Annotated in this window: 47 protein-coding genes (2 of these 47 only partly in view); 19 read left to right on the top strand and 28 right to left on the bottom strand. The window is 70.6% G+C overall.

Annotation, left to right across the window (positions count from 1 at the left end):
* A protein-coding gene (locus ACFPZ3_RS03335; protein WP_379512431.1) for a hypothetical protein crosses the window boundary here: on the bottom strand, window positions 1-558 show its 5' portion. Its footprint begins 273 nt before the window's first position; only the first 558 of its 831 coding nucleotides appear in the window; it begins with the start codon at window positions 556-558; the stop codon falls past the left edge of the window.
* A 145-nt stretch (window positions 559-703) separates the two neighbouring features.
* Here ACFPZ3_RS03335 and ACFPZ3_RS03330 point away from each other — a divergent pair, with 145 nt between their 5' ends.
* From ACFPZ3_RS03330 to ACFPZ3_RS03315, 4 genes are all read left to right on the top strand, one after another.
* Entirely contained in the window at window positions 704-1,270 is a 567-nt protein-coding gene (locus tag ACFPZ3_RS03330) for a hypothetical protein (protein WP_379512430.1), read from the top strand.
* Window positions 1,254-1,820 (top strand): OmpA family protein, encoded by a 567-nt coding sequence (locus tag ACFPZ3_RS03325; RefSeq protein WP_379512429.1) that lies wholly within the window; start codon window positions 1,254-1,256, stop codon window positions 1,818-1,820. Before ACFPZ3_RS03330 ends, ACFPZ3_RS03325 begins: the two co-directional genes overlap by 17 nt.
* Window positions 1,821-1,833: 13 nt before the next feature.
* Window positions 1,834-2,856 carry a LacI family DNA-binding transcriptional regulator gene (locus ACFPZ3_RS03320; protein ID WP_379512428.1) on the top strand — a complete coding sequence of 341 codons (1,023 nt, stop codon included), beginning with the start codon at window positions 1,834-1,836 and terminating at the stop codon, window positions 2,854-2,856.
* A gap of 127 nt (window positions 2,857-2,983) precedes the next feature.
* Window positions 2,984-4,837, top strand: a complete 1,854-nt coding sequence (locus ACFPZ3_RS03315) for a ricin-type beta-trefoil lectin domain protein (protein ID WP_379512427.1) — start codon at window positions 2,984-2,986, stop codon at window positions 4,835-4,837.
* A 13-nt stretch (window positions 4,838-4,850) separates the two neighbouring features.
* Here the strand turns inward: ACFPZ3_RS03315 and sthA are convergent, their stop codons facing one another.
* Window positions 4,851-6,254 carry a Si-specific NAD(P)(+) transhydrogenase gene (gene sthA / locus ACFPZ3_RS03310; RefSeq protein ID WP_379512426.1) on the bottom strand — a complete coding sequence of 468 codons (1,404 nt, stop codon included), beginning with the start codon at window positions 6,252-6,254 and terminating at the stop codon, window positions 4,851-4,853.
* A 47-nt stretch (window positions 6,255-6,301) separates the two neighbouring features.
* Between sthA and ACFPZ3_RS03305 the strand changes: the two genes are divergently transcribed.
* Window positions 6,302-7,132, top strand: a complete 831-nt coding sequence (locus ACFPZ3_RS03305; protein WP_379512425.1) for a PhzF family phenazine biosynthesis protein — start codon at window positions 6,302-6,304, stop codon at window positions 7,130-7,132.
* Here ACFPZ3_RS03305 and ACFPZ3_RS03300 read toward each other — a convergent pair.
* The 6 genes from ACFPZ3_RS03300 to ACFPZ3_RS03275 all read right to left on the bottom strand — a co-directional run bounded on the left by ACFPZ3_RS03300 (window position 7,110) and on the right by ACFPZ3_RS03275 (window position 12,003).
* Entirely contained in the window at window positions 7,110-7,943 is an 834-nt protein-coding gene (locus ACFPZ3_RS03300; protein ID WP_379512424.1) for a 5-oxoprolinase subunit C family protein, read from the bottom strand. The genes ACFPZ3_RS03305 and ACFPZ3_RS03300 overlap by 23 nt on opposite strands.
* Window positions 7,940-8,554, bottom strand: coding sequence for a 5-oxoprolinase subunit B family protein (locus ACFPZ3_RS03295; protein ID WP_379512423.1), 615 nt, complete (start codon window positions 8,552-8,554; stop codon window positions 7,940-7,942). The genes ACFPZ3_RS03300 and ACFPZ3_RS03295 overlap by 4 nt, the downstream gene beginning before the upstream one ends.
* Complete coding sequence (locus ACFPZ3_RS03290) at window positions 8,551-9,306, bottom strand: LamB/YcsF family protein (protein WP_379512422.1); 756 nt, start codon at window positions 9,304-9,306, stop codon at window positions 8,551-8,553. Before ACFPZ3_RS03290 ends, ACFPZ3_RS03295 begins: the two co-directional genes overlap by 4 nt.
* A 21-nt stretch (window positions 9,307-9,327) precedes the next feature.
* On the bottom strand, window positions 9,328-10,098 hold the full coding sequence (locus tag ACFPZ3_RS03285; protein WP_379512421.1) for a thioesterase family protein: 771 nt from the start codon (window positions 10,096-10,098) through the stop codon (window positions 9,328-9,330).
* Window positions 10,099-10,105: 7 nt separating this feature from the next.
* Window positions 10,106-11,596 (bottom strand): hypothetical protein, encoded by a 1,491-nt coding sequence (locus ACFPZ3_RS03280; RefSeq protein WP_379512765.1) that lies wholly within the window; start codon window positions 11,594-11,596, stop codon window positions 10,106-10,108.
* A 182-nt stretch (window positions 11,597-11,778) separates the two neighbouring features.
* Window positions 11,779-12,003 (bottom strand): hypothetical protein, encoded by a 225-nt coding sequence (locus ACFPZ3_RS03275; protein WP_379512420.1) that lies wholly within the window; start codon window positions 12,001-12,003, stop codon window positions 11,779-11,781.
* Window positions 12,004-12,157: 154 nt separating this feature from the next.
* On the opposite strand from ACFPZ3_RS03275, the gene ACFPZ3_RS03270 reads away from it, so the two are divergent.
* The 3 genes from ACFPZ3_RS03270 to ACFPZ3_RS03260 all read left to right on the top strand — a co-directional run bounded on the left by ACFPZ3_RS03270 (window position 12,158) and on the right by ACFPZ3_RS03260 (window position 16,963).
* A complete protein-coding gene (locus tag ACFPZ3_RS03270; RefSeq protein WP_379512419.1) occupies window positions 12,158-12,727 on the top strand; it encodes an HhH-GPD-type base excision DNA repair protein in 570 nt (189 codons plus the stop codon).
* Between the two features lie 244 nt (window positions 12,728-12,971).
* Window positions 12,972-15,065, top strand: coding sequence for a SpoIIE family protein phosphatase (locus tag ACFPZ3_RS03265; RefSeq protein ID WP_379512418.1), 2,094 nt, complete (start codon window positions 12,972-12,974; stop codon window positions 15,063-15,065).
* 242 nt (window positions 15,066-15,307) lie between these two features.
* A complete protein-coding gene (locus ACFPZ3_RS03260; protein WP_379512417.1) occupies window positions 15,308-16,963 on the top strand; it encodes an RNA polymerase sigma factor in 1,656 nt (551 codons plus the stop codon).
* Window positions 16,964-17,419: 456 nt separating this feature from the next.
* On the opposite strand, the gene ACFPZ3_RS03255 is transcribed toward ACFPZ3_RS03260, so the two are convergent.
* A complete protein-coding gene (locus ACFPZ3_RS03255; protein ID WP_379512416.1) occupies window positions 17,420-18,166 on the bottom strand; it encodes a YaaA family protein in 747 nt (248 codons plus the stop codon).
* A 61-nt stretch (window positions 18,167-18,227) separates the two neighbouring features.
* On the opposite strand from ACFPZ3_RS03255, the gene ACFPZ3_RS03250 reads away from it, so the two are divergent.
* Window positions 18,228-18,938, top strand: a complete 711-nt coding sequence (locus tag ACFPZ3_RS03250) for a GNAT family N-acetyltransferase (protein WP_379512415.1) — start codon at window positions 18,228-18,230, stop codon at window positions 18,936-18,938.
* Window positions 18,939-19,729: 791 nt separating this feature from the next.
* Here ACFPZ3_RS03250 and ACFPZ3_RS03245 read toward each other — a convergent pair.
* Window positions 19,730-19,963 (bottom strand): DUF7455 domain-containing protein, encoded by a 234-nt coding sequence (locus ACFPZ3_RS03245; protein ID WP_379512414.1) that lies wholly within the window; start codon window positions 19,961-19,963, stop codon window positions 19,730-19,732.
* Between the two features lie 246 nt (window positions 19,964-20,209).
* On the opposite strand from ACFPZ3_RS03245, the gene ACFPZ3_RS03240 reads away from it, so the two are divergent.
* Window positions 20,210-22,276, top strand: coding sequence for a DNA gyrase/topoisomerase IV subunit B (locus ACFPZ3_RS03240; RefSeq protein WP_379512413.1), 2,067 nt, complete (start codon window positions 20,210-20,212; stop codon window positions 22,274-22,276).
* 843 nt (window positions 22,277-23,119) lie between these two features.
* Here the strand turns inward: ACFPZ3_RS03240 and ACFPZ3_RS03235 are convergent.
* Entirely contained in the window at window positions 23,120-23,614 is a 495-nt protein-coding gene (locus ACFPZ3_RS03235) for a beta-class carbonic anhydrase (RefSeq protein WP_379512412.1), read from the bottom strand.
* Between the two features lie 139 nt (window positions 23,615-23,753).
* Between ACFPZ3_RS03235 and ACFPZ3_RS03230 the strand changes: the two genes are divergently transcribed.
* Complete coding sequence (locus ACFPZ3_RS03230; RefSeq protein ID WP_379512411.1) at window positions 23,754-24,068, top strand: hypothetical protein; 315 nt, start codon at window positions 23,754-23,756, stop codon at window positions 24,066-24,068.
* 115 nt (window positions 24,069-24,183) lie between these two features.
* On the opposite strand, the gene ACFPZ3_RS03225 is transcribed toward ACFPZ3_RS03230, so the two are convergent.
* The 4 genes from ACFPZ3_RS03225 to ACFPZ3_RS03210 all read right to left on the bottom strand — a co-directional run bounded on the left by ACFPZ3_RS03225 (window position 24,184) and on the right by ACFPZ3_RS03210 (window position 27,658).
* Entirely contained in the window at window positions 24,184-24,993 is an 810-nt protein-coding gene (locus ACFPZ3_RS03225) for an SAM-dependent methyltransferase (RefSeq protein ID WP_379512410.1), read from the bottom strand.
* A gap of 95 nt (window positions 24,994-25,088) precedes the next feature.
* The gene (locus ACFPZ3_RS03220; protein WP_379512409.1) at window positions 25,089-26,027 is read right to left on the bottom strand and encodes an ABC transporter permease; all 939 of its coding nucleotides are present in this window, start codon (window positions 26,025-26,027) and stop codon (window positions 25,089-25,091) included.
* Window positions 26,024-27,031, bottom strand: coding sequence for a sugar ABC transporter substrate-binding protein (locus ACFPZ3_RS03215; RefSeq protein ID WP_379512408.1), 1,008 nt, complete (start codon window positions 27,029-27,031; stop codon window positions 26,024-26,026). The genes ACFPZ3_RS03220 and ACFPZ3_RS03215 overlap by 4 nt, the downstream gene beginning before the upstream one ends.
* A 63-nt stretch (window positions 27,032-27,094) precedes the next feature.
* Window positions 27,095-27,658, bottom strand: a complete 564-nt coding sequence (locus tag ACFPZ3_RS03210; RefSeq protein ID WP_379512407.1) for a thioredoxin family protein — start codon at window positions 27,656-27,658, stop codon at window positions 27,095-27,097.
* 35 nt (window positions 27,659-27,693) lie between these two features.
* On the opposite strand from ACFPZ3_RS03210, the gene ACFPZ3_RS03205 reads away from it, so the two are divergent.
* Entirely contained in the window at window positions 27,694-28,062 is a 369-nt protein-coding gene (locus ACFPZ3_RS03205; protein WP_379512406.1) for a VOC family protein, read from the top strand.
* Between the two features lie 193 nt (window positions 28,063-28,255).
* Here the strand turns inward: ACFPZ3_RS03205 and ACFPZ3_RS03200 are convergent, their stop codons facing one another.
* Complete coding sequence (locus ACFPZ3_RS03200; protein WP_379512405.1) at window positions 28,256-31,303, bottom strand: glycoside hydrolase family 3 N-terminal domain-containing protein; 3,048 nt, start codon at window positions 31,301-31,303, stop codon at window positions 28,256-28,258.
* A 274-nt stretch (window positions 31,304-31,577) separates the two neighbouring features.
* Window positions 31,578-34,094: a DNA gyrase/topoisomerase IV subunit A gene (locus tag ACFPZ3_RS03195; RefSeq protein ID WP_379512404.1), complete on the bottom strand. Its 2,517-nt coding sequence runs from the start codon at window positions 34,092-34,094 to the stop codon at window positions 31,578-31,580.
* A 452-nt stretch (window positions 34,095-34,546) separates the two neighbouring features.
* On the opposite strand from ACFPZ3_RS03195, the gene ACFPZ3_RS03190 reads away from it, so the two are divergent.
* Entirely contained in the window at window positions 34,547-35,371 is an 825-nt protein-coding gene (locus tag ACFPZ3_RS03190; protein WP_379512403.1) for a TauD/TfdA dioxygenase family protein, read from the top strand.
* A gap of 299 nt (window positions 35,372-35,670) precedes the next feature.
* Window positions 35,671-37,785: a RecQ family ATP-dependent DNA helicase gene (locus tag ACFPZ3_RS03185; protein WP_379512402.1), complete on the top strand. Its 2,115-nt coding sequence runs from the start codon at window positions 35,671-35,673 to the stop codon at window positions 37,783-37,785.
* Here the strand turns inward: ACFPZ3_RS03185 and ACFPZ3_RS03180 are convergent.
* Window positions 37,775-40,426, bottom strand: a complete 2,652-nt coding sequence (locus ACFPZ3_RS03180) for an ABC transporter substrate-binding protein (RefSeq protein ID WP_379512401.1) — start codon at window positions 40,424-40,426, stop codon at window positions 37,775-37,777. The two genes, ACFPZ3_RS03185 and ACFPZ3_RS03180, sit on opposite strands and share 11 nt — an antisense overlap.
* Before the next feature lie 57 nt (window positions 40,427-40,483).
* The gene (locus tag ACFPZ3_RS03175; RefSeq protein ID WP_379512400.1) at window positions 40,484-41,377 is read right to left on the bottom strand and encodes a carbohydrate kinase family protein; all 894 of its coding nucleotides are present in this window, start codon (window positions 41,375-41,377) and stop codon (window positions 40,484-40,486) included.
* A gap of 168 nt (window positions 41,378-41,545) precedes the next feature.
* On the opposite strand from ACFPZ3_RS03175, the gene ACFPZ3_RS03170 reads away from it, so the two are divergent.
* From ACFPZ3_RS03170 to ACFPZ3_RS03155, 4 genes are all read left to right on the top strand, one after another.
* Entirely contained in the window at window positions 41,546-44,182 is a 2,637-nt protein-coding gene (locus ACFPZ3_RS03170; RefSeq protein WP_379512399.1) for a bifunctional acetate--CoA ligase family protein/GNAT family N-acetyltransferase, read from the top strand.
* 114 nt (window positions 44,183-44,296) lie between these two features.
* Window positions 44,297-44,887 (top strand): DUF5998 family protein, encoded by a 591-nt coding sequence (locus tag ACFPZ3_RS03165; RefSeq protein ID WP_379512398.1) that lies wholly within the window; start codon window positions 44,297-44,299, stop codon window positions 44,885-44,887.
* A 787-nt stretch (window positions 44,888-45,674) separates the two neighbouring features.
* Window positions 45,675-46,784: an alkaline phosphatase family protein gene (locus tag ACFPZ3_RS03160; protein WP_379512397.1), complete on the top strand. Its 1,110-nt coding sequence runs from the start codon at window positions 45,675-45,677 to the stop codon at window positions 46,782-46,784.
* On the top strand, window positions 46,781-47,596 hold the full coding sequence (locus tag ACFPZ3_RS03155) for a sulfurtransferase (RefSeq protein WP_379512396.1): 816 nt from the start codon (window positions 46,781-46,783) through the stop codon (window positions 47,594-47,596). The genes ACFPZ3_RS03160 and ACFPZ3_RS03155 overlap by 4 nt, the downstream gene beginning before the upstream one ends.
* A 100-nt stretch (window positions 47,597-47,696) precedes the next feature.
* Here the strand turns inward: ACFPZ3_RS03155 and ACFPZ3_RS03150 are convergent, their stop codons facing one another.
* From ACFPZ3_RS03150 to ACFPZ3_RS03135, 4 genes are all read right to left on the bottom strand, one after another.
* Complete coding sequence (locus tag ACFPZ3_RS03150; RefSeq protein ID WP_379512395.1) at window positions 47,697-50,207, bottom strand: CHAT domain-containing protein; 2,511 nt, start codon at window positions 50,205-50,207, stop codon at window positions 47,697-47,699.
* Window positions 50,208-50,270: 63 nt separating this feature from the next.
* Window positions 50,271-50,717 carry a hypothetical protein gene (locus ACFPZ3_RS03145; RefSeq protein WP_379512394.1) on the bottom strand — a complete coding sequence of 149 codons (447 nt, stop codon included), beginning with the start codon at window positions 50,715-50,717 and terminating at the stop codon, window positions 50,271-50,273.
* Entirely contained in the window at window positions 50,714-51,250 is a 537-nt protein-coding gene (locus tag ACFPZ3_RS03140; RefSeq protein WP_379512393.1) for an RNA polymerase sigma factor, read from the bottom strand. Before ACFPZ3_RS03140 ends, ACFPZ3_RS03145 begins: the two co-directional genes overlap by 4 nt.
* Window positions 51,251-51,323: 73 nt before the next feature.
* Entirely contained in the window at window positions 51,324-52,337 is a 1,014-nt protein-coding gene (locus ACFPZ3_RS03135; protein WP_379512392.1) for a S8 family peptidase, read from the bottom strand.
* A 175-nt stretch (window positions 52,338-52,512) separates the two neighbouring features.
* Here ACFPZ3_RS03135 and ACFPZ3_RS03130 point away from each other — a divergent pair, with 175 nt between their 5' ends.
* Window positions 52,513-53,007: a DUF3145 domain-containing protein gene (locus ACFPZ3_RS03130; RefSeq protein WP_379512391.1), complete on the top strand. Its 495-nt coding sequence runs from the start codon at window positions 52,513-52,515 to the stop codon at window positions 53,005-53,007.
* 80 nt (window positions 53,008-53,087) lie between these two features.
* On the opposite strand, the gene ACFPZ3_RS03125 is transcribed toward ACFPZ3_RS03130, so the two are convergent.
* From ACFPZ3_RS03125 to ACFPZ3_RS03105, 5 genes are all read right to left on the bottom strand, one after another.
* Window positions 53,088-54,512: an acyl-CoA carboxylase subunit beta gene (locus ACFPZ3_RS03125; protein WP_379512390.1), complete on the bottom strand. Its 1,425-nt coding sequence runs from the start codon at window positions 54,510-54,512 to the stop codon at window positions 53,088-53,090.
* Complete coding sequence (gene fabF, locus ACFPZ3_RS03120; protein ID WP_379512389.1) at window positions 54,513-55,745, bottom strand: beta-ketoacyl-ACP synthase II; 1,233 nt, start codon at window positions 55,743-55,745, stop codon at window positions 54,513-54,515.
* A 45-nt stretch (window positions 55,746-55,790) separates the two neighbouring features.
* Window positions 55,791-56,030 (bottom strand): acyl carrier protein, encoded by a 240-nt coding sequence (locus ACFPZ3_RS03115; RefSeq protein WP_379512388.1) that lies wholly within the window; start codon window positions 56,028-56,030, stop codon window positions 55,791-55,793.
* A gap of 74 nt (window positions 56,031-56,104) precedes the next feature.
* Window positions 56,105-57,061: a beta-ketoacyl-ACP synthase III gene (locus ACFPZ3_RS03110; protein WP_379512387.1), complete on the bottom strand. Its 957-nt coding sequence runs from the start codon at window positions 57,059-57,061 to the stop codon at window positions 56,105-56,107.
* On the bottom strand, window positions 57,058-57,671 hold the 3' portion of the coding sequence (locus tag ACFPZ3_RS03105) for an ACP S-malonyltransferase (protein WP_379512386.1). 283 nt of this gene lie beyond the right edge of the window; the window shows 614 of its 897 coding nt (coding positions 284-897); its start codon lies off the right edge, out of view — the gene reads right to left on this strand; the stop codon is at window positions 57,058-57,060. The genes ACFPZ3_RS03110 and ACFPZ3_RS03105 overlap by 4 nt, the downstream gene beginning before the upstream one ends.

Genomic DNA, 57,671 nt, shown 5'->3' with positions numbered 1-57,671 from the left:
TCCCTGTTCCACCGGAAGGCTTTCTGGCCCGAAGTAGGCCGAGCCGGGCTTTTGGACACTGGCGAAGAAAGGGGCGGGAGAATCGAGGTTCATGATGAGCTGGGGATTTCTGGACATCGTCTCGCTGGGGTATTCGACGAAGGCGCGGACGACGTTGGGCCCAGGATCGGGGTCCTCCTTCACGCGTACGTTCGTGATGCGGACAAGGCCCCGGCCGGCCGTGAACACCACGCGCACGCGTACCCACTTCACCCAGGCGCCGCCCAGCTGCCCGGCCAGGTCGAGGAAGGCGGGATCGGTGAAGCGGCCGCCCAGGAAGAGCGCCCGGTCCTGCGGCGTCGCCGGCAGGGCGGACACGGCCAGGTGCGGGGCCCGGCCGCCGGCGGGCACGACCGTGGCCCGCAGCGCCGGTCGCCCGATGTTCAGCAGGTCGGCGGCGAGACGGATGAGCGGGCTGAGGGAGTCGGTCAGCCCCGCGATGAGGACCGCGGTGAGCACCCCGCCCGCCCACACGAGGATTTTGGTGCGTTTGCTATCCGACTTGTCATTCTCCGGCACGGTAACCGTCCTCACGCTTTCCGGGGAAGACAATCTAACGCACGGAAAACATACGGCGAGCGGCCATTTCCAGAAAGGCTGCCTGAGGAAATCGAAGCTAAATAGCGCGACATTTGCGGATATGTGCCGCTACACTCTCCGTCCCATGAGGTTGACGAAGATCCTTGCTTCCGTGACGATCGCCGCGCTCGCCGCGGGGTGCCAGCTGGGTGGCCCCTCCCCGAGCGGCGCCCAGAACGAGCCGTCCGAGACGGTGCCGGTCGCCCGGACGAGCACCGCTCCGCCCGCGGCCGCTCCGCCCGACCAGGTCCTGGCGAGCAGGGAAGGCATGATCGACCACACCAAATTCAAGATCGAGATCGTCCAGCTCCTCCGCAGAGAACGCTTCGTCAACCTCACCTTCACCGCCACGGTGACGAAGGACGGCGAGAGCAGCCTCGGGTGGCAGGTGCACAACGCCTTCTCCGCCGTGCCCAAGCCGAACCCCACCGTCGACGGCGTCTTCCTGGTGGACGTCAAGAACGCCAAGAAGCACCTCGTGGCGGTGGACAGCGAGGGGGCGTGCGTGTGCACCCGCGTCTCGTCGCTGTTCCTGAAGCAGGACGAAAGCGCCGTGTTCTCGGCCACGTTCGCCGCTCCGCCCGCCGACGTGGGCTCGGTCGACGTGCACATCCCGAACGTGGGGACGCTGGCGAATGTACCGATCGGTTAGCGCGGCGCTGCTGGCGCTTACGGCGTTCACCACGCCCACCCAGCCGCCGCTGGCCGGAGGTGAGCCGGTCAGCGCGCCGGTGCTCGACATCAGCGGCAAGACACTGGACGCCGACGGCAAGGTCCTGGACATCGGCGAGCGCATCGCCAACCTCGACGAGTCGGTGACCAACGAGACGAGCGGCAGGCAGCGTACGATCACGGTCGCCGCCGACGTGGTGTTCGCCTTCGACAAGGCCACGCTGACCGGCAGGGCGAAGAGCCGGCTGGCACAGGCGGCCGAGCCGCTCAAGGCCGAGGCCGAGGGCAAGGAGATCAAGGTCGACGGTTACACCGACGCGAAGGGCTCCGGCTCCTACAACCTGGTGCTGTCCAGGAAGCGGGCGCAGGCGGTACGCGACGCGCTCGGCGAACTCGTGCCGGGGGCCAGGTTCACCGTGGCCGGGTACGGCGAGGCCGACCCGGTCGCTCCCAACGCGCTGCCCGACGGCGGCGACAACCCCAAGGGCCGCGCCAAGAACCGCAGGGTGGAGATCACCTTCACCCGATGAATATCCTGACCGCATGACGGAGGGCCGGGCGCGCGCGACGGTGCGGGATGTCGCGGCCGAGACCGGCCTGTCCATCGCCACCGTCTCCCGCGTGCTCAACGGCCAGTCCAACGTCGCCCCGCACACCCGCGAGCTGGTGCTGCGCGCCGTCGGCCGGCTCGGCGACCAGGCGCCCAGGCCGCGCGCGGCCCCTGACGCGCAGGGCGGGGCGGTCTACGTGCGCTGCCCGTACGTGCTGACGGACTACTTCGGGCTGATCGTCTCCTCCGTGGGCGAGACGATCGAGCTGCACGGCCGGCAGATGATCCTCGGCGCGGGGGAGGCGGCGCAGGGGAGCGCGGTGCTGCCCGGCCTGCCCGACCGGCCGGGCGTCGCGGGCGCGATCCTGATCCTGCCTCCCGAGCCGGGCGACGAGCTCGTACGCCTGCGCGACCGCGGCTTCCCCTTCGTGGTGATCGACCCGCGCACGCCGCCCCCGAAGGACATCGCGGCGGTGTCGGCCGCGCACTTCGCCGGCGGGCGCAAACTGATGGCGCACGTGGTGGCGCTGGGCCACCGCCGCGTCGGGATCATCGGCGGCCCCGTTCGCTGGCTGCCCAGCGAGGCCAGGCTGGCCGGCTACACCGCCTCACTGGCCGACGCCGGGGTGCTGCCTGCGCCCGAGCTGCTGCGCAACGTGCCGGAGCCGAACATCGAGCACGGCTACCTGGCGGCCCGCGAGCTGCTGGACCTGCCGGAGCGGCCGACGGCGCTGGTGGCGTTCAACGACAAGATGGCGGTCGGCGCGCTGCGGGCGGCGGCCGAGCGCGGGCTGAGCGTGCCCGGCGACCTGTCGGTGGCGGGCTTCGACGACATCGACCTCAGCCGGGCGACCACCCCGGCGCTCACCACGGTGCGCCAGCCCCTGCAGGAGATGGGGCGGATGGCGGTGACGCTGCTGATGCGGCTGCTCAGCAGGCACACACTCGAGGCGCTGCACGTCTCGCTCGGCACCGAACTGGTCGTCCGCGCCTCCACGGGCCCGGCTCCGCGCTGACTGTTTCATTTGTTACACCGGTTGACGGGCATGTTGACTCGTGTTCTGCTGCTCAAAGCAAGCAGCGTTACAGATTTGTTTCATTTGTTACACGGGCATCACCCCCCGCCCCGAAAGGACTTCCGCCGTGTCCAGAATCCTTCTGGCGCTCGCCTGCGCCGTCGCGCTGTGCGCGGCCGCGCCGCTGCCGGCCTTAGCCGCCGGTGAGCAGGTGAACGTCTGGCTCACCACCACCTCCGACTCAGGGGGCCGCACCGTCACCCGAGGCCTCCAGCAGCAGACCCCGACCGCCTTCGGCCCCGCCGGAGGCAGCGCCAACCACACGATCACCGTCAACGAGGGCACCACGTATCAGCAGTTCGAGGGCGCCGGGGCGTCGATCACCGACTCGACCGCGTACCTGCTGCGCGGCGGTCCCGTCAGCGCCGCCACCCGCGACGCCGCGATGCGCAAGCTGTTCTCGCCCACCGACGGGATCGGCCTGTCGTTCGTGCGCAACCCGATCGGCGCCTCCGACCTGTCCCGCCCCGGCATGGTCTCGCTCGACGACACCTGCTGCGACCTGAACGACTTCGGCGCCAACGGCTACGACACCAACGTCCGCCTGCTGACCGCCCAGGCCAAGCAGCTCAACCCGGCGCTGCGGGTCAAGGGCGTGCCGTGGAGCGCGCCCGGCTGGATGAAGGACAACGGCCGGATGGACCAGATGGGCTGGCTGAAGTTCGAGAATTACGCCACCTACGCCCAGTACCTGGTCAAGTACGTCCAGAGCTACCAGGCCGCCGGAGTCCCGGTGAACTACATCTCGGTCCAGAACGAGCCCAACTGCTGCCAGGCATCCAACCCGACCGCCATGAACTACCCCGGCATGTCCTGGAACGCCTCCGGCCTCATCGAGCTGACCAAGAACTTCGTCTTCCCTGCCTTCCGCGCGGCGGGCATCACCACCAAAGTGCTCGTCCACGACTGGAACTACGGTGACTACGGTCAGATCGGCAGTGCCATCCTGGCCGACTCGGCGCTGCGCAACGACCCGCTGTTCGGCGGCATCGCCTGGCACGGCTACTTCGGTGACCCGGCGGTCGGCACGCAGGTGCACAACCAGTATCCGTCGGTACGGCAGTTCAGCACCGAGCACTCGGGCGGCACCTGGATCGGCAACCAGCACAACGAGGACATGGCCGACATCGTCAACTACGCCCGCAACTGGAGCGGCAGCCTGGTCAAGTGGGGCCTGGCGCTCAACCAGAGCATGGGCCCGCACAACGGCGGCTGCGGCACCTGCACCGGCCTGATCACCGTCCAGGAGGGCGGCTCACGCGCCGGCCAGGTGGACTACACGATCGAGTACTACACGACGGGTCACCTGACCAAGTTCGTCAAGCCGGGCGCGTCCCGGATCGACTCGACCGCCAACGGCACCGTCCAGAACGTGGCCTACAAGAACCCCGACGGCTCCAAGGCCCTGATCGCCCACAACGGCGGCACCTCGGGCCAGTCCATCCGGGTCAACTGGGGCAACCAGTCCTTCGTCTACTCCCTGCCCGCTCGCACCACGGCCACCTTCACCTGGTCGGGCACGCCGGGCTCGGGCGGCGGCACCGGCGGCACGGTCACCGGGCTGGCGGGCAAGTGCATGGACGTGGCGGGGGCCAGCAGCGTCGACGGCGCCGCCGTACAGCTCTACACCTGCAACGGCACCGCCGCCCAGCAGTGGACCCGCCCGGGAGACGGCACGCTGCGCGCCCTCGGCAAGTGCCTCGACGTGGCGGCGCAGGGCACGGCCAACGGCAGCCTGCTGCAACTCTGGTCGTGCACGGGCACCGCCAACCAGCAGTGGACCTCCACCGCGAGCCGCGACCTGGTGAACCCCGCCGCGAACAAGTGCGCCGACGTCACCGGCAACTCCAGCGCCGACGGCGCCCGCCTGCAGCTGTGGACCTGCACGGGCGCCGCCAACCAGAAGTGGACGATCTCCTAGGACGACGCCCGGCTCACATGTCCGCCGTGAGCCGGGCCACCGTCCGCATCTTGTTCATCGCGTCCAGCGCCGCCACCTTGTACGACTCCGCCAGCGTCGGATAGTTGAACACCGCGTTGACCAGGTAGTCCACCGTCCCGCCGCAGCCCATGACGGTCTGCCCGATGTGCACCAGCTCCGTCGCCCCCGTGCCGAACACGTGCACGCCGAGCAGCCGCCGGTCCTCGGAGGACACCAGGAGCTTGAGCATCCCGTACGAGTCGCCGATGATCTGGCCTCTGGCCAGCTCCCGGTAACGCGAGATGCCCACCTCGAACGGCACCTTCTCCCGGGTCAGCTCGTCCTCCGAGCGGCCGACGAAGCTGATCTCGGGAATGGTGTAGATCCCGATGGGCGGCAGCTCGTGCACGTCCACCGCCGGTTCGCCGCAGGCGTGCTGCGCGGCCAGCCGGCCCTGCTCCATCGACGTGGCGGCCAGCGCGGGGAAGCCGATCACGTCGCCCACGGCGTAGATGTGCGGCACCTCGGTGGCGTAGTTGGCGTCCACCGCGATCCTGCCCCGGTCGTCGGCGGCCAGTCCTGCTGCCTCCAGGCACAGCTCGGCGGTCTTGCCCTGGCGGCCCGCGGAGTACATGACGCAGTCGGCGGGGATCTTCTTGCCGCTCTCCAGCAGGGTCAGCGCGCCGCGCGGGCGGCGTTCGACGGCCGCGACGTTCTCCCCGAACCTGAAGGTCACGGCCAGGTCACGCAGGTGGTACTTGAGCGCCTCCACGATCTCCAGGTCGCAGAACTCCAGCATGCGCTCGCGCCGCTCGACCACCGTGACCTTGGTGCCGAGGGCGGCGAACATGGAGGCGTACTCGATGCCGATCACCCCGGCCCCCACCACGACCAGCGTCTCGGGGACCCGGTCGAGGTGCAGGATGGCGTCGGAGTCGATCACGGTCCTGTCGTCGAACTCGACGCTGGACGGCCGGGCGGGCGAGGTTCCCGTGGCGATCACGACCTTGTCGGCGGTGATCTTCTTCTCCTCGTCGCCCGTGATGCCGATCGTGTGGGCGTCGAGGAAACGTCCGGTGCCCGCTAACACCGTCACGTGGTTGCGGGCGAGCTGGCTGCGGATCACCTGGATCTCGCGGCCGATCACGTGCTGGGTGCGCATCCCCAGGTCGCCGACCGTGATCTCGTCCTTGACGCGGTAGCTGGCGCCGTACAGCTCGCGCTGGTTGAGCCCTGTGAGATAGAGGACGGCCTCGCGCAGCGTCTTCGACGGAATGGTGCCCGTGTTGATGCACACGCCACCGATCATGTTCCGTTTCTCGATCACCGCCACGCGCCTGCCGAGTTTCGCGGCCGCGATCGCCGCCTTCTGCCCACCTGGTCCTGATCCCAGGACCACAACGTCAAAGTCCGCCACAACGCCCAGTCTGGGGGCGGCGGGTCAACAGTGAAAGACTCCTGACCATGACGCGACGATTCACGCAGGTCGATGTCTTCCCCGCGGCCCCCTACCAGGGCAACGCGCTCGCCGTCGTGCTGGACGGCGAAGGGCTGGGCGCGGAGGAGATGCAGCGCTTCGCCAGATGGACGAACCTGGCCGAAACCACCTTCCTGCTGCCCCCGACCTCGCCCGAGGCCGACTACCGGGTACGCATCTTCACCACCGGCACCGAGCTGCCCTTCGCCGGGCATCCGACGCTGGGCTCCTGCCACGCCTGGCTGGAGGCCGGGGGCGAGCCGCGGACGAAGGGCGAGATCGTCCAGGAGTGCCAGGCCGGGCTCGTGCCCCTGCGCGTCACGGACGAGGGGCTGGCCTTCCAGGCGCCGCCCCTGGTGCGCTCGGGGCCGGTGGCGGAGGAGCTCCTGGAGCGGATCGCCGGCTCGCTCGGGATCGGGCGCGCGGACATCGTGGCCGCCGAATGGGCCGACAACGGGCCGGGCTGGATCGGGGTGCTGCTCGCGGATGCCGAGTCGGTGCTCGCGCTGCGCCCCGGGGCGGTGCCGCACGAGGTGGGCGTGGCGGGCCCGTATCCGGAGGGCTCGCCGTACGCGTTCGAGGTGCGGGCGTTCATCCCGCACCAGGGCGCCACAGAGGAGGACCCGGTGACGGGCAGCCTGAACGCCTCCCTGGGTCAGTGGCTGCTGCGCACCGGCCGCGCGCGGGCCCCGTACGTGGCCTCCCAGGGCACCGCGATCGGCCACGCGGGCCGCATCCACATCTCCGACGACGCCGACGGGAACGTCTGGGTGGGCGGCGCGGTCGTCACGTGCGTCACGGGCTCGGTCGCGTTGTGAACCGCACCTCGTCGCCCGGCCTGAGCTGGGCGGCGACCGGCAGGTCCGCGCCGCGTACGACGCCGATCACCGGATAGCCGCCCGTCGGGGGATGGTCGGCGAGGAACACGATGGGCTGCCCGCTCGGCGGCACCTGCACGGCCCCCGCGACCATGCCCTCGCTGGGCAGCTCGCCCTCCTTGGCCCTGGCCAGCTCGGGTCCGCGCAGGCGCACGCCGACCCGGTTGCTGTCCTGGCTCACGGTGTACGGCCGCGCGCACAACTCCGCCAGCGCCTCCGGCACGAACCAGTCGTCCCGCGGCCCCGCCAGCACCCGCAGCACGGCCTCCCTAGGCCCGGGCAGCGGCGCCAGATCGACGGAGATGCCCCCTTCCGGCCTCCCCACCGGCAGCAACACCCCCGCCCGCAACGGCTCGGGCCCCAATCCGGACAACGAGTCGGTGGACCGGCTCCCCAGCACCGGCTCGACCGTGATGCCACCGCGCACCGCCAGATACGTACGCAACCCCCACAAGGGCGCCCCCAGCAGCAGCTCGGCCCCGGCAGGCACCCAGAACGGCGCCCCCATGGCCGCACCCGCCAGAGGCGCTCCCGTCAGGGCCGCCCACGCCGCGTCCAGGAAGCGCAGCCGCGCCATCCCGTAGGTCAGCTCGACCCCCGCCAGCCCCTCGGCGTTGCCCACCAGCCGGTTCGCCAGCCGCAGACTCGCCGCGTCCGCCGCCCCTGAACAGGGCACCCCCAGGTGGGCGAGCCCGGGCCGCCCCAGGTCCTGAACGCTCGCGTACGGCCCAGGCGCCAAAACCTCGATCATGCCGGCTCGAACCGCACGCGCATGCCCGGCCTGAACAACGAGGGCGGATCGCCCGCCACGTCCCACACCCGCACCGACGTGCGCCCGATCAGCCGCCACCCGCCGGGCGAGGCCGTCGGGTACACCGCCGAATACGGCCCCGCCACCGCCACCGACCCCACGGGCACCGACGTGCGCGGCGTGTCCAGCCTGGGCATCTCCAGCACCGGATCCAGCCCGGTGAGATAGGCGAACCCCGGGGCGAACCCCAGCCACCCCACCACCAGCTCCCGCCCCGCGTGCCGCGAGACCACCTCGTCCACGGAGATCCCCGCCAGCTCCGCCACGGAATCGAGATCCGCGCCGTCATAGACCACGGGAATCGTCACGGTCTTTCCGAGGTCGCCCGACGCCGAGCCCTGGCCGCGCTGCTGCCGGGCGACCGCCTCCAGCCGCTCCCGCAAGCCCGCCCGATCCACCCCGGGAGCCACCACCAGCACCGTCTCGGGCCCGGGAACGATCTCCACGACGCCCTCGGGCCGCTCCGCCCGCAGCGCCGCGTCCAGCCGGTGCGACAACTCCAGCGACCCGGTCTCCACGAGCAGCCCGTGCTCCCCGGCCGTACGGATCACGCGAACGCCTGCAGGACCACTCCGGCCGCCAGCAACGTGTCCCGCACCCCCTGCGCCAGCCTGACGGCGTCAGGCGTGTCTCCGTGGACGCAGATAGAACGGGCAGAAATCGGTACGGAACTACCGTCAGCGGCCGTCACAGAGCCGTCCACGGCCATCTGACGGGCACGCGCGGACACCGCGGCGGGGTCGTGGACGACCGAACCCGGCTCGCGGCGCGGCACGAGCATCCCCTGCGGGGTGTACGCCCGGTCGGCGAACGCCTCGCTCACCGTCGGCACGCCCTCGGCCGCCGCCACCTTGTGCACCACCGAGCCCGGCAGCGTGAGCACCGGCAGCGACGGGTCGTAGTCGGCCACCGCGTCGATCACCGCCGCGGCCTGCGTCTCGTCGCGGCAGATCCGGTTGTAGAGCGCGCCGTGCGGCTTGACGTAGGAGACCCGGCCGCCCATCGCCCTGGCTATGCCGTCCACGGCCGCGAGCTGGTAGAGCACCTCGGCGCACAACTCCTCCTGCTCGACGTCCATCTCCCTGCGCCCGAAGTGGGCCAGGTCGCGATAGGACACCTGCGCGCCGATCGCCACCCCGCGATCCACGGCCGCCGCGCACGTGCGCCTGATCGTCACCGGGTCGCCGGCGTGAAAACCGCAGGCCACGTTGGCGCTTGTGACGATGTCGAGCAGCGCGAGGTCGTCGCCGAGCCGCCAGATGCCGAAACCCTCGCCCAGGTCCGCGTTGAGGTCGATCACCATGGCACCATCATGGCGGCTCGGCTACCTCGGCGCGACGAACAACGTCTGCGTGGCCGTGCCGATCTCGCCCGTCTCGTCGTACAGGGTGGAGCGGGTCAGGCCGCGGCCCGCCGGGCCGATGACGGTGGCGGCGTCCATGCAGATCCACTCGCCGGCCGGGGCGCGGAACAACGAGATCGTCAGGTCCACGTTCACGAACACGTGGGTCTCGAAGCCGAGGGCGAGGCTGACGCCGTTGCCGCTGTCGGCGAACACCGCCACCCGCTCCACCGGCGTCATCTCCTCGCCCTCGACCAGCGGCATCGCGAGCCTGCCCCAGACCGTGGCGGGGCCGGTCTCCATGGGGGCGCCGGCGACGAAACGCCAGTCGAGCGCCCTGCCGTACCCGAAGCTGGTGGTCAGCCACGAACGGGCGTGCTCCGGCGCGGGCGGCGGCACGGGGGCGGGCGGTTTGGCCACCGGCGTGGCCGGCGTGCCGGCCGAGCGGATGCGCCACGCGCTCGCCCTGACGTACTCACGGCCGCCGGACGACACGCTCGCCGACAGGCACTGCACCCGTTTGCCGTCGCGTACGACCTCGGTCGCCACCTCCAGCTCGGCCACGGGCACCGGCGCGAACACGTCCACCACCAGCCTGGACATCTCCAGCCCCGGCCGCGGCGCGGTCCGCGCCAGCTCGTGCGCGATCAGGGCCGTGACGGGCCCCATGTGCTGGGTGCGCGGATCCCACGGCCCCTGCGTGTGCTCGGAGGCCAGGTAACGACCCGAGCCCGCCCGGACGTACATCGCCATGAAGAGCTCAGATCTCGTCGGGGATGTCGGCGATGTCGTCGAGCGCCGCGGCCAGCTCCTCCGGATCGCCGCCGATCCGCTCGGCGATCTCGATCAGCACGTGCAGCACGTCGTGGCGGTCGTGCCCGAGGTCGAGCAGCCGCTGCGCCGCCTCCCAGAGCTGCGGCGGGTCGCCGTCCCACAGCCGGGTGGCGATCTCCTCGTGCCAGGCCAGGTGCTCCTGGTCGATCGTCCCGTTGTGGTCGATCTCGAGTAACGTACGCCGGTCCGCCTGGTCGGCCGGGTTGAGCAGGTCGAGGTCGATCCCGTTGTGCGTGCCCTGCAGATAGGGGAAGGCGAAGGCCCGCCTGGCCAGCGCCGACAGGTCGCCGTCGGGCAGCAGCCGCTCCAGCAGCGGCCGGTCCAGCCCGAACGACGTCGGGTCCCGGTAGGCCTCGGGGAACTTCCCGATCGCCCCCCATACCGCGTCGAGCGTGGCCTTCAGCCCCTGCTCGGGCAGGCCCGTGCGGTGCGCGGCGAAACGCGCCCACGCCGACATCACGTGCGGCATCGCCTCCTGCTCCGCCACGCTCAGCATCACCTTGCGCGGCAGCCAGTCCAGCAGGAACGTCTCGCACTTGGTCGGGCTCACCCGCAGCGGCCGGTTGAAGTCCTGCTCGCACCCGTAGTCGATGATGTGGTCGGCGCAGCGCGAGGCCGCCGACGGGTCGGACAGGTGCTCGGCCGCGTCGGACGCCAGGAACTCCGCCGCCAGCATGGCCCGCCGCTCCCTGCTGTACGGGGCCTCGATGTGCAGCGGCGCCGGCCGCTTGCGCCCCGGGGGCAGCGCCTTGAGCCGGGCGCGGGCGAAGGCGTGGTAGGCGCTGTAGCTCTCACTCACCGGCGGCGGCGTCTTCGGCTCCCTGGTGGCCTTCATCGCCGACTCCAGCAGCGCCCTGGCCTGCTCGGGCTGGATCTCCTCGAACAGCAGCAGCGGATTGCCCGCCGCCTCGGCCCTGGCCTGCTCCAGCAGCTTGTCGACCTGGGAGGAGACCCAGGCGTCGCGCGCCATGCCGCTCATGTTGTAGTCGACCACCATGACCAGCGCGTGCCGGTCCATCGGCTGCTCGCTGTCGTTCCAGCGGTAGGCGAAGGTGCAGATCACCGTGTCCTGGTCGCCGTAGGCGTCGCGGGAGACGTAACAGCCGGCCGGCTTCACCGCGCCCACCCGTTCGGCCCAGCCCGGCCTGGCCACGCCCGACTCCATCATCGCCAGCGCCGCGCCCTCGGCCTTGGCGCCCTGGCGGGCGGTGCCCAGATAGGCCAGGCAGATCAGCAGCGTCAGCGAGGCCGGCGTGCCGGCCTTGGCCGCGTAGTCGACCAGCCCCTCCCCGAGCACCTGCTCGACGTCGCCTCCCCTGACCCGCCTCCCCCACCAGGCACCGACCATGTCGGAGACCATCAATTCCGCGTCAAGAGGGGTGCGAACGGCCAGCAGTTCGCGAGCCGCCTGCACCATTTCCTTGAACACGTCGTCTGGCGGGGTGCTCTCCCGGGGATCTCGTCGGTGTCGGCGCACACCCTCACTCTCTCGTATTCCAGGCGCAAAAGGTGCGTAGAACTCGGCCTGGTGACCCCGATGTTACCGGGGAAGGCGTTTTCGGCGGGCACGCCGATCCGGGCGTTCCTCCCGTGACCGCCCTAGCGGGCGCCCCGGGGCGGAGGCGCGGAGTTCACGATCGCGAGCAGGTGCTCGCGAGCGATGCGTTCCACGATCTCGGGCGTCGCTGAGATGCCCAGATGCTGTGCACACGCGCACACGTCGGCCACGCAGCGGTCGATCGTGTCCACGGGTACAGTCAGGAACTCTTCGGCCAGCCTGAGACTGACCGGCTCCCGCAGGAACCGTGTGGCCAGAGCGAGCATAGAAGTGAGATTCCTCTGGAGACCCAGGGGCAAACCCCCAGGAATGTCTGCAGGGCGACTTGCGCTCTCATTTCACCTTTTCTCGGGCCGGTGTCAAGGCCCCGCGACGCCTGTGTTCACTTCACCCGGCGCCCTTTCGTGCAAAGCTGTGTCCATGCGCATCCAGCTCGCCCAGCGGAGCGAGGCAGACGAGCTCCTCGGCCGCAGCCCGCTCGCCCTGCTCGTTGGCATGCTGCTCGACCAGCAGATCCCCATGGAGTGGGCGTTCACGGGGCCATACACGATCTCCCAGCGGCTCGGGCATGACCTCACCGCCGCTGAGATCGCCGCCAGCGACCCAGAAGCCTTCACCGCGCTGCTGGCGGAGAAGCCGGCCGTGCACCGCTATCCCAAGGCCATGGCGGCCAGGGTTCAGCAACTGGCGGCCTATCTTGTAGAGCATTATGACGGACAACCCGCGAAGATCTGGACAGACGTGACCGACGGGCGGGAGTTGTTGAAACGACTCATGGCCCTTCCGGGATACGGCAAGCAGAAGGCCCAGATCTTTTTGGCATTGCTGGGCAAGCAGTTGGGGGTCCAGCCACCAGGCTGGCGTGAGGCAGCCGGACTCTACGGCGAGGAGGGGTCACACAGGTCGGTAGCCGACGTGGTCGACGCCGACAGCCTGACCCGCGTGCGGGCCGCCAAGCAGGAGGCCAAGCTCGCGGCCAAGGCCGAGTAACCGCCCCGGCGATCGGGCCCGGTAAATCGGCGCTGTAACCTGATCTTGCTGCGCAATGTGGAGCGACTTTGACAGGATGCGTAGACCCTAGAGGCGACCGGGCCGCGGCGGGGGCTTCCGTCCGTACATGCCCATCGTCGATGATGTACTGCAGAATCCGGTCGCCCGGAGCTGCGCTACGCCGATACACAGTTATGGAGATGTGCCGCGTGGGAGACCCTGGCACGCGACGGAGGTGCGGACCATGAGCGCCGAGACCTCCGTTCCCCGTCCCCGGGAGTCGGATGTGGACATCTCAGACTCCGCCCTCTTCAAGGGCATGCTGTCGGAAGCGGAGTTCGCCTTTGCCTTCTTCGACGCCGACAGCCGTATCCAGCGGGTCAACGACGTGTTCAGCGATGTCGTCAACGTGCCCGCCGAACGTATGGTCGGCAGGCCGCCCGTCGAGGTGCTCACCGCCGACCTCAGCCAGATCATCACCCATGCCGTGCAGGCCGTCATCGAGAGCGACGCGCCGGTCACCGAGGGCCGCGTACGCGTGCGGTCCAGCGAGGGCGACACCCGGCACTGGTCGCTGTCGTTCTCGCCGGTCCACGACGACGCGGGCGAGCTGCGCGCGATCGCCCTGGTCGGGCTCGACGTGACCGAGAGCCGCCAGACCGAGGAGGCGCTGCGCCGCAGCGAGGAGCGCTACCGCTCGCTGGTCGAGGCGCAGTCCCAGCTCGTCTGGATCACCTCGCCCACCGGCGTCGTGGTCGAGGACGCCCCGCAGTGGCGCGCCATCACCGGCCAGGGCCTGGAGGAATACCTCGCCAACGGCTGGCTGGAGGTCGTGCACCCCGAGGAGCGCCAGCAGACCGAGGAGGCGTGGCGCGAGGCGCTGCGCGGCCGCGCCATGTTCGAGTGGAACTACCGGGTGCGCACCCGGGCCAGCGGTTACCGCCACTTCGAGGTGCGCGCCGTGCCCATCATCCGCCACGGCAGGGTGGTCGAGTGGGTCGGCGCCAACACCGACGTGACCCCGCAGCGCGAGGCCGAGGAGATGCGCGGCAGGCTGACCGACCAGCTCGGCGCCGCCGCCCTGCGCACCGCCCGGCTGCAGGGCGCCACCGCCATGCTCGCGGAGGCCCTCACGGTCGAGCAGGTGGTGCAGGTCATCATCGACGTGGGCCGCACGGCCCTGGCCGCCGACCGCTCGGCGGTCGCGCTGCTCGACCCCGACCGCGCCGCGCTCAAGCTGATCAACGGCGAGGGCATCCTGGAGGCCACGGGCGCCACCGGCGATGAGATCCCGCTGTCCTACTCCAACGTGATGACCATGGCGGTCAACAGCCGCCGTCCCGTGTTCGCCGAGTCTCCCGACTCGCTGAAGGCCCAGCTCCTGGAGGCCGGCGGCGATGAGGAGGTCCTGGCGGGCTTCCTCGCGCACGGCGATGAGCGGGCCTGGGTGGGCCTGCCGCTGCTCGCCGCGGGACGCGCCCTGGGAGCGCTCCGGTTCTCCTTCACGCGGCCGCAGAAGATCTCTCAGGAGGACGGCGTCTTCCTGGAGGCGCTGGCCGGTCAGTGCGCGCTGGCGGTCGAGCGGGCCACGCTGTTCGAGCGTGAGCACCGCACCGCCGAGACGCTGCAGCGCAGCCTGCTGCCCGACCGCCTGCCGGTGGTCAAGGGCCTGGTGCTGGCCCAGCGCTTCCGCTCCGGCAGCCGCCACGTGCAGGTCGGCGGCGACTGGTACGACGCGTTCGTGCTGCAGGACGGGCGTGTCGCGGCCGTCGTCGGCGACGTCATGGGCAAGGGCGTCAAGGCCGCGGCGGGAATGGGCCGCATCCGCAACGCCATGCGGGCGCTGGCGCTGACCAACCCGCCGCCCGCGGCCGTGCTCACCGGGCTCGACCGGGTCTTCGAGGCCACGGAAGAGGAGGAGCAGGTCACGACGCTGGCGTACATGGTCGTCGAGCCTGTCACCGGCGAGGGCACCCTGGCGCTGGCCGGGCACCCGCCACCCGTCCTGGTTTCACCGCAGGGCACGGCGATCCTGTGCGACGCCGAGCCCGGCACTCCGCTAGGCTGGCCGACCAGCCGTAGGCAGTTCCGGTTCGTGGTGCCGCCCGGCCATACCGCCGTGCTCTACTCCGACGGTCTCGTGGAGAACAGGAAGCGCGGGCTGGATGCCGGGCTCGCAGAGATTTGCAGTGTTGTGACCGAAGCGCCGCCTGAGGTCGTCAGTAGTCCGCACATGCTGCTGGACTTCCTGGTTGACCGGATGTTGTCTGGATATGAACAGGATGATGACGTTACCGCGCTCGCAATTCACGTCCCACCAGCCACGAAGAGTGACTGAATGAAACAGTCATAACGGTTGCTTTCGGGTATCAGTGCCCCGCTTACGTACGCACTACTGTCTTGGTCGGCCTAGGGTGGAGGTCAACCGCCGGGAGGTGGCCGTATGGAGTGCGGGGTCGTGCCAGAATGCTGTGCAGGTCCGTCGCGGTCCGCACGGCCTCACCGATCTCCGAGAGAGGCAACAGCCCCCCAGCGGGCATCTGGGTCCATTGTCGCCACGCGTTCGTTCGAGAGGTGTTCGTGTCGCCTGCAAGTTCGACTCGCTCGAAGCCACAAGAGCTGAACGAGCCCGTCATTCAGCGACTGCTCGAGCGTGGGCGCTCGCAGGGTTTCCTCGAGTCTGAGGATGTTCGTCAGGCCTTCGAGGAGGCGGACATCCCCATGTCGCACGCCGCCGCGTTCTTGCGGAACCTCAGTAAAGAGGGCGTGACCGTGGTGGTGACCGCCGCGGATTCGGCTGCGCCGAAGAAGTCTCGTGGTCCAGCAAAGCGCCGCACTGCCGCCCCCGTCAAGACCAAGACGGCGGCAGCCGCCAAAGAGCAGCAGCCCGAGACCGTGACCGCGGTCGTGGGCACCGCTGAAGCCGAGCCGGCCGCCAAGAAGGCGGCCCCTGCCAAGAAGGCCGCTCCGGCGGCGAAGAAGGCCGCGGCACCCGCCGCCGCCAAGAAGGCCGAGCAGAAGAGCGCTGGGCCTGCCGAGACCAAGCCGAAGACATCCGACACCCCGCGGGGCGAATCGGACGACGACGAGGACATCGAGCTCGACGGCGACGTGGAGCTTGAGGAACTCGAGGACATCGAGGTCGACGACGAGGAGATCGTCGCCGAAGCCGATGCCGAGTCCGAGGGTGACTCCGATTCCGACTCCGAAGAGGAGCCCAAGGCCGTCGAGGTCGTCGTCAAGGAGAAGAGCGAGGACGAGGTCCTCATCCTCTCCGACGACGACGATGACGCCCCGGTCGCGCAGGTCGCCGCCGCCGGCGCCACCGCCGACCCGGTCAAGGACTACCTCAAGCAGATCGGCAAGGTTCCCCTGCTCAACGCCGAGCAGGAGGTCGAGCTGGCCAAGCGCATCGAGGCGGGCCTGTTCGCCGAGGAGCAGCTGGGCGGCGGAGAGGGCGACGGGCTGCCCGTCGACGTCAAGGCCGAGCTGGAGTGGATCGCCGAAGACGGCCGCCGCGCCAAGAACCACCTGCTGGAGGCCAACCTCCGGCTCGTGGTCTCGCTGGCCAAGCGCTACACCGGGCGCGGCATGTTGTTCCTCGACCTGATCCAGGAAGGCAACCTGGGCCTGATCAGGGCCGTGGAGAAGTTCGACTACACCAAGGGCTACAAGTTCTCCACCTACGCCACGTGGTGGATCCGGCAGGCGATCACGCGTGCCATGGCCGACCAGGCGCGGACCATCCGCATCCCGGTCCACATGGTCGAAGTGATCAACAAGCTGGCCCGTGTCCAGCGGCAGATGCTGCAGGACCTGGGCCGCGAGCCCACGCCGGAAGAGCTGGCCCGTGAGCTGGACATGACGCCCGAGAAGGTCGTCGAGGTCCAGAAATACGGGCGCGAGCCCATCTCTCTCCACACGCCGCTGGGCGAGGAGGGCGACAGCGAGTTCGGCGACCTCATCGAGGACTCCGAGGCCATCGTTCCGGCCGACGCCGTCAGCTTCACGCTGCTGCAGGAGCAGCTGCACTCCGTTCTCGACACTTTGTCGGAACGCGAGGCGGGCGTCGTGTCGATGCGCTTCGGTCTCACCGACGGTCAGCCGAAGACGCTGGACGAGATCGGCAAGGTTTACGGGGTGACCCGTGAGCGCATCCGCCAGATCGAGTCGAAGACCATGTCCAAGCTGCGTCACCCGTCGCGGTCCCAGGTGCTGCGGGACTACCTGGACTGAGACCTTAGTCTGATCCGCACGAATCGCGCGCCCCGCCGGGAGTCCTCCGGCGGGGCGCGCGCCTTTTCCCGGACTCCCGGGGCCCTGGACTCCCGGGGTCCCGGCGCGGGGCACGAGGTGTGGACTGCGGGCATAGGGTGCCTCGCACTCCGCACTCCGCACCCCGCGCCTGTGCCTCGCACCCGCACCCCGTGCCTCGCGCCTCGTGCCTGTGCCTCGCACCTCGTGCCTGTGCCTCGCATCCCGTTGCCTGCCTCGCACGCTGCACGGGATGTGGGTGCGCCTCCGGACGCTGGCTGACATGACACACCCGCACCACAACGCTGCCTACATGTTGTTCGCCGCCCTCGTGGCCCTGTCGCCTCTCGTCGCCCCTGTTGCCCCTGGGCGGTTCGACGGGTGTTGGGTCGGTCATGTGCGTTCGTCGGGGCCTCGCCTTCTGGCGTGGAGGCTGGGCTAGGAGGGGTCGCTGACGTGGACGTCGAGGGTCCAGGGGCGTTTGACGCGGGTGGGTTCGGTGAGGTCGATGGTATAGCCGTGGGCGTCGAGGATCTTGGCGAGTTCGGCCGGGGTGGCCGGGGTGACGGACTGCCGCAGGAGGCACCGGGCGATCTCGCCGCGGGTCGCCTTGGCCATGTGGCTGACGACCTTGCGATCTCTGAACACCCGTACCGTCACCGAGCGCTCGCCCGGCTGCCAGGCCCCCGCGTACGTGGCGGAGCGGAGATCCACCACCAGTCCCGGAACCCGGTCCAGTTCCTTCGTCACCTGAGGACGCCAGAACGCCGCCAACCCCCCGAGCGCCGGCAAATTGACGCCCATCGAGAGCCGGTACGGCGGGATCCTGTCTGTGATTTTCACCACACCCCAGAGGCCGGAAAAGATCACCAGCGAGTCCTCGGCCCGCGTCCTGGAGTCCTCGTCCAAGGTGTCGAGGTCGAGATTGTCGTACAGGACGCCGGTGTAGAGGGCGGCGGCGGGCAGCGTGGAGGCGGTCTTCAGCGCCGCGTTCTTTGCCAGTTCACCCGCCAGGCCCGGCGTCAGGCCGAGCACGTCGAGGGCGTCGCGGCGTTTGGAGGCCCGGATGAGCGCGTTCAGCACCCGCTTGCGGTGTTTGTCGAGGGCGGGGAAGGACAGCTCGCCCACGGGCGGTCCGCTGCCCTCTGACGCCTTGCCTTCGGACGGTGGCAACAGGATCAGCACAACCCCATAGCCTATTGGCCCTGGCCAGCGCCCTGCCCGCCGACGCCACTAGGCTGCGTGGGTGAGTTTCGACCTACTTGTCCATGAAGCCTGGCCCGCGTACGAGCAGTGCGCTCACGACGGGTGGGTCCTGCGGTACGCCGGTGGCGTGACCAAGCGGGCCAACTCCGTACTGGCCACCGACCGTCCCGCCGACCTGGACGGCGCCATTCGCGCGGCGGAGGAGTTCTACGGCGAACGGGGGCAGCGCTGCGTGTTCTCGCTGGGCCCCGACGCCATGGAGGGGCTGGACCAGGAGCTGGAGCGCCGGGGGTACGAGATGGTCGATCCCACGGTCATCATGACCGGAACCCCCAAGGCCGCGCCCGGCCACGAGGTCAGGGTCGAGGACACGCCGTGGCGCGGGTGGCTGGAGACGTGGTGGGCGGTGGACGGCCGTTATGGGAGCGGGCTGGAGGAGGCCGAACGCATCTGCGGCGGGGTTCCGGCCTGGTACGCGGCGGTCGAGGAGGACGGTGCGGCGCTGGCCGTGGGACGAGCCGTCCCGCAGGGCGACATGCTGGGGATCTACTGCATGGCGACGCTTCCCGAGGCCCGTCGCAGAGGGCTGGCCCGGTCGGTGCTGCGTGCTCTGTCACGGCGGGCCGGAGGTGATGGTGGTGGGGCGCGATCGGCGTACCTGGTGACCACGGTCGGCAACTCGAGCGCGCAGGCGTTGTACCGCAGCGAGGGGTTCGAGGTCGCGAATCGGTATCACTACCGAGTCAAGTAATGCGCGCCCCGGCCGCCCGGCGCCACGTGCCCTGGCCGCCGGGTGACGCGTTCACAGGTCATGCGGTGATGTGAGCCTGGACGCCGAGCGATGCGATGCCCCAAGCGTGTGGTGATGTGCGTCCCGGCCGCCGAGCGGTGTGTGTCGCAATCCTGCGATGCCCGCCATGACGGCGATCCTGGCGGCTGGCCCCGCTGCTCGCATGCGTGGCCACGCAAGGGGGGACATGTGCGCCATGTCAGCATTTGGTCGCGTGCCACAGCAGCGGTGACACGCACGGCATGCCAGCGGCTCCGGCGTCGGGTCGGCTGAGATGCCGACACGCCCGCGATGACACCGACCGGTCTGCAGTGACACCGATCCGTCCGACATGTCAGTTGTGACACGCCTGGCAAGCCGACGGCTCCAGCGTCCGGTCGGGTGACACGCCGGCCCGTCCTCGGTGACACCGGCCCGTCCGACATGTCAGTTGTGACACGCCTGGCATGTCAGTGGCCCCGATGTGCGGTTGGACGATATGACCGCACGCCAACATGGCCACACGCCGGCAGGTGGGCAATGGGGCCCCCGACACGCCGATGCGGCGAAACGTCCTCAGTGGAAATTGCCGCGCTGGCACGCCCGCGTTGACGCGCCGATGCGTTGAACATGCCCGGCACGTCAGGGGTGACATGCCGGGCATGTCAGGGGATCCTGTGGGGGTGGGTTTGCGCAGAACGGCGGCCCCGGGCAGGCCGGGGTCGCCGTTCTGGTTACGCGATATGTGGTTATCTCATCACGACCAGCGCTGGTCAGCGCTCGTCGTTGGGGGCAATTGAAGAGGTGGTATCGCTGAGGCGAGCCGACTCGTCCAAGATGTCGGCGCCCTTTTCACGCAAAGCTGCGACGTGCTGACGCCCATGATGGGCGCAGAACAGCAGCTCCCCACCCACAGGCAGGGTCGCGCGAATGTAGGCCTGGGCGCCGCAGCGGTCGCAGCGGTCGAGGGCCGTCAGCGGCTTAACGGGGGCGAGAGCTCCAGTCACGTATCGCCTTTCGGGTCACCCTCGCCGAAGCGAGGATCTGGCGTCAGTCACTTGGACAACATCTAACCGGACGTGGACGTTCCCAACCGCCCCCTCTCTACGCCCAGAGCAGAATGTGTCCGAAAGTAATGATGATCAGCCGGTTGGTAACGGCAAACGTTCCGGCATGGCAAGCTTGTACGCGCGCGTACGGGAAGAACGGTAAGCTACGCACACGTGTTCGATGCCTAAACCAGGGGAGCTGGAGTGACGCTAGTGGAGGCGGGTTACACGGCTCGTCACCTGTCGGTGCTTGAGGGCCTTGAGGCCGTTCGCAAGCGACCGGGCATGTACATCGGGTCCACCGACAGCCGCGGGCTTATGCACTGCCTCTGGGAGATCGTGGACAACGGCGTCGACGAGGCGCTGGCCGGTCACTGCGACCGGATCGAGGTCGAGCTCTACGCCGACGGTTCTATAGAGGTCCGCGACAACGGCCGGGGCATCCCCGTCGACGTCGAGCCCAAGAGCGGCCTGGCCGGGGTCGAGCTCGTCTACACGAAGCTGCACGCGGGCGGCAAGTTCGGCGGCGGCTCCTATGGCGCCTCCGGCGGTCTGCACGGCGTTGGCGCCTCCGTGGTCAACGCCCTGTCCGCCCGGGTGGACGTGGAGGTCGATCGTGACGGCCTCGTCCACGAGATCAGTTTCCGCCGCGGTGTCCCCGGAGTCTTCGACGGCGAAGGGCCGACGGCCAAGTTCAAGAAGAAGTCGGGCCTGCGCCTCGGCGCCAAGCTCCCCAAGAAGGTCACCGGCACGCGCGTGCGCTTCTGGGCGGACAAGCAGATCTTCCTGCCCGAAGCCGAGGTCTCGCTCGACGAGATCCACGTGCGCCTGCGGCAGACCGCATTCCTGGTGCCCGGCCTGACCCTCGCGGTCTGCGACAGCAGGCACGAGGAGCGGATCGAGGAGGAGTTCCACTTCGACGGCGGCATCTCCGAGTTCGCCGAGTTCCTGGCCCGCGACGAGCCGGTCTGCGACGTGCTGCGCCTGCAGGGCACGGGTCACTTCCACGAGACCGTGCCGGTTCTCGACGACCAGGGCCACATGACGCCCACCGAGGTGCAGCGCGAGCTCACCGTGGACGTGGCGATCCGCTGGGGCAAGGGCTACGAGTCCACCGTGCGCTCGTTCGTCAACGTGATCGCCACGCCCAAGGGCGGCACGCATCTGTCGGGGTTCGAGCGCGGCCTCCTGCGTACGATCAACGAGTTGCTGCGTGAGACCCGCCTGCTGAAGAACGGCGATGACCCCGTCACCAAGGACGACCTCTCCGAGGGGCTGACCGGGGTGGTGACGGTCAGGGTGCCGGAGCCGCAGTTCGAGGGGCAGACCAAGGAGGTCCTCGGCACGTCGGCGGCCACCCGCATCGTCTCCCACGTGGTCTCGCGCGAGCTCAAGGAGCTGTTCACCAACCCGCCGCGTGGCTTCAAGCAGCCGCTGCGGTCCGTGCTGGAGAAGATCGTGGCCGCGGCGAAGGCCCGCATCGCGGCCCGCGAGCACCGCGACAACCAGCGCCGCAAGAGCGTGCTGGAGAACTCCGCGCTGCCGGCCAAGTTGGTCGACTGCCGCAGCGACGACGTGGATCGCAGCGAAGTGTTCATCGTCGAGGGTGACTCGGCGCTGGGCACGGCCAAGCTGGCCCGCGACTCGGAGTTCCAGGCCCTGCTGCCGATCCGGGGCAAGATCCTCAACGTGCAGAAGGCGTCCGTGAGCGACATGCTCAAGAACGCCGAGTGCGCCGCCATCATCCAGGTCGTCGGGGCCGGGTCGGGGCGCTCGTTCGACATCGAGGCCGCCCGCTACGGCAAGGTCATCCTCATGGCCGACGCCGACGTTGACGGCGCCCACATCCGCTGCCTGCTTCTGACCCTCTTCCACCGCTACATGCGGCCGATGGTCGAGGCCGGGCGGGTGTTCGCGGCCGTGCCGCCGTTGCACCGCATCGAGCTGACGAACCCGGGTCGGGGCAAGGAGAAGTACATCTACTGCTACTCCGACGCCGAGTTGCACAAGGTGCTGCGCGACCTGGAGCGGCGGGGCAAGCGGTGGAAGGACCCGGTGCAGCGCTACAAGGGTCTGGGAGAGATGGACGCCGACCAGCTCGCCGAGACGACGATGGATCCGCGGCACCGCATCCTGCGCCGGGTCAGGATCGAGGACGCCGAAGGGGCCGAGGGGATCTTCAACCTGCTCATGGGGAGCGACGTCGCGCCGCGGCGGGAGTTCATCGTGAGCAGCGCGGCCGAAGTGGACCGCGACCACATCGACGCCTGACGCCTCGACGCCTGACGCCTCGACGGCCGGTGTCGAGGCGCCCGACGGCTGGCGCCTCGACACCTGAGGCTTGGCACCTGGCGGCTGGCAGCTAGACGCCCGGCGGCTGGCGGCTCGACGGCTGAGGTTTGGCGCCTGGCGGCTGGCGACTAGACGCCCGGCGGCTGGCGGCTCGACGGCTGAGGTTTGGCGCCTGGCGGCTGGCGACTAGACGCCCGGCGGCTGATGGCTCGACGGTCGTATGTCCGCGGTCGGGCGGGTGTGTTGTTGTGCCTTCGGTGGCTGAGGGGCTGGAAGGGCCTTGAGGGGCCTCAGGGCCTCTCCTGATCCTCGGCCGTTATTGATGTTCTCTGGGCCCTTCGTGGGCGTCTGGGGGGCACTCAGGGGCGCTGTGGCGAGATTCCGGGCGCATGGGTGGCGGCTGTCCTGATTGGGTCGCGTGTGCGGAGGCGGATATGTCGGGCGCGCGCGTCGGAGACGGCTGCGTCGGACGCCTGCGTCGGACGCCTGCGTCGGACGGCTGCGTGCGCGGATGTGTCGGGCCCGCGGACGGCTGCGTGTGCGGAGGTGGCAATGTCGGGCGCGCGTCGGAGACGGCTGCGTGTGCGGATGTGTCGGGCCCGCGGACGACTGCGTCGGGCGGTTGTGTGTGCGGAGGCGGATGTGTCGGGCGCGCGTCGGAAGCGGGTGCGTTGGGCGGCCGCGTGCGCGGGGGCGGGCATGTCCGTCTGGCGCTCGCATTGATATCCGGTACAGCTAAGCGTGCGGCAAGGCGCCGGGTAGGGCGAAGGTGATCACCGAGTTGGGCATTCGCTGTGCTTGGTGTGCGTTGCGGGAGGTGGGTCAGTGGGGGGAGGGTGTCAGGCGGCCTGTGTGGACGTCGTAGATGGCGCCGGCCACCGGCATGCTCTGCGGTAGGAACGGGGTGCTGCGGATGCGGGTCAGGTCGTGGCGCAGGGCCTCGTTCTGGTCGGGGACCGTGTGGAACTCCAGGCTGCGGGTGTCCACGCCCCGCTCCTGGGTCAGAGCGTGTACGTCCGGGTCCGTGACCTTGGACATGCCGCAGTCCGTGTGGGGCATGACGAGCACCCGATCCACCCCGAGCACGTAGACGGCCAGGACGAGGGTACGCAGTACGTCGTCCGTCACCCGGGCTCCGGCGTTGCGCAGGATCTTGGCGTCGCCGGGCTTCAGGCCGAGCAGGCCGAGCGGGTCGATGCGGGAGTCCATGCAGGTCACGACCGCCAGCCCGCGGGCGGCGCGGCCGGTGAGTCCGGAGCGGCCGAACTTCTTGGCGAATTTCGCGTTGGCGGCATAAAGGTCGTCGAACTCACTCATGCCACAAATGATTCACCACCCCCCAAAGCTGATGTGTTTCGGGGTGGCGACAGGCTGGACTTGGCAAACGTCCCGCGAAAGCACCTCACCTTGAGTGATGATGTCGTAGCCGTACGTACGTGATCGAAGAAGGTTAGTCGTGAGTAGGTCAGAATCGCTTGCCGCGTATCTCCGGGGTCAGGGCCGGCGCCGCCTCGACCGCGTGGAGTCCAAGGACGACGGTCGCAACGCCAAGTGCGCCCTGGCCCTCCTCGACGCCGCCGTCTACGCGGCCAGCCTGCCCGATGACGACCCGCTCATCCTCATGCTCGACCAGGCGGGCTGTTTCGGCCCGCTGGGGTGTGAGCAGTTCGATCCGGGAGAGGCGGGCACCAAGCTGATCCGGCACTGGCAGGGTGGCGAGCCGCACGAACTGCTGCTCGCTCTGCCGCCCGCCATCGACGCGGCGACATAGGGCTGCTGTCATCGGGGTCGTGTCGAGGTGGCGACGTGGGGCTGCTGTGAGGGCGCCATCGGCGCGGTGGCGTGGAGCTGCCGCCTGCCAGGAAGGCCCACGCGAAAGAGCGGGCCTAGGGGGATGGTTTGTGGCCTATGCCTACGTACCACCACTCGCTGCCGGCGAGGCCGCTCTCCCAGGCCTCCTCCGGCCGCCAGTCCGCCACATGCGTCACCCCGGGCTCGACCAGGTCGAACCCGTCGAACATCCGGGTGATCTGCTCCCGGCTGCGGTGGATGAGGGGCGCGTCCGCCTCCTCGTACACCTCCCGCGCCGCCACCCCCACCTCCGGATGGGCGTCGTCGGTGAGGTGGGAGACGATCAGGGCGCTGCCGGGAGCCATGCGTTCGCGGAACTCCGCGACGACCCCCCACGGGTCGTCGCGGTCGGTCAGGCAGTGCAGCACGCCGAGGAAGACCACGCCCACGGGCCGGGAGAAGTCGATCAGCTTTTTGGTCTCGGGGGCATCGAGGATCGAGGCGGGCTTGCGTACGTCGGCGGGCAGGATCGTGATCCCCGTGTCCGTGCCGGCCAGCAGCGCGCGGGCGTGAACGATCACCACGGGGTCGTAGTCCACGTAAACCACGTGCGCGTCCGGGTGTGCCTTGCGGGCGACCTCGTGGACGTTGTTCTGGTTGGGCAGGCCGGTGCCGAGGTCGATGAACTGGTCGATGCCCTGGTCGGCGACATGGCGTACGGCCCGGCCCAGGAAACGCCGGTTGGCCAGGCAGATGTCGCGGCTCGGGCCCAGTGCCATGATCTTCTCCGCGGCCTCGCGGTCGGCCGCGAAGTTGTCCTTGCCGCCGAGGTAGTAGTCGTACATGCGCGCCGAATTAGGCACCTTGGGGTTGATTCCCGTCGGGACGCGCGGGGGGTAGGTCATCTGGACCCTTCGGTTCGATGCCGCTAACTGCTCGAAACAGCCGTAACTGCTTCAGAAACAAAGAGTAACGCTCTTGTCACGAAATTTTGGATCTTTTAGTAATTCCGGCGCAGGGCGTAATCAGTGCTCACGGCGGTCAGGATGAGCAGGCCCTCGATCATCGGGCGGTAGGTCGAGTCCCAGCCGAGCAGGTTGAAGCCGTTGCCGATGAGCGTCAGGATCAGCACCCCGACCATGCCCCGCCAGATCGCGCCCTGGCCGCCGAGGATGCTCGTGCCGCCGATCACCGCCGCCGCGATGGCGGTCAGCTCCAGCAGCGTCCCCATGTCCGGCTGGGCCGAGCCGCCCCGCGCGGCCAGCACCAGGCCGGCCAGGCCGGCGCAGATCCCGCTGATCGCGAACACCCCGACGCGGACCGAGCGCACGCCGATCCCCGACAGCCAGGCCGCCGTGGGGTTGCCGCCCACGGCGTACACGCGGCGGCCGAGCGTGGTGCGCGCCAGCAGCACCGAGGCGAGCACCGCCACCGCCACCAGCAGCAGGGACGACGCCGTCACGCCGCCGAGCACCGTGGGCCAGCTCAGCGACTGGAAGGCCGCCAGGTGGCCGGGCCCCGGGTACACGATCGCGCCGCCGGTGATGACCAGCGCCAGGCCGCGGTGCACGATGCCGAGCGCGAGCGTGGCGATGAACGAATGCACCCGCGACAACACCACGACCAGGCCGTTGACCGTGCCGAGCAGGGCCCCGGTCGCGACGGCGGCCGCGTACCCCCAGGGAACCCCGGCGCGCTCGGTGACGAGCACCGCGACGATGGCGCTCACGGCGAGCACCGCGCTCGCGGACAGGTCGAAGACGCCGCAGATCACGCAGATCGTCATGCCGCAGGCCAGCAGGCCGACGACGACGGCCTGGTCCAGCAGGTTGACGAGGTTGCCCGAGGTCAGGAACGTGTCCGTGGACAACGAGAGCATCGCCACGAGTGCGGCGACCGCCAGGACGATGCCGTGGTCGCGCAGCGAGCGTACGGTCATTCGTCGTATTCGCCGCTCACCTGGGCCAGCGCGTCCTTGGTGCCCATGCTCACGCTGGGGGAGACGTCGGTCATGACGTTCGTGTCGGGGACCTGCCGGCCGGTCGCCTTGTTCAGGCCCAGCTCCGCGGCCTTGGCGCCGAGGGTCTTGACGGGCAGGTAGTAGGCGCCGAACCAGCGTCCCTCGCGCACCGCGGTGACGGTCTGGCGGGAGGCGCCGTTGGCGACGTACATGATGTTCTTGCCCTTCGCCACCGCCTCGGCTCCCAGGATGGCCTGCGACGCGCCGATGATCACGTCGATCCCCGGCTCTCTCTGCAGCACGTCCTGCATGGCCTTGCGGCCGCTCTCCTGCGTGTAGCCGCCTTCGAGCTGGGCCTTGACCTGGACGCCCGGGGTGGCCTTCAGCAGGCCGACGGCGGCCTGGGTGCGGGCGTTGTCGAGCGGCAGCGCCTTGAGGCCCTCCAGGTAGCCGACCTCGCAGGGGTTCAGCTTCCTGCTCTTGCACGCCTGGACGGCCAGTTGGCCGAGTCCCTCACCGTTCAGCGTCGGTACGTCGATGAGCGTGACCGTGCCGTCCACCTGGGGTTGCGCGGTGTCGTAGCGGGTGCCGACAGGGGTGAAGTGCGCGACGACGGAGATTCCGGCCTGTACGGCCGCGCGGATCGGCGGCACCACAGCGGCCCCGTCGTTGGCCTGCACGATGAACACCTCGAACCGCTTGGCGGTCACCGCGTCCTGGAGCTGGCGTACCTGCGCCTGGGCGTCGAAGTTCGGGTCGAGGAACTCGGCCGTGGCGCCGTTGGCCTTGGCGTACTCCTCGATCCCGGCGAACGTGGCGGCCGAGAAGGAGTTCGCCTTGGCGAAGCCGAAGAAGCCGATCCGTTTGGGCCCGCCGGCGGGGGCCGAGGTGGCGCCGCCCCGCGCCGCGCCGGGGTCGACGCAGGCGGTGGAGAGCAGGGCCACCAGGGCCAGGGTGGGTAACACAGTCCATCGTGCGACCATCACGGTCTCCATTCGCCCGGGACCTCGTGCTGATGATCATAGGGGCGAACGGAGGGCCGTGTCTCAGGTCGGCGCGTTGCCAGGCTTCCACTTGATGCCGCACCCGAGCGCCGGGTTCTGCTCCTCGGGCACCGGGTCGTCCTCCATCAGCGCGTCGATGGCCGCCCGCAGGGACTCGCCGGTCACCGGCACGGAGTTGCCCGGCCTGGCACCGTCGAACTCGCCGCGGTAGACGAGCTGGAAGTGGGAGTCGTACAGGAAGAAGTCCGGTGTGCAGGCCGCCTGGTACGCCTTGGCGACGTCCTGGGTGTCGTCCAGCAGGTACGGAAACGTGAACCCGGCTCGCGCCGCCTGCTCCGCCAGGTGTGTGGGGTCGTCGTCGGGGTAGTTCACGCTGTCGTTGCTGCAGATGGCGACGATCGACAACCTCGCGCCGTAGTCCTTGGCCAGGGCGCCGAGGCCGGATTCGATGTGCCGTACGTAAGGGCAGTGGTTCGAGAGGAAGACCACGAGGGTGGCGGGTGAGCCCTTGAGGTCCTCCAGCGAGACGCTGCCGCCGTTGATGGCGGTCAGGTCGAAGGCGGGCGCGCGAGTGCCGAGCGGAACCATGAACGAGTTGGCAGCCATGGCATCCATTGTCGTCTGAGAAAGGGTATGCACTGATGGGCGGTATCGCGGAGTTCAGGAGTGTCGTGCTGGACTGCCCCGATCCTCAGGGATTGGCGGCGTTCTACTCAGACCTGCTGGGCTGGCCGATCACCTCGGTCGAGGACGACTGGGTGGTGGTCACCGACGGCGGCTCGCCCATGCGGGTGGCCTTCCAGCTCGCCCCCGACCACCGGCCGCCGGTGTGGCCCGATCCCGAGCGGCCTCAGCAGATTCATCTCGACCTGCACGTCGACGATCTGGATGAGGCCGAGAGGCAGGCGATCAAGATCGGGGCGCGTAAGCACGAGCACCAGCCCAGCGAGGAGGACAGCTTCAGGGTGTTCCTCGATCCGGCCGGTCACCCGTTCTGCCTCTGCCGGTAGTGAGAGAGCTCCGCTTCCGGTGGGAAGGCCCGGGCCGGGCGATGGGGACTGCTCCCGGCCCGGCTGAGGGGCCGGCCCCGCCTCACGGCGAGGTCGGCCCCGGTGCCTCGGCGGGCCCGCAACCTAAGGCCCTTCGGCGGAGGACCTGTCATGGAAAGCCCTTCAGCGGGCCTTCAACGCCCTTTTGCGGGCCTTAGCGGGCCGCCTGGGTCAGCAGGTCCACCGCCTTTCGCAGGTTGCCCGCCGCCAGCTCCTGGTCGGCCGACGCCTGCAGGCCGGGCCGCTTGCCCGCGCCCTGCGCGACGTCCCTGGCCACGGAGACGACGGCGTCGTCCACGGCGTACGAGTCGCTCTTCGAGCGTTCGAGCAGCGCCGCGGTCACGCCCAGCGTGCCCAGGACCGCCTTCGTGTCGCGTACGGACCCGTCGGCGTTCCAGTTGCGGCCGGACAGAGCGAGGGTCAGTGCCGCGGCGGCCGCCTTGGACAGGACGTCGCCGCGGGCCAGCGTGTCCCGCGCCGCCTTCAGCCGGTCACGGCCCCGGTCGGTACGCAGCCCCCATCCGTACGGGAACAGCGGGTCGTAGGAGGCGTCACCCACGTTGATCGGAAGCTGCTCCGCCGACCGGAACCAGGTGAACGGCAACCGCCCGGTGTACGGCACCGCCCCGAACAGCGGATCCGCCACCCCGTCGCCCTCGGTGCCCGGCAGCCAGGAGGCCACCACGGCCTCGACGCCCGACAGGTCGCCCAGCGACATCGGCCGCCCGGAGACCACCAGGACGGCACACTTCATGGCCCCGCACACCTTCTCGACCGTCGCCCGGTCGGCGGCGGACAGGTCCAGGGTGCGGCCGGCGCGGCCGACGTCGCCCTGCCCCTCGGCGTACGGCGTCTCGCCCACCACCACGACACCCACGTCGTGCCCGGCCAGGCCGGCCGAGGCGTCGCGGGAGTAGGTCACGGAGGCGGCGCGGGAGCGTACGGCCTGCAGGATCGTGGTGCCTGGGGTGATCGCCCCCGACGAGCCCTGCCAGGTGATCGTCCAGCCGCCTGACTGGTTGCCGATGTCGTCGGCGTTGGACCCGGCCACGTACACCTTGGCGTCCCGGCGCAGCGGCAGCAGCCCGCCGTCGTTCTTCAGCAGCACCTGCGACTTCGCCGCCGCCGTACGGGCGACCGCCCGGTGCGCCGCCGAGCCCACGTCGCCGATGCGGGAGCGGTCGGCGTACGGACGCTCGAACAGCCCCAGCCGGAACTTCTGCGTCAGGATCCTGGCCACCGCGTCGTCCACCCGCGCCACCGGCACCCGCCCGGCCTCGACCTCGGCCTTGAGCGTGCTGGTGAACTGCGGGTACGCGTACGGCACCATGATCATGTCGAGCCCGGCGTTGATCGAGGTGCGCACGTCGCTCGGGTAGTCGCCGGGGATCTGGTCGATGGCCTGCCAGTCGCTGATCGCGAACCCCTTGAACCCGAGCCGCCCCTTGAGCGTGCCGTTGATCAGCTCGTCGTGGGCGTGCATCTTCAGCGGGCCCTGGCCGAAGTCGACGCTGGAGAAGGAGGGCATCACGGTGGCGACGCCGCGCTCGACCGCCGCCTCGAACGGCTTGAGGTGGATCGCCGTCAGCTCCTCGCGGCTCATCCTGGTGACGCCCTGGTCGATCGTGTAGTCGCCGCTCGTCGAGGAGCCGTACGCGGTGCCGCCGTCGCCGACGTAGTGCTTGGCGGTGGCCAGCACCCCGTTGTCCTGCAGCCCGTCGATGACCGTGGTCATCCGGGACACCAGCGCCGGGTCCTCGCCGAACGACTCGTACGCCCGGCCCCAGCGCTCGTCGCGCGACACGCACAGGCACGGCGCGAAGTCCCACGGGATGCCGGTGGCCTTGACCTCCCTGGCCGTGATCTTGCCCGCCTGCTCGACCAGGTCCGGGTCGCGGGCCGCGCCCAGGCCGACGTTGTGCGGGAAGATCGTCGCCCCGGCCACGTTGTTGTGGCCGTGCACGGCGTCCACGCCGTAGATCAGCGGCACCTGCAGCCTGGTCTGGCGGGCCTGGAGCTGGAAGGCGTCGACCATGTCGGCCCACGCCTCCGGAGTGTTGCGCGCCGGCGCCGAGCCGCCGCCCGACAGGAGCGAGCCGAGCAGGTACGTGGCGATGTCACTCTGCTTGCCCAGCGCGCCGCGCTCGGCCTGCGTCATCTGGCCGATCTTCTCCTCCAGCGTCATCCTGCTCAGGAGGTCGGCCACGCGGTCCTTGGTGGATTTGCGGGTGTTCAGGTACGGGAGGCCGTGGGCGTTGATCACGATGACCGGCGACTCGGCCGGAGGCCTGGTGCCCGTGCCGGACAGCTCGATCGGGATGGTCTCCGCCATCTCGTTCTGGCCGTCGGCCAGCGTCTTCACCGTGAGCGTCCTGGCCGAGCCAGAGGCCGTGCCCGCGGGGAACGTCAGCGTGCCCTGGGCCGGCCGGTAGTCGGTGCCGGGGGTGGCGGTGCCCGTGCCGGTCCTGTAGTCCACGGCCAGCTCGGCGGGGAGTGGCGCCCCGTCGGCCGTCGTGACCGTGACGCCTACCTTGACCTCGCCCTTCTCGTTCACCGGGTAGACGGGCGCGTCGGTGGACAGCCGGGCGGGACGCGGGGGCGCCGTCCCGTACACCTGGACCTCGTCCCAGGCCAGGGTGCCGGAGGCGGTGGGCAGGCGCATCGCGTAGCCCCACATGGCCACCAGGTCCAGTTCGCCGTCGGTCGGCGCGCCGCCAGGCTGGTAGTCGGTGCGGCGGGTGAAGCTCGCGAACGGGACCTCCACCTTCCGCCAGCCCGCCGTGTCGTCGGTGAACGACGACTCGAACAGCTCCGCGGCGCCGGGGCCGCCGCCGCCGTCCTTGAGCTCGAAGAAGATCTTCTGTCCCGAGCCGGCGCCGTTCGCCCAGAAGGAGAAGCCCTCGTACGGTGACCAGTCCTGGGTGGCGGGCAGGTCATGGGACCAGCCGCCGTACTGGCTGATGGCGTAGACGGATCTGAGAACCCGGTTCGTCCCAGGCGCTCCCGGCCGGTCGGTTCCGGGTTCGATCGTGAGCGCCGGGGTCGAGGCCGCGTCGTTGCCCCAGGCGTAGACGCCGGAGGGAATGCCGTCCGACTCGAAATCGGTGATCGTTTGCGGCGCGGCGGCCGTGGCTTGGGCGGGTGGGACCACGATCAGTGAGGCGGCCAGGACGAGGGCCGCCCATAAGGGGCGTCGGAACACGGTACCTCCAGGGGCAGAGAGCGCTCTCTCACATGAGATCGGCGCGGGACCGCGTTTCATAACACGTACGGAGTGACAAAAGTGAGCACCGCCACCGGGGGACCATCCCCGAACCAGCCCGCCACCCGCCACCCGCAGCCCGCCACACAGACGATCCCTGAACACGCCCGCCGCGCACAGAGGGGCCCTGAACACGCGGACGGGGGACGCCCGCAGTCGCGACGCCCCCCGGACGGAACGTCCGGAGCCGCTACGGGCCCCGGACGTCACCCCGTCATTCGTCCTCGGAACCGTCCTCAGCAGGAGAAGCCGCCGCCGACCCGCCACCGGGCAGAGCCTCGGGGCCGGAGGCGAGGGCGCCGCCGATGGCGCCGATCGTGTGCGTGAGGCGGACGCCCGAGCCGTCGCGGCGCCCGACCTCCTCAGGCAGCGGCACCGGCTTGCCCACCGCGGAGACCGCCTTGGCGGGCGTGGGACCGGCCCAGGCCAGCAACAGTTCGTCCTCGCCCTTGAGGAAGCGCTGGGCCCGCACGCCACCCGTGGCGCGGCCCTTGGCGGGGAACTCGGCATAGTCGGAGAGCTTGCCGCCGCCCACCTGTGTGCCGGGCAGCGCCGTGGAGGAGCCGGCGACGGTGACCACCGCGGCGGGACGATCGGGGTCGACCGCGCCGAACCAGATCACCCGGACCCCGTCGTCGAGCCGGATCCCGGCCATGCCGCCCGCGGGACGGCCCTGGGGCCGCACCAGCGAGGCCTGGAAACGCAGGAGCTGGGCGTCGGAGGAGATGAAGACCAGGTCGTGGGACTCGGAGACCAGCTCGACCGCGCCCACCACGCTGTCGCCGTCCTTCAGGGTGATCACTTCGAAGTCGTCGCGGTTGGCCGGGTAGTCGGGGACCACCCGTTTGATCACGCCCTGCGCGGTGCCCACGGCCAGGCCTGGGCTCTCCGGGTCGAGGGAGCCGAGGCCGACCACCCGTTCGTCGGGTTGCAGCGACACGTATTCGGAGACCGGGTGCCCGCCCGACAACGTCGGCGGGTTGGCCGAGGGCGGGAGGGTCGGCAGGTCCACGACCTGGACGCGGATCAACCTGCCCAGCGACGTGACGACGCCGACCTCACCGCGTACGGACGTGCGCACGACGCTGACCAGCACGTCGTGCGCCGCGCGATCGCCCTCGCCGGGCAGCGGCGTGGCGTCGGAGGTGCGCGCCAGCAGGCCGGTCGAGGACAACATCGCCAGGCACGGGTCGTCGGCCACCTGCAGCGAGACCACCGCGGTGCGGGCGACGCCGGGCGCCTCCAGCAGGATGGTGCGGCGCGGCGTGCCGTATTTCTTGGCCACCTCGGCCAGCTCGCCCGAGACCACCTGGCGCAGCTTCGTCTCCGAGGAGAGGATCTCCGTCAGTTTGGCGATCTCGTCGGTGAGCGTCTCCTTCTCGCGGTCGAGCTCCAGCTTGTCGTAGCGGGTCAGGCGGCGCAGCGGCGTGTCGAGGATGTAGGCGGCCTGGATGTCGGACAGGTCGAACACGTCCATCAGCCGCGTGCGCGCCTGCGCCGAGTCGTCGGAGGCGCGGATGACCTGGATGACCTCGTCGATGTTGAGCAGCGCGATGACCAGGCCGTCGACCAGGTGCAGGCGCTCCTCGCGCTTGCGGCGCCGGTATTCAGACCTGCGGCGCACGACCTCGAGCCGGTGGTCGACGTAGACCTGCAGCAGCTCGCGCAGCCCGAGCGTGCGCGGCTCGCCGTCGACCAGGGTGACGTTGTTGATGCCGAACGTCTCCTCCATCGGCGTGAGCCGGTAGAGCTCCTCGAGGACCGCCTCGGGGATGAAGCCGTTCTTGATCTCGATGACCAGCCGCAGGCCCTTGTGCCGGTCGGTGAGGTCCTTGAGGTCGGCGATGCCCTGGAGCCGCTTGCTGGTCACCAGCTCCTTGATCTTGGTGACCACGCGCTCGGGGCCCACGTTGTAGGGCAGCTCGGTGACGATGATGCCCTTGCGCCGCGGCGTGATCTGCTCGATCTCGCACTTGGCCCGCATGCGGAACGTGCCACGCCCGCTCTCGTAGGCGTCGCGGACGCCCTGCAGCCCGATGATCAACCCGCCCGTCGGCAGGTCGGGCCCCGGCACGAACCTCATCAGCTCGTCGAGCGTCGCGTCCGGCTTCTTGATCAGGTGGCGGGCGGCGGCCACGACCTCGACCAGGTTGTGCGGCGCCATATTGGTGGCCATGCCGACCGCGATGCCGCTCGTGCCGTTGACCAGCAGGTTGGGGAACGCCGACGGCATGACCGTGGGCTCGGTCTCCTGGCCGTCGTAGTTGGGCTTGAAGCCGACGGTGTCCTCGTCGAGCGACTCGACCATGAGCATGGCCGCCGGGGCCAGCCTGGCCTCGGTGTATCGCATGGCGGCGGGGGAGTCGTCGGGCGAGCCGAAGTTTCCGTGGCCGTCCACGAGCGGCAGGCGCATGGAGAACGGCTGCGCCAGGCGCACCAGCGCGTCGTAGATGGCGCTGTCGCCATGGGGGTGCAGCTTGCCCATGACGTCGCCGACGACGCGCGAGGACTTGACGTGCCCGCGCTCGGGGCGCAGGCCCATCTCACTCATCGAGTAGAGGATGCGCCGCTGCACCGGCTTGAGACCGTCACGAGCGTCCGGCAGCGCCCGCTGGTAGATAACCGAGTAGGCGTACTCGAGGTAACTCGTGCGCATCTCGGAGGAGACGTCGATATCGACGATCCGCTCCTCGAAGTCCTCAGGTGGGGGTGCAGTCGTACGTCGGGCCATCTTGTGCTGCGCGGCTGCCTCGGCCGTCGCGCCGAGGGGAAGCGCATCCTCCTTCTGTTCTCGTGCTGTAACCGTAGCCGTCAGCTCGCTGAAGAAGCGTCAGATCGGCGTGTGAGGCGTCGACGTAACCTCCTGCCGTCGCGAGACGATGACGGCCAGAGGCACGTGCGCGCACGCGAGCGGTGTGGGTTCCAACGTGTTCGCCCCTGGAGATGATGGCACGAGCCGGGTCCCCAGTGGCGTATCGAAGTCTCGGGGAAAACCGTAACGATCCATGCGCGGTTGAGCATACGGCCCGTGGTGGCCGCACCTGAGATGGATCTTCTCACGTAAGGATCCTACTCGATACCACCACTTCTCGCAGACTTGTTCGAGAGCGGCAATGTGGTCTTGACCAAGCAATTGCTTGGTCGTACGTTCTGGACTAGGGTTCCCACCTGTCCGGAGGCGTCATGATCGAGTTCCATCCCGTGACCAAGCACATCGGCGCCGAGGTCACCGGGGTCGATCTGCGCAAGCCGCTGTCGCAGGAAGAGGTCGCGGCCCTGCGCGCGGGGTGGCTCGAGCACCTCGTGCTGTTCTTCCGCGACCAGCCCATCGACGACGAGCAGCACCTGCAGTTCGCCCTGAACTTCGGCACACTCAACCACCCGGCCTTCAAGAAGGACTCCACCAGCCCCATCCACATCCTCGACCAGACCTCGCCCAAGGGGGAGGGCGGCGACGAGTGGCACAGCGACAACACCTTCGAGCCGACGCCCCCGATGGGCTCGCTGCTGCGCTGCATGCAACTGCCCGGCGTGGGCGGGGACACGTGCTGGGCGAACACGTACCTGGCGTACGAGACGCTCTCGCCGTCCATCCAGCGGCTGTGCGACGAGCTGACGGCCGAGCACGACATCACGATGTCGATGAAGAAGGCCATCTCGAAGGGGCACCCGTTCGATCTGGCCGAAATCCAGGCGAAATGGCCGCCCATCGAACGGCCCGTGGTACGCGTCCACGCCGAGACCGGCCGCAAGGCGCTCTTCGTCAACCGCGCGTCGACGACCCGCCTGATCGGGCTGAACGACCGGGAGAACGAGGCCCTGCTGCCCTTCCTCATCGATCACATCCGCTCCCCGGAGTACCAGCTCAGGCTGCGCTGGCGGCCCGGCACGCTGGCCTTCTGGGACAACCGCCCGACCCAGCACTACGCGGTCGCCGACTACACCGAACGCCGCCGCATGCACCGCGTCACCATCAACGCCTTCCCTGAGCACGCCGACCCGTCCTGAGCCGCCCCGTCCTGAGCCGCCCCGTCCTGAGCCGCCCCGTCCTGAGCCGCCCCGTCCTGAGCCGCCCCGTCCTGAGCCGCCCCGTCCTGAGCCGCCCCGTCCCGAGCCGACCCGTCCCGAGCCGACCACGCGGACGGCCGACAGGGCGCACGTCACGGAGGCCGGCCGGTGAACCGGAGGAGCGTTCCCCTGGACGGGGCCGGCCCCGTGCGGTGGGTGGGGGCAAGTTGGCGCAGCCGTAAAGGATGGTCGAGGTTTTATGGAGCATTCGGTCGGCGGGAGCTGATAACAAGGGAGGCATGATTGATGCCCCCGATGCCGGGATGCTGCGGGAAGAGGCGGAAGCGCGCCTGCGGGCGCTCGCGGGCGAGCACGCCGTGCTCCGTGAGGACCAGTGGGCCGCCATCGAGGCCCTCGTGGTCGATCGGCGCAGGGTGCTCGTCGTGCAGCGCACCGGCTGGGGCAAGTCGGCCGTCTACTTCGTGGCCACCGCGCTCCTGCGCGCGCTCGACGAGGGCCCCACCGTCATCGTCTCGCCGCTGCTGGCCCTCATGCGCAACCAGATCGCCGCCGCCGAGCGCGCCGGGATCAAGGCCGTCACGATCAACTCCGCCAACCCCGAGGCGTGGGAGGAGATCTACAGCCAGGTCGCCGAGGGCCTGGTCGACGTGCTGCTGGTCAGCCCCGAGCGGCTCAACAACCCCGACTTCCGCGACAACGTGCTGCCCGAGCTGGCCGAGAGCGCCGGGCTGGTGGTGGTCGACGAGGCCCACTGCATCTCCGACTGGGGCCACGACTTCCGGCCCGACTACCGCAGGTTGTCCACCCTGTTCGCGGACCTGCCGCCCGGCATCCCCGTCCTGGCCACCACCGCCACCGCCAACGCCCGCGTCACCCGCGACGTGGCCGAGCAGCTCCGGCTGCCCCCGGAGCTGCGCCCCGACGGCGACGACACGCTGGTCCTGCGCGGGGCGCTGGAGCGCGAGAGCCTGCATCTGAGCGTCGTACGCCTCCCCACCGCCGAGCAACGCCTGGCCTGGCTGGCCCAGACGGTGCGCGAGCTGCCCGGCTCCGGCATCGTCTACACCCTCACCGTGGCCGCCGCCCACGAGATCGCCGGATACCTGCGTGAGCAGGGGCTGGAGGTGGCCGCCTACTCCGGCCAGACCGATCCGGCCGAGCGGCTGGCGGCCGAGGAGGCGCTGCTCAACAACAAGATCAAGGCGCTGGTGGCCACGAGCGCGCTCGGGATGGGCTTCGACAAGCCCGACCTGGGGTTCGTGGTGCACGTGGGGGCGCCGCAGTCGCCGGTCGCCTACTACCAGCAGGTCGGCCGGGCCGGGCGCGGGGTCGAGCGGGCCGAGGTGATCCTGCTGCCCGGCGTCGAGGACCGCGACATCTGGGCCTATTTCGCCTCGCTGGCGTTCCCGCCGGAGGCCGTCGTGCGCACAACGCTGCAGACCCTTGAGGAGCGCGGCCTCATGTCCACCCCGGCTCTCGAGACCGCCGTCGACCTGAGCCGCAGCCGCCTGGAGATGATGCTGAAGGTCCTCGACGTGGACGGCGCCGTACGCCGGGTCAAGGGCGGCTGGGAGGCCACGGGGCGCGAGTGGGCCTACGACACCGAGCGCTACGCCCGCATCGCCGCCGAGCGCCGGGCCGAGCAGGAGGCCATGCTCGCCTACCTGACCACGACCGAGTGCCGCGAGCAGTACCTGCGCAGGCATCTCGACGACGACGCCGCCACTCCGTGCGGCCGCTGCGACAACTGCACCGGCCGGCACCGCTCACCGGAGATCGCCGCGCAGGCCGTCGAGACCGCCCGCGAACGGCTGAGCAGGCCCGGCGTCGAGATCGAGGCCCGCAAGCAGTGGCCGACCGGCCTGTCCGACCTGTCCGGCCGGATCAAGCCGGAGCTGGGCGCCGAGCCGGGCAGGGCGCTCGGCCGGCTGACCGACATCGGGTGGGGCAACCGGCTGCGGGAGATGTTCGGCGGGGAGGACGCGCCGATGGCCGACGACATGTTCGCGGCCGTGATCAAGGTCCTGTCGGCCTGGGAGTGGCGTGAGCGCCCCGTCGCCGTGGTCAACGTGCCGTCGGGGGCACGGCCCAAGCTGGTGCGCGGGTTCGCCGAGCGGCTGGCCCAGGTCGGGCGGCTGACCTACCTGGGCGAGCTGGGCTACCGGGCGGGCTCTCCTGGGCAGCAGTTCAACAGCGCCAAGCGGGTGCAGGCGATCAGGGGCACGCTGGCCATGCCGAAGGACCTGAGCGCCGCGATCGCCGGATGCGGCGGGCCTGTCCTGCTCGTGGACGACCGCGTGGACACGGGCTGGACGGTGACGCTGGCGGCGGCGCTGATACGCCACGCGGGCGCCCCGGCCGTGCTTCCCCTGACCCTGGCCGTCACGAACTAGCGGCCAGGCCGATCGTGGTCAGGTCGTAGTCCCCGTAGACCGGGCTGACGTGCAGGTCGGCCGCCTTGGCGCCGCGCAGCAGCAGCGAGCGGCGCCACGTCAGCGGCACGAGCACCGCCTGGTCGGCCACCTGTTTCTCCACCTGCGCCCACAAACCGGCCCTGACCTGCGGGTCGAGCTCCTTCGTCGCGCTGTCCACGAGCGCGTCCACGGCGGGCAGCCGTACGCTCACGTTGAAGGAGTACTCGTCGAGGATCCGCCGGCTGTCCACCTGATCGGGCAGGAAGGAGTAGGGATCCGGCCAGTCGAAGATCCACGACTTGACGATGAGCCCGATCCCCTCCTTCTTCAGATACGCCGGATTGCCTCCTTGGAGGCGATGGAAGTCCGCGATCTGCGCCGACTTCAGCTTGATCTCGATGCCCACCTTGGCCAGAGCGGCCTGCACCGCCTGCGCGGCCCCCGCCTCCCCCGCGAGGTCACGGTGCATGTACGTGGCCGTGAAGCCGTTCGGCTGCCCGCACTTCACCAGGTCCGCACGGGCGGCGGCCGCGTCGCCCCGGGGCGTGAGAGCAGGGTCGCGGTAGTGCCGGCCGGGCACTGCGGGCGGCACTAACGAGGTCGGCACCTGGTCCGTCAGCGGGCGGTCGGACGCCTGCACGGTGTTCAGATCGAGCGCGCGGACCACGGCGCGGCGGCACTCCACCTTGTCGAACGGCGGCACCTGCGGGTTGATCGCCAGCGTGCGCACCGTCGTGACGGGCGCGTCCGCCTGGGCCTTGCGCGCGGGATCGGCGAGGATCGCCGGGATCTCGGCGTCGGGAACGAACGAGCCCACCTCCGCCCCTCCCGACGTGATCAGGCGGGCCGCCTGGTCCGTCTCCATGCCGTACGTGAGCTCGAAGCGGTCGGGGAGCGCCGTGCGGTTGGGGTCGGTCGCCGGATCCCAGTTGGGGTTGCGGATCAGCTTGACGACGTCTTCGGTGGCACTCTCGATCTGGTACGGGCCGGAGGAGACCACGCCGGAGCGGTAGGTGCCCCGCGTGTCCTTCGCCTTCGGCACCGGGACCGTCTCGGGGAGTTGCACGAGGTGGTCGAACGTGGCCAGCGGCTTCTTGAGGTGGAACGTGATCGTCCGGGCGTCGGGGGTCTCGATGGCGGTGTCGGTGCCGGCCTGCGGCGACTTGTACGGGCCCTGGTAGCCGGCGGGGAGGTCGAGCAGGAGGTCGAAGAGGTTGGTGCCCTGCGCGAAGCTCACGTCCATGCTGCGGAGCACCGCGTACTTCACATCGGCCGAGGTGATCGGCGTCCCGTCCTGAAATTTCACGCCTTGTCGGAGTCTGTAGGTCCAGGTCTTGCCGCCGTCGCCCGGCTCCCCGAGCCCTTCGGCCAGGTCGGGCACGATCTGCGTGCCCGCCGCGCCCGGGGCCGGCTTGAACATCGTCAGCGAGCGGCCGTACAGGCGGACCATGTTCCACGACTGGGTCATGTACATGTCGGCCGGGTCCGTGGAGTCCAGGCCGACCGCCGAGGCCAGGCGGATGGTGCCGCCCTTCCGGGTGGACGGGCGTACGACGGAGGTGAGCGCGCTCCCGTAACCGGTGGCGACCGAGGTCGGGGTCGGGGACGGGCCGCTCTCGGAATCGTTCAGCCGCACCACCATCCAGGCGGTGACTCCCACGACGACCGCCGTCGCCGCCGCCCCGGCCGTCACGAGCAGCCCCCTCCGGCCCCGCCTGCCCGGCGCCGTGACCACGCCCATCGGTCCAGGTCCCGTCCACGCCCCGCCCACCTGCCCGGGCGCGCCCGCCTGCCATGGCGCGAGCGGTGCGGGGCCGGAGGAGCGGATGAGGTCGCGCAGGAGTTGCTCGGCCGAGGGCCGCCGCTGATGATCCTTGGCCAGCGCCGCCCACAACAGCGGCCTGAGCGAATCGGGCACCCCGCTCAGGTCGGGCTCCCCGTTCATGATCCGGTGCATCACCACCGGCAGGGCCCCGAACCCGAATGGCCCCCGACCCGTGGCCGCGTACACCATCGTCCCCGCCCACGCGAACACGTCGCTGGCCGCGTGCGGATCCCCCAGGAACTGCTCGGGCGCCATGAACGCCGGGGTCCCCACCACACTCGTGGAGATGCTCTGACTCACGTCGAGCGCCCGCGCGATCCCGAAGTCGATCACCCGTGGCCCATCGGGCCCGAGCATCACGTTGCCCGGTTTGAAGTCGCGATGGATCACCCCGGCCCGGTGGATGGCGGCCAGCGCGGTGGCGGTCGCCACGGCCAGCCGGATCAGGACCTGCCCGCCTATGGGGCCGTCGGCGGCCACGTGGTGCTGCAGGGAGGGCCCGTCCACGTACTCGCCGACGATGTACGGCTGCCCGCCCGACTCCGACACGTCCAGCACCCGCGCCGTGCAGAACTCCGCCACCCGCCGCGCCGCGTCGGCCTCCCGCAGGAACCGCCGCACGGCCCGCTCGTCCTCGGTGAACCTGGCGTGCAGCAGCTTGACGGCGACCCGCTCACCGGACGGCGCGAGCCCGAGGTAGACGCTGCCCTGCCCACCTTCTCCGAGGAAGCCGGTGAGCTGGTAAGGGCCGATGGAGGACGGGTCGCCGGAGCGTAAGGAGCGTACGCCGGGCATCGAGCTCCTCATCTAGGCGCTGTCGGGATTTTTCCACGATAACGCCGACGAAGCGGTCTAGAACGGCGGGCGCGCACCCAGGTGCATGATGGCCTTGGCCGCGAGCCGGCAGCCCGAGGACAGCGCCTCTGCCGGAGGCTTGCCCTCCAGCCAGGCGGGCAGGAAGCCGGCGGAGAACGCGTCGCCCGCGCCGGTGCCATCGACGATCTTGTCGACCGGGTCGGCCGCCACATGAACGGGGTCGGGGCGGCCGTTGCTGTACCACAGCGCGCCTTCGGAGTTCATCTTGATCACGACCTGCGGGAACCACGCGGTGAGCACCTTGGCGGCGGCCTCGGGATCGTCGCGGCCGGTCAGCACCTTCGCCTGGTCGGTGTTGGCGAACAGCAGCTTGACCCCGTTGGTCCACTCGAGGAACGGCTCGGCGCCCGTGCGCTCCAGCGGAGCGGAGGAGGCGCAGTCGATCGAGATCGACATCCCGCCGCGCCTGGCCATGTCGAGCGCCGCGAGACCCGCGTCGCGCGAACCCTCGTTGATCAGCGTGTAACCCGACAGGTGCAGATGCGTGCCCGAGGTGAACAGATCGCGCGGCAGATCCTCCGGCGACAGGGCGGCGTTGGCGCCCGGGTCGGAGAGCATCGTGCGCTCACCCTTGTGCGTGACCAGCACCACGCAGGTGCCCGTCGGCCGCTCGGGATCCATGACGAGCCGGGCGTCCACGCCGTAGCCCATCAGCTCCATGTCGCGGTTGCGCCCCGTGATGTCGGCGCCTCTGCGACCGATGAAGGCGACCTCGGCGCCCTCGACGGCGAGCCAGGAGGAGATGTTCGCCCCTGAACCACCGCCGTGCATGGTCACGATCGCCGGGGTGTCGCTCGCTCGGGCGAGTGCATAACGGGCGCGAGCGACCGCGTCGGTCATGAGATCGCCCACCACGACGACCCGCGTCATGATGTCACCACCTTGCTGCCTTCAGAACGAGCCTGGCCACGGCAAAAGTAACAGCTTCCGGGCTGCCCGTGGGGCGTACCCCCGACACAGGGCCTGAGTCGATGCACAAGCGTTGCCCAACAAGCCCCCGGGTCTTGTCATGTGGGATGCGGGTTTACGCTCGATGCTGTGGAGGCACAATATCCGGCCCACTGGGAGGCCGATGTCGTCCTGGCGGACGGCGGAACCGCCCATGTCCGCCCGATCAGGCCCGCCGACGCCGACCGCCTCCGTTCGTTCTACTCCAGGTTGTCCGACGAGTCGATCTATTTTCGGTTCTTCGGGCCGCGGCCCCGGCTGTCCGACAGGGAAGTCGAACGGTTCACGAACGTCGACTACGTCAACCGGGTCGCGCTGATCGCCACCATCGGAGCCGAGATGGTGGCCGTGATCCGCTACGACCGCACAGAACCCGGCGAGGCCGAGGTGGCCTTCCTCGTCGAGGACGCCCACCAGGGCAGGGGAGTGGCCTCCGTGCTGCTGGAGCACCTGGCCGCCACGGCGCGCGAGCGCGGCATCGAGCGTTTCGTCGCCGACGTCCTGCCCGCCAACATGCGCATGACGGGGCTGCTGCGCCAGGCCGGTTACACGGCCCAGAGCCAGTTCGCCGACGGGGTCGTACGCATGACACTCGACCTGACGCCCACCGACACCTCCGCGGAGGTGACGACCGCGCGCGAGCACCGGGCCGAGGCCCGCTCGATCGCCCGGCTGCTCACCCCCGGCTCCGTCGCGGTCATCGGCGCCTCGCGCGAGCCGGGCGGCGTGGGCCAGACCGTCCTGCGCAACCTGCTGGCCGCCGACTTCACCGGGCCCGTCTATCCCGTGCACCGGGAGGTCCGGGCGGTGGCGGGCGTGCGGGCGTACCCGAGCGTGGGGGCCATCGACGGCGAGGTGGACCTGGCCGTGGTCGCCGTGCCGGCCGAGGGCGTGATCGACGTCGTCAAGGAGTGCGCGGAGAAAGGGGTGCACGGCCTGGTCGTCGTCTCCTCCGGGTTCGGCGAGACGGGCGCGCGGGGCAGGGAGAGACAGGACGAGCTCGCCCGCATCGCCCGCTCCTACGGTCTGCGCGTCGTGGGCCCCAACTGCCTCGGCATCGCCAACACCGACCCCGCCGTCAAACTGAACGCCACCCTCGCCGCCACCGTGCCCGGCAGGGGCAAGGTCGGCTTCTTCAGCCAGTCGGGCGCGCTCGGCACCGCTCTCCTGCAGCGGGTGGCGCAGCGCGGCATGGGCATCTCGGCGTTCGTCTCGGCGGGCAACAGGGCCGACGTCTCGGGCAACGACCTGCTGCAATATTGGGAGGAAGACGACTCCACCGAGGTGATCCTGCTCTACCTGGAGTCGCTCGGCAATCCGCGCAAGTTCACCCGGCTGGCCAGGCGCATCGCCCACCGCAAGCCCATCGTGGTGGTCAAGAGCGGTGGCACCCCCTCGGGGCACTCGGCCGAGGAGCTCGGCCTGCCCGACTCGGCGATCAGCTCGCTGTTCGGGCAGGCGGGCCTGATCAGGGTGGACGACCTCATCCAGCTCTTCGACGTGGGGCAGTTGCTGGCCTACCAGCCGTTGCCGGCCGGTCCGAGGGTCGCGCTCGTGACCAACTCCGACGCGCTCGGCCTGCTCGCCGCCGACGCCTGCCTGGCCGCGGGGCTGGAGCCGCGCCCGCCGGTCAACCTGGGGCCCGCCGCGGGCCCCTCCGAATACGGTACGGCTCTCGCCGGCGAACTGGCCTCCCCCGACGTGGACGCGGCCGTCGTGATCTACATGCCGCCGATCCCCGGCAGGACCGAGGAGGTGGCGGCCGAGTTGCTGCGCGCCTCGGGCGATGCCGACAAACCGGTGCTCACGACGTTCATGGGGCATCTGGGCATGCACCCGGCCCTGCGCGTGCCGGGCGCCAGCCCTTCGCGCGGGTCCATCCCCTCCTACGCGGCTCCCGAGGAGGCGGTACGCGCCCTCGCCCACGTGGTCCGCTACGCGACGTGGCGCGCGCACCCCGCCGGGCCGCCGCCCGAGCTGGAGGACATCGACACCGCCCGCGCCAGGGAGCTGGCCCGGGCGAACCTGCCCCCCGACACCTCCTCGGGCGGGTTCGCGCAGGCCGGGCCGCCGGTCGAGATCGACGCCGCCGAACTGCTGTCCTGTTACGGCCTGACCGTGTGGCCCGCCGAGGTCGTACGCTCGCCGGAGGAGGCCGTGGCCGCCGCCGAGCGCCTGGGCTGGCCCGTGGTGATCAAGGTGGCCGAGCCGGGGGCCTCGCGCCGCGCCGGGACCGTACGCCTGGGGCTGACCGGCCCCGACATGGTTCGCCACGCCTACGCCGAGCTGCTCGGCGAGCGGGTGGAGCTGGCCGTCCAGCGGATGGCGCCGCAGCCCGCCGTGCCGACGGTCGTGGGCGTGGTCGAGGATCCGGCGTTCGGGCCCGTGGTGTCGTTCGGGCTGGGGGAGGTGACCGCGCGGCTCCTGCTCGACCAGGGCTTCCGCCTGGCCCCGCTGACCGGCGAGGACGCCTCCGCCCTCGTCAGGTCCGTACGCGCCGCGCCGCTGCTGTTCGGCGAGTACGGCTACCCGCCCGTGGCCGTGGACGCCCTGGAAGACCTCCTCGTACGCGTCGGCCGTCTGGCCCACGACCTGCCGGAGCTGGCCCGCCTCGACCTCGACCAGGTGCTCGTGGGGGAGTCGGACGTCATGATCCTCGGCGCCCGCGCCACTCTCCGCACCCCCGCAGGCCCACGTCTGGACGGCGGCCCCCGCAGGCTCTCCTAATCCGCCGTGAGCGAATGAAGTGGCCAAAGTTGCCCAATGATGCCCTGATAAAGACGTTATAGAGCGTTATATCCGGCGGGTGAGCGCACTGCCCGGTCCTGGCAGGATGGAGCCATGAGGGAAACCCGAGTCTCAGCCGCGGGCCTGCGTGAAGCGATCGAGCGCAGCGGCTACTACCCCGACCTCGTCACGGATGCGGTCGAATCCGCGCTGGGCAAGGAGGCCGTGACCGCGTTCGTGGTCCATCACGAGGCGACCTTCGATCCCGCCATGGAAGTGCGCCGCCACGTCACGGTTCTGGTTCTGTCGACGACCCGGCTGCTGGTCTGCCACACCGACGAGCACCCCGCCATCGAGGGCGTCTCGGCCTCCCACGCCTCCACCACCACCGAGGCCGTACGCCTGAGCCGCGTCCAGTCGGTCGCCGTCACCCGCGTCGTGCCCGACCCCGCCTCCTACGTCCCCGGCGTCCCTCCCACGGAGGTGACGCTCACGATCGGCTGGGGCGCCATCTCCCACGTGGACCTGGAGCCGGCCACGTGCGGCGACGAGAACTGCGAGGCCGACCACGGCTACACGGGAGCCATCACGGCCGACGACCTGTCGCTGCGGGTCAGCGAGGCCGCCGACGGCCCCGAGGCGGTCACCCACGTCCTCGCCTTCGCCAAGGCCCTCTCCGAAGCCACCGCCCGCGCCACCGCCTGACCCCCACCCGGAAGTCACGGCCCCGCCGGGCGGCGCCACGCGACGGCCACGATCACCTACACCATCGCATCGCCACAAGCCTCCCCGCGCACGGCATCGAGCGCACGGCATCGAGCGCACGGCATCGAGCGCACGGCATCGAGCGCACGGCATCGAGCGCACGGCACCGAGCGCACGGCACCGAGCGCACGGCACCGAGCGCACGGCACCGAGCGCACGGCACCGAGCGCACGGCACCGAGCGCACGGCACCGAGCGCACGGCACCGAGCACGTGGCACCGAGCACGTGGCACCGAGTGCACGGGACCGAGCGCATGGCATCGAGCGCGGGACGGCCAGGGCGGTCGTCCATCGGGGACGGGCGCGCATGCGACGCGCTCGGCGGCTCAGCGGGACATCAGGTGCGCGGTATGCGGCACGCGGTGCGCACCTGAGCAGCTGGGCGCGAGCGGCGCCGGGATCGCGGGGGCAGGGCGGCAGGCGAGCAGCCCCGGCGGGCGCTGCCGTCATGGCGCGCGGCACCCCAGGGGCGGTGCCGTTGGGGCGGCGTTGCGCGACGACCACGACCGTGCCCGGCAGCACGCCACCGCGTCGGCGCGAGCGGCAGCCCGCGTCGCCTCACCGCACTGCGCACGGCACAGGATGCGGGACGCCGTTCACGCCGCGCTGCCGTTCACGCCGCGCTGCCGACGCCCCTGGGATTCCCATGTGCTGTGAAGGGGGTGAGTGGGAAAAGCGGCAGGTGGGTCGCGAGGGGCTGGGATCTTGGAGGGTTACACTGAGGGACATGCTGGTGCCGGTGTACGGTGGCGGGTCGCTGGCCGATCTGCCTGGATCGATGCTGGCCGCTCTGGGCCTGCGCGAGCCCAATGCGCTGAATCTGGAGCAAGCCGACCGAGTCTGCCTGTTCCTGGTCGACGGCCTGGGCGCCGAACTGCTCAGTGCGCACCCCGAGACGGCCCCCTTCCTGGCCGGGCTCCAGAACAGGACGCTCACCGCCGGGTTCCCCGCCACCACCGTCACGAGCCTGTGCAGCCTGGGCACGGGCCTGACCCCCGGTGAGCACGGCATGGTGGGCCTGATGCTGGCCGTGCCGGGCACCGGGATGTTGTTCAACTGCCTGAGGTGGACGCTCCCCGACCACCTGGTGATGGATCCCGACGAGTGGCAGCCCGCGGAGACCGTCTACCAGCGCGCCGCCCGCGCCGGGATCGAGTCCGTCTACGTCGGTCCCGCCGAGTTCGAGGGCACCGGCCTGACCAGGGCCGTCTACCGCGGCGTACGCTACGTGGCCGCCGACTCCGTGGACGACCGGGTGGCCCGCGTCCATGAGGCGATGCGCGAGCGGCCCGCGCACGTCACCGTCTACTACGGCGACCTCGATGCCACCGGCCACATGGTGGGCTGGGGCGGCGAGGAGTGGCTGAGCCAGCTCGCCATCGTCGATGACATGGCCCAGCGGCTGGCCGAGGGGCTGCCGCCCGGATCCGTCCTGTACGTCACCGCCGACCACGGCATGGTCAACGCCACCGAGAAGATCGACGCGGAGAGCGTGCCGGAGCTGACGGAAGGGGTGGCGTTGCTCGGCGGCGAGGCCAGGGCAAGGCACGTGTACGCCCGCCCTGGAGCCGCCAAACAGGTGCTGGAGGCGTGGCGCGAGACGCTGCGGGGCAAGGCGTGGGTGGTGTCCAGGCAGGAGGCGGTCGAGTCGGGCTGGTTCGGGCCCCGCGTACGCGACGTCTGGCTCGAACGCATCGGCGACGTCGTGGCCGTGCCGCACACCGACCTGGCCATCACCGCCCCCACGAAACACCCGATCGAGGCCCTTTTCACCGGCTACCACGGCTCGCTGACGACGGCCGAACAGCACGTCCCGCTCCTGGAGGTACGCACGTGACCAGCCCGCTGATCACCCCCGCCGAACTCGCCGCGCAGGACGGCGTCACCGTGCTCGACGTGCGCTGGCGGCTCGGCGGGCCGCCCGGGCTGCAGTTCTACCGCGAGGGCCACATCGAGGGGGCCGTCTACTGCGACCTCGACGCCGATCTCGCCGCCCCTCCCGGCGCGGGCGGGCGGCACCCGCTGCCTGACGCGGCGGCGTTCCAGAGCGCGATGCGGCGGCTGGGCGTCTCGGACGGGCGTCCGGTGGTGGTGTACGACGACGCCGGGTCCACCGTCGCCGCCCGCGCCTGGTGGGCGCTGCGCTACTACGGCCACCAGGACGTACACGTGCTCGACGGCGGCCTTCCCGCCTGGATCGAGGCCGGGCTGCCCATCACGAAGGACACCCCCGAGCCGGTGGAGGGCGACTTCACCGCGCGTCCTGGCGGGATGCCGGCCCTGACGGCCGACGAGGCGGCGGCGCTGGTCGGTCGTGGGGTGCTGCTCGACGCCAGGGCGGGGGAGCGTTACCGGGGCGAGGTGGAGCCGGTCGATCCGGTGGCGGGGCACGTTCCCGGGGCCGTCAACGCCCCCACCACGGAGAACGTCGGCCCCGACGGCCGCTTCCTGGCCCCCGGCGCGCTCCGCGCCCGCTTCGCCGACCTGGGCGTCGGCGAGGGCGTCGAGGCGGGGGCGTACTGCGGTTCCGGGGTGACGGCCGCTCACGAGGTGCTCGCCCTGGAGGTGGCGGGCCTCCCTGCCGCCCTGTACGTGGGCTCCTGGTCCCACTGGGTCACCGACCCGTCAAGACCCGTCGCCACGGGCTGAGACCGACGTCAGCCCCACGGCTGATCGCCCGTGCCCGGGCAGACGAACCCGAGGCCGGCCCCACGGCTGATCGCCCGCGCCGATACAACCGAACCCATCGTCAGTACCACGGCTGATCGCCCGCGCCGAAGCAGACGAACCCGTATTCGCCGCTCTTCGCCGCCGCGTGCGCCAGTGCCGCGTCCGGAGCCTGCCCCGCCGCCAGCAGTTCGTGGAACATGCTCATCAGCACCTTGGCCGACTCGTCCCCCACCGGCACCATCCCGGCGATCACACAGGACGTCCCCTTGGCCAGGAACGTCCCCGGCAACCCCAGCGGCGCCCCCTCCATCGGCGTGCGCGACATCCCGGAGTTGCACGCCGACAACACCACCAGCCCCGCCGTACGCGCGACGTCCAGCAGGTCGTATGCCATCAGCGACCCATCCTCCAGCGTGATCCCGGACACCAGCGGACTGCGCGGGTGGAACACCCCGTGCGCCGCCAGATGCACCACATCCGCCTCCCCGAGCGCCTCCAGCACCGCCCCGATACGCCCGGCCGCCTGCCGCCCGCCCTGATGACAGGCCAGCACGTGGGCCACCTCCCCCTGCGCGTGCGCCAGCGCGGGCCCGGCCGCCGCCACCACGACGGGGGAGGAGGCGCCCTCGGAGCGGGACCTGCGTGAACGCATCCAGGCCGCCGCCCCGGCCGCCACGCTGACCGGCCGCTCCCGCAGGTACGGCAGGGCGCCCCACGGCAACGTGTGCAGCGCACCCACCGGCACCGCCACCAGCGGCCGATCGTCCACCTCGGCCGCCAGGGGCCGCAGCACCAGCCGTTCCACCTCCGTCGCGGCGGCCTCGACGTCACGCGGACCGCCGTGGCTGCGCAGCGCGTACCGGAGGCGGACGATCGCCTCCTTGACCTGGCACACGCTGCCCAGCCGCCGCAGGAGCAGGTGTTCCCCGCTCACGAGCACGGCCAGCAGCGTTCCCCGGTCCGCCACGTACTCCACCAGTGCCCTGCGCCCGAGCTCGGCCCGCAGCCGGTCGGGGTCCACCAGGCCGCACGCGTGCGCGGGAGCGGCCACGGCCCGCCACCGCTCCGACCACTCGAACACCGTGCGGGCGCACCCGTCCCGCACCGCCAGCTCCAGCCCGAACGCCGCCAGCCTCTCTCCCGACCTGGCCGCGTGGGCGCGCAGCGACGGGTCCTCGAACACCTCCACCTGCTCGTTCACCTCGGCCAGCCCTTCGCGTACGGCGCGGAAGGCCCCGGGGACGTATTCCTGCAGCGCCGCCTGAAGCGCGAGCGCGTGCTGGCGCACCGGCACCGGGATCTGCGACGCCTGCGCGAACTGCCTGGCCTGCGGCTCGGAGGCCAGCGAGGTCAGCCGCGTGCCGTCCGGCACCCACCGTTCCGGCCGCTCGGCGTGCCGGGTGAGCCGGGCGAGCTGCGCGGAGGCCGTCGGGTGGTCGTCCACGGTGAGCGCCGCCTCGGCCGCCGTCAGCCGCAGCGCCGCCGCCCCCGCCTGGTCGGCGAACTCGTCCTCCAGCTCGCCGGCGCACGCGATCAGCTCGGCGACCAGCTCGGGCGTGGTGGGTTCGAGCTCCAGCCGCGAGCGCAGGACGACCTCCCTGGCCAGCGGCAGCCACGACTCCCTGTCCTGCTCGGCCAGCTCCCGCGAGGCCTGCTCGGCCACCTGCCGGGCCCGCTGCGGGTCCCCGGTCAGCAACTCCACCTGGGCCAGCTTCAGCCGGGCCTCGGCCAGCGCGACGTGCGCGCCCGACCTCTCCAGATCCGGTACGGCCAGGCTCAGGATGGCCCTCGCCTCACCGGGCAGGTGCGCGGCCAGCAGGGCGCCGGCGAAGTCGGCCCGCATCGTGGCCAGCCGCTCGGGAAAGCCGGCCAGGGTGTCCATGGCCTCGTGGTAGTGCTTGAACGCCCCCGCGATGTCGCCCCTGCGTACCGCGAGGAAGGGCAGGTTGGCGGCCGACAGGCGGGCCAGGTGCCGCAGCCCGGCGCGCTGGGAGACCCGCAGGCAGGCGGTGAGGTCGCGCATGGCGGCGTCCCAGTCGCTCCGGTAGGAGTGGATGAGGCCGCGGTTGAGCAGCCCGCCGGCCAGGAACCTGCGGTCGTCGATGCTGCCGGGCGCGGTCGTGAGCGTGCGCAGCGCGCGGTCGCAGGAGGCGACGGCCTCCTGGTGGCGGCCGAGCTGCCCGAGGGCGACCGCGCGCTGGGTGTCGAGCTTGGCGCGGTCGAGGTTGGACAGGTACGCCCAGGCCAGGGCGGCCAGGCGCAGCGCCTGGAGGGGGTGGCCGCGTTCGGTGCGCAGGGTGACCAGGGACATCCGCGCCTGGGCGATCCGCCCGGGCGGGGCTCCCGCGATGCGGATGGCCTCGCGCAGGTGAAGCTCGGCGGTGTCGAGGTCGCCCAGCTCGCGGGCGGCCAGCGCCATCGATCGGAGGGCCACGACCTGGGCCTCGACAAAGCCGCTGCGGCGGGCGGTGGCCAGGATGGCGCGGCCCGCGCGCATGGCGTGGTCGGGGTCGACCAGGGAACGCAGCATCGCGGCCTCGGCCGCTCTGATGAGCGGATGCGAGTCCTGTTCGTCGAATGACGCGCTCATGGCCGGCCTCGATCGGAGACGGCCGGGAGAAGGGCGCGGCTCTCCCGGCCGGTCATTGGCGGGTCAAGGGCGGATGCGCACCCAAGTGGTCTGGATGGGTGCGTGCCCGGGCCGGTGGCACACCACGCTGAGCCAGCCGGGTGGCAGGCCTGTGGCGGCGAAGTGGCCGGTGTGGGCGATCCGCCTGGTAAGCGTGAGGTTGGGGGATCTTACATCGACGAGCGCGCCCTCTCCTGGGTAGGGGGAAATGTGTCCGGCGACGTCGATCAGCCCGTCGCCTTCCGTCACCTCGAGATCGAAGGTGAGGCCGGCTGCGATGAAGCGCACCAGATGGGAGCTGTCGTCGTCGCGGACACTGCGGATGGTGGCCGACTCGGCGTAGGCGGCGGTCGCCGCCTCGGGGACCAGAAGCCTGTAGGCGTCGCGCGCGGCGGCCGACACCTGCATCGGGATCGGGTCGTTCCCGGAGGCCAGCCGGAGGGCCGCCAGGAAGTATTCGTCGTTGATCATTGCGCTGTCTCCTGTAGTGAGATCAGAGTGCGCAGTTTTTCCAGGCAACGGGCCTTGGTCGGGCCGACGCTGCCCGCGGGCAGCCCCAGCCGCGATGCCACCTGCTGATTTCCAAGATCGTTTGCAACCAGCTGAAGGAGTGTGCGGCAGGGTTCTTGCAGGGTGGAGACCATCTTCCAGAGCAGGCGCCGGTCGTCGGCCTCCAGGACGGCGGCGGCGGGGTCAGGGTCTTCGACGACCTCGAAGGAGGAGACGCCTGAGCGCTCCTTCCGCAGGAGCAGGAGGGCTTCGCGGCGCACGGTCGTCGTGAGCCAGCTCCCCACCACCGACGGATCCCTGATGCTCGTAAGGTTCTGCAGCAGCCGCAGCCAGGAACCCTGGACGGCGTCAGCGGCATCGGCGGGGCTCAGGCCGCATGCGCGGGCGACGGCCCACATGCGCGGCCCGAACCTCGATTCGAGCTCGTCCCAGGCGGACCGGTCACCGTCGGCCGCGGCGGCGAGCAGTTCCGCTGGATCGCGGGGTTCACCCACCACGGCCTCCTTCCGTCCGGCACGGAGAGGCGATCATGCCTCCCCGTGATTATCCGGGGACTGAGCGTAAACTCTACAGACTCGCCGCGAAGAGAACTCCCAGATCGGGAATTTGCCGGGTCTCGTCGGAGTCAAGGACCCTCCTGATCCACTCCCTCGCCGGTTCCTCCCTGGCCGCGTCGGCGATGGCCCCGGCCACCAGCGGGGTGGCGAACGAGGTGCCGCTCCAGGCCGCGTAGCCGCCGAACTCGCCCGCGTCCAGATAACTGCTCGTCAGCCAGTCGCCCTGGGCGCACGCGTCGACCCAGGTGCCGTGGCCGGAGTAGGGCGCCCTGTCCTGCCGGCAGGAGTCGACTGCCCCCACGCCCACCACATAGGGCAGCGCGGCGGGCCAGAACGGCCGGTCGGAGGCGGTGTTGCCGGCGCAGGCCACGGTCACCGTCTCCGTCAGCGCGCCGATGGCGTCGGCCAGCAGGGGCGGTGGGCGGTCGTCGAAGGTGTGGCCGCCGAAGGAGAGGTTGAGCACCTGCGGGGGATTGTCGCGCATGCGGTAGAGGGTGCGTACGATCGCCGCCTCGTCGCCGATGCCGTCGCCGTCGAGCACCCGGTGCACGCGCAGCGCCGCGCCCGGGGCCCGGCGCGCCAGCACGCCCGCGATGAACGTGCCGTGACCGGCCTGCGAGCCCTCGGAGGCGTCGGCCTCGTCGGGGCCGAGGCGGGCGTACCAGTCGGTGCCCGACCACCACGGGTGCTTGGCCACGCCGGTGTCGAGCAGGCCCACGACGACTCCGGAGCGGGAGCGGCCCGGTTTGAAGCCGACGGGCGGGGCGGGGAAGGGCCTGGAGGCGGGGCCGCCGAACCACAGCGGCTGGCCGCGGAGCACGTGGTTGGGCGATGCCCGCAGACCCTGCTCGCGGAGTTCGGTGGTGACCTCGCAGGGGTCGACGCCGGGCGACAGGTGCAGGACGCAGACTCCGTCCGCCTCGGAGACCGCCTGCGTCCAGCGGGCCGCGGCGGCGAGAGCGGTCCGGTCGGCCAGCACCTGACCTGGGCGAATGAACGCCTCTCCGACTGATTGGATTTCCATGAGCGGGTATGTATCCCCGCGAGAGTTGCTGTCACCCGCCACTCCCGCACCAACTTGGTATGGCCCCCCACTGGTGCCGGATGGCGACCGACGGTAGTCTCTCCCTAGTCACTTGTGATCATCCCGGAGCGAGGCCGTTGGGGAAGGCGCACCTCGTACCGAAACGGGAGGTCCGGTGTCTGCTCGTGGCGTCCTTTACGTCCACTCGGCTCAGCCCGCGCTGTGCCCTCACATTGAATGGGCAGTCGCGGGTGTCCTTGGCGTGCCCGTAGATCTGACGTGGACTCCGCAACCCGCCGCGCCGAACGTCGTGCGCGCACAGGCGGAGTGGGAGGGTCGGCCGGGCATCGCGGCGGCCATCGCCTCTTCACTCATGGGTTGGCAGCGCCTCAGATTCGAGATCACCGAAGACGCCTCACCGGGCGTGGACGGCTCCCGGCATGCCTACACGCCGACGCTCGGCGCCTTCACGGCGGTCATCGGCGTCGCCGGCGACATCATGATCCCCGAAGACCGGCTCCGGGCCTCGATGATGATGGCCGCCCAGGGGCGGTGCGTGCTGGAGGACGAGCTGGACAAGATGCTCGGCAGGCCGTGGGACGAGGAGCTGGAGCCGTTCAGGTACGCCGGAGACGGCGCGCCTGTCCGCTGGCTGCACGCGGCCGTCTGAAACCGTTTCTGGGCGCCTGAGAAACGTGGAAAGGCCCCGCACCGGGACCGGTGCGGGGCCTTTCGCGTGAAGACGAAGTGCTACAGCGGGATGTTGCCGTGCGCACCCCTGGCCGGGGTGGCCTGGGCGAGCACCTTGGCGATGGCGCCGCGGGTCTCCCCGGGCTTGATCACCTCGTCGATGACGCCGATCTCCTGCGCCCGCTCCAGGCCGCCGGCGAGCTTCTCGTGCTCATCGGCCAGGCGCAGCTCGAGCTCGGCCCGCTCCTCCTCGGGAGCCGCCGCCAGCTCGCGCCGCTTGAGCACGCGGATCGCGGCCACCGCGCCCATGACCGCCACCTCGGTGGTCGGCCAGGCGAACACCTTGGTCGCGCCGAGCGCACGGGAGTTCATCGCGATGTACGCCCCGCCGTACGCCTTGCGCGTGACCAGCGTGAGCCGCGGCACCGACGCCTCGGCGAAGGCGTGCAGCAGCTTGGCGCCCCGCCGGACCACACCGTCGTGCTCCTGCCCGACACCCGGCAGGTAACCGGGCACGTCCACCAGGACAACCAGCGGCACGCCGAAGGCGTCACACATACGTACGAAGCGGGCAGCCTTCTCGGCGGACGTGGCGTCGAGGCAGCCGCCCAGCCGCATCGGGTTGTTGGCGATCACGCCTACCGTCCGGCCGCCGAGCCGGCCGAGCGAGGTGACGATGTTGGGCGCCCACTTGGGGTGCAGCTCGATGCCCGGCTCGTCGAGCAGCCCGTTGACCAGCGGCTTGACGTCGTAGGCCCGGCGTGCGGACTCGGGGAGCAGCGAGGAGAAGTCGACCTCCTCGACATCGCCCGTGCGCACCCGGCCCTGGTGGCCGAGGAGCGTGGCGAGCTGACGCGCCTTGACGAACGCGTCGGTCTCGGTCTTGGTCACGATGTGCGCGACACCGCTGCGCTTGCTGTGCGGCTCGGTGCCGCCCAGGGCCGCGCTGTCGACGTTCTCGCCCGTGACGCTGCGGACGACGTCGGGGCCGGTGACGAAGATGCGGCCGGAGTCGGCCAGGATGACGAGGTCGGTGAGGGCGGGACCGTACGCGGCGCCGCCGGCGGCGGGACCGACGACCACGGAGATCTGCGGCACGACGCCGGACGCCTTGGTCATGGCGGCGAAGACCCGGCCGACGGCGTGCAACGACTCGACGCCCTCGGGGATGCGCGCGCCGCCGGAGTGCCAGATCCCGATGATCGGCACACGTTCGCGGACGGCCACGTCGTAGGCGTGCACGATGTGCTCGCAACCCGCGCTGCCCATGGCGCCGCCCTGGAAGCGGGCGTCGCTGCAGAAGACGACGACGGGAACGCCCTCGACGCGGCCCATGGAGGCCAGGACCCCGCTCTTGTCCTCAGGAGTGATCAGCCGCAGCGAGCCCTCGTCGAGCAGCGCGGTCATGCGGACGACTGGATCCCGGGGATCGGCGGGCTCCGGTTCGGAGCCCCCGCTCACCACCCGGTTGTCGAGCACGGTCATTTAAGCCCCCTTAAACACGACGGCCACGTTGTGCCCGCCGAATCCGAACGAGTTGTTGACCGCGGCGATGTCGCCGTCAGGCAGTTTGCGGTTCTCGCTGTGGACGAGGTCCACCTCGATGCCGTCGTCGAGGTTGTCGATGTTGATGGTGCGGGGGACGATCCGCTCCTGCAGAGCCTTGATCGTGAAGACGGACTCGATGCCGCCCGCCCCGCCGAGCAGGTGCCCGGTCATGGACTTGGTCGAGGTCACCAGCGGGTGGGTGCCGATGGCCTTGGCCACCGCCTGCACCTCGCCGATGTCGCCCGCGGGAGTCGAGGTGGCGTGCGCGTTGACGTGCTTGACGTCGAGCCCGGTGATGCCGGCGTTGGTGAGCGCCTGCGTCATCGCCATGATCTGACCACGGCCCTCGGGCTCGGGTTGGGTGATGTGGTGCGCGTCGGCCGAGTAGCCGACGCCCGCGCAGTAGGCGTAGATGCGCGCGCCGCGCGCCTTGGCGTGCTCCTCGGACTCCAGCACGATGATGCCGGCGCCTTCGCCGAGCACGAACCCGTCACGGTCGCGGTCCCACGGCCGTGACGCGCCCGCGGGGTCGTCGTTGCGCGTGGACATGGCCCGCGCGGCGGCGAAGGCCGCCACGTTGAGGCCGTGGATGGCGGCTTCGGTGCCGCCCGCCACCACCACGTCGGCGCGGCCGACCCTGATCATGTCCATCGCGTAACCGATGGCCTCGGCGCCGGACGCGCAGGCCGACACCGTGGCGTGCACGCCGGCCTGGGCGCCCAGGTCGAGCCCGATCCAGGCGGCCGGGCCGTTGGGCATGAGCATGGGCACGGTGAACGGCGACAGCCGGTTCCAGCCCCGCTCACGGTAGGTGTCGTAGGCGGTCAGCGTGGTCGTGATGCCGCCGATGCCGCTGGACACCACGACGCCCAGCCGCTCCGGCGCCACCTCGGGGGCGCCGGCGTCCTGCCAGGCCTCTCTGGAGGCGACCAGCGCGAACTGCTCGCTGCGGTCGAGACGGCGGGACTCGGGCCGCGGCAACACCTCGGTCGGATCGACGGCGGCCGTCCCCGCGAACTTCACGGGGACGGTGTCGATCCAGTCCGTGGTGAGCGTTTCGACACCCGACTGACCGGCGAGGAGCGCCGTCCAGGTCGAGGTGACGTCTCCACCGACGGGCGTCGTCGCGCCGAGCCCGGTGACGACGACACGTACCCGGTTCGCACTCACGTTTCGCGCTCCTTGCTGATCAGAAGGGGTGGACGGGGGTCCGGGTCAGTTGTGGATGAAGTTGAGGACGTCCTTGACCGTCTTCAGGTTCTTGAGCTGGTCGTCGGGGATCTCGACGCCGAACTCGTCCTGGGCGGCCACGGCGATCTCGACCATGGACAGGGAGTCGATGTCGAGGTCGTCCACGAAGTTCTTCTCGGGAGTCACCTCGGAGGCCGGAATGCCCGTGATCTCGTTGATGATCTTGCCGAGGCCCTCGAGGATGTCCTGCTCGGTGGCAGCCATGTCGCTAGTTCTCCTTTGGTTTTCTGGGTTCTGTGCGGGTGGTGCCGCACAAGCATGAAGGGGTGAACGGGATTCTAGGGAATCTCGATCACTTGGCCCGCGTACGTCAGGCCCGCGCCGAAGCCGAGCACCAACGCCAGGTCGCCCGAGCGCACCTCGCCCTGCTCCAGCATGCGCGAGAGCGCCAGCGGGATGGAGGCGGCGGAGGTGTTGCCCGCGGTGACGATGTCCCGGGCGACGACGGCCTTGTCAGCGCCCAGTTTACGGGCGATGGACTCGATGATGCGCAGGTTGGCCTGGTGCGGCACGAACGCCGCCAGCTCAGAGGGGTCGACACCAGCGCGTGAGCAGGCTTCGAGCGCCACCGGGTGCAGCGCGGTCGTGGCCCACCGGAAGACCGTCTGGCCCTCCTGGTGCAGGTAGTCGTCACGGTCCTTGATCTGGATCGCGTCGGCCTTGTCGCCGGCGCTGCCCCACACCACGGGACCGATGCCAGGAGTGTCAGACGGGCCCACCACCGCGGCTCCGGCGCCATCGGCGAAGATCACGGCGGTGGACCTGTCGGTCCAGTCGACCCACTGAGACAGCTTCTCCGCGCCGATGACCAGGACGTTCCTGGCCGATCCGCCGCGGACGGCGGCGCTCGCGGTGGCGAGCGCGTAGCAGAAGCCGGCGCAGGCCGCGTTGACGTCGAACGCGCCGGGCGCGTTCATGCCGAGGCGGTGCGCCACGATGGCGGAGGCGTTGGGGATCTGGGTTTCGAGCGTGCAGGTGGCCACGATGACGAGGTCCACGTCGTCGGGGGCCAGGCCGCTGGCGGCCAGGGCCTTGCCGCCGGCGATGGTGGCCATGTCCTCGACCGACTCCCCGGCCGGGGCGACCCTGCGCTCCTTGATGCCGACGCGGGACTGGATCCACTCGTCGTTGGTCTCCATGGTCTTGGCCAAGTCGTCATTGGTGACGACGTTCGCCGGCTGGTAGTGGCCGAGGGCCAGCACTCTGCCGCCGGGGGCGATGTCGGAAATCCTCACTTGAACAGCTCCCTGGCCGCGTCGAGGTCATCGGGGGTCTTCAGCGCCACGGTCTGCACGCCGCGAAGACCCCGCCTTGCCAGGCCGGTCAGCGTGCCGCCGGGCAGCAACTCGATCATCTTGGTGACGCCGAGGCCGGCCATGGTCTCCATGCAGGCGTCCCACCTGACGGAGTTGCTGACCTGGGTGACCAGCCTCTGGAGGAACTCGGCGCCGGTGGCGACGGACTGCCCGTCGGTGTTGGAGAGCAGGGGGATCGCGGGGTCGGACGGGACGACGTTCCAGGCCGCCTCGCGCAGGCGCTCCATGGCCGGGGCCATGTGCTCGGTGTGGAAGGCGCCCGCCACGGAGAGCGGGATGAGCCGGGCGCGGGCCGGCGCGTCCTCCTTGAACGCGGCCAGCTGCTCCAGGGTGCCGCCCGCCACGACCTGGCCGGCCCCGTTGATGTTGGCGGGGGTCAGTCCGTGCTTCTCCAGACCGGCCAGGACGTCTTCCTCGACGCCGCCGAGCACGGCGGTCATGCCGGTCTCGGTGATGGCGGCGGCCTTGGCCATGGCCTGGGCGCGGTCGCGTACGAGAGCGAGGGCCTGTTCCGGGGTGAGGACGCCGG

Source organism: Nonomuraea insulae (assembly GCF_042656245.1).
The sequence above is the reverse complement of the archived record's forward strand: the minus strand, read 5'-3'. Positions and strand labels throughout refer to the sequence as shown.

Excerpts from the sequence above, each read along its gene's own strand:
- ACFPZ3_RS03330 (WP_379512430.1), top strand. The coding sequence starts at position 704 with ATGAGGTTGACGAAGATCCTTGCTTCCGTGACGATCGCCGCGCTCGCC.
- ACFPZ3_RS03325 (WP_379512429.1), top strand. The coding sequence starts at position 1,254 with ATGTACCGATCGGTTAGCGCGGCGCTGCTGGCGCTTACGGCGTTCACC.
- ACFPZ3_RS03320 (WP_379512428.1), top strand. The coding sequence starts at position 1,834 with ATGACGGAGGGCCGGGCGCGCGCGACGGTGCGGGATGTCGCGGCCGAG.
- ACFPZ3_RS03305 (WP_379512425.1), top strand. The coding sequence starts at position 6,302 with ATGACGCGACGATTCACGCAGGTCGATGTCTTCCCCGCGGCCCCCTAC.
- ACFPZ3_RS03300 (WP_379512424.1), bottom strand. The coding sequence starts at position 7,943 with ATGATCGAGGTTTTGGCGCCTGGGCCGTACGCGAGCGTTCAGGACCTG.
- ACFPZ3_RS03290 (WP_379512422.1), bottom strand. The coding sequence starts at position 9,306 with ATGGTGATCGACCTCAACGCGGACCTGGGCGAGGGTTTCGGCATCTGG.
- ACFPZ3_RS03285 (WP_379512421.1), bottom strand. The coding sequence starts at position 10,098 with ATGGCGATGTACGTCCGGGCGGGCTCGGGTCGTTACCTGGCCTCCGAG.
- ACFPZ3_RS03280 (WP_379512765.1), bottom strand. The coding sequence starts at position 11,596 with ATGGTGCAGGCGGCTCGCGAACTGCTGGCCGTTCGCACCCCTCTTGAC.
- ACFPZ3_RS03275 (WP_379512420.1), bottom strand. The coding sequence starts at position 12,003 with ATGCTCGCTCTGGCCACACGGTTCCTGCGGGAGCCGGTCAGTCTCAGG.
- ACFPZ3_RS03270 (WP_379512419.1), top strand. The coding sequence starts at position 12,158 with ATGCGCATCCAGCTCGCCCAGCGGAGCGAGGCAGACGAGCTCCTCGGC.
- ACFPZ3_RS03265 (WP_379512418.1), top strand. The coding sequence starts at position 12,972 with ATGAGCGCCGAGACCTCCGTTCCCCGTCCCCGGGAGTCGGATGTGGAC.
- ACFPZ3_RS03235 (WP_379512412.1), bottom strand. The coding sequence starts at position 23,614 with ATGAGTGAGTTCGACGACCTTTATGCCGCCAACGCGAAATTCGCCAAG.
- ACFPZ3_RS03225 (WP_379512410.1), bottom strand. The coding sequence starts at position 24,993 with ATGACCTACCCCCCGCGCGTCCCGACGGGAATCAACCCCAAGGTGCCT.
- ACFPZ3_RS03220 (WP_379512409.1), bottom strand. The coding sequence starts at position 26,027 with ATGACCGTACGCTCGCTGCGCGACCACGGCATCGTCCTGGCGGTCGCC.
- ACFPZ3_RS03215 (WP_379512408.1), bottom strand. The coding sequence starts at position 27,031 with ATGGTCGCACGATGGACTGTGTTACCCACCCTGGCCCTGGTGGCCCTG.
- ACFPZ3_RS03210 (WP_379512407.1), bottom strand. The coding sequence starts at position 27,658 with ATGGCTGCCAACTCGTTCATGGTTCCGCTCGGCACTCGCGCGCCCGCC.
- ACFPZ3_RS03205 (WP_379512406.1), top strand. The coding sequence starts at position 27,694 with ATGGGCGGTATCGCGGAGTTCAGGAGTGTCGTGCTGGACTGCCCCGAT.
- ACFPZ3_RS03195 (WP_379512404.1), bottom strand. The coding sequence starts at position 34,094 with ATGGCCCGACGTACGACTGCACCCCCACCTGAGGACTTCGAGGAGCGG.
- ACFPZ3_RS03190 (WP_379512403.1), top strand. The coding sequence starts at position 34,547 with ATGATCGAGTTCCATCCCGTGACCAAGCACATCGGCGCCGAGGTCACC.
- ACFPZ3_RS03185 (WP_379512402.1), top strand. The coding sequence starts at position 35,671 with ATGATTGATGCCCCCGATGCCGGGATGCTGCGGGAAGAGGCGGAAGCG.
- ACFPZ3_RS03180 (WP_379512401.1), bottom strand. The coding sequence starts at position 40,426 with ATGCCCGGCGTACGCTCCTTACGCTCCGGCGACCCGTCCTCCATCGGC.
- ACFPZ3_RS03175 (WP_379512400.1), bottom strand. The coding sequence starts at position 41,377 with ATGACGCGGGTCGTCGTGGTGGGCGATCTCATGACCGACGCGGTCGCT.
- ACFPZ3_RS03165 (WP_379512398.1), top strand. The coding sequence starts at position 44,297 with ATGAGGGAAACCCGAGTCTCAGCCGCGGGCCTGCGTGAAGCGATCGAG.
- ACFPZ3_RS03160 (WP_379512397.1), top strand. The coding sequence starts at position 45,675 with ATGCTGGTGCCGGTGTACGGTGGCGGGTCGCTGGCCGATCTGCCTGGA.
- ACFPZ3_RS03150 (WP_379512395.1), bottom strand. The coding sequence starts at position 50,207 with ATGAGCGCGTCATTCGACGAACAGGACTCGCATCCGCTCATCAGAGCG.
- ACFPZ3_RS03145 (WP_379512394.1), bottom strand. The coding sequence starts at position 50,717 with ATGATCAACGACGAATACTTCCTGGCGGCCCTCCGGCTGGCCTCCGGG.
- ACFPZ3_RS03135 (WP_379512392.1), bottom strand. The coding sequence starts at position 52,337 with ATGGAAATCCAATCAGTCGGAGAGGCGTTCATTCGCCCAGGTCAGGTG.
- ACFPZ3_RS03125 (WP_379512390.1), bottom strand. The coding sequence starts at position 54,512 with ATGACCGTGCTCGACAACCGGGTGGTGAGCGGGGGCTCCGAACCGGAG.
- ACFPZ3_RS03115 (WP_379512388.1), bottom strand. The coding sequence starts at position 56,030 with ATGGCTGCCACCGAGCAGGACATCCTCGAGGGCCTCGGCAAGATCATC.